Annotated in this window: 49 protein-coding genes (2 of these 49 cut by a window edge); 19 read left to right on the top strand and 30 right to left on the bottom strand. The window is 68.4% G+C overall.

Going from position 1 to position 56,340, the window contains the following annotated elements; translation table 11 throughout:
• On the bottom strand, nt 1-343 hold the 5' end (the start) of the coding sequence (gene queC, locus AC56KW_RS20340; protein WP_497172490.1) for a 7-cyano-7-deazaguanine synthase QueC. It extends 374 nt beyond the left edge of the window; only the first 343 of its 717 coding nucleotides appear in the window; it begins with the start codon at nt 341-343; its stop codon lies beyond the left edge, outside the window.
• 161 nt (nt 344-504) lie between these two features.
• Between queC and AC56KW_RS20335 the strand changes: the two genes are divergently transcribed.
• Genes AC56KW_RS20335 through AC56KW_RS20325 form a run of 3 tightly spaced genes read left to right on the top strand, consistent with a single transcriptional unit; the run spans nt 505 to nt 7,855 of the window.
• Nucleotides 505-2,370: an autotransporter assembly complex protein TamA gene (locus AC56KW_RS20335; RefSeq protein ID WP_497172489.1), complete on the top strand. Its 1,866-nt coding sequence runs from the start codon at nt 505-507 to the stop codon at nt 2,368-2,370.
• Nucleotides 2,370-6,827 carry a translocation/assembly module TamB domain-containing protein gene (locus tag AC56KW_RS20330; RefSeq protein WP_497172488.1) on the top strand — a complete coding sequence of 1,486 codons (4,458 nt, stop codon included), beginning with the start codon at nt 2,370-2,372 and terminating at the stop codon, nt 6,825-6,827. The genes AC56KW_RS20335 and AC56KW_RS20330 overlap by 1 nt, the downstream gene beginning before the upstream one ends.
• A gap of 8 nt (nt 6,828-6,835) precedes the next feature.
• A complete protein-coding gene (locus AC56KW_RS20325; protein ID WP_497172487.1) occupies nt 6,836-7,855 on the top strand; it encodes an RsiV family protein in 1,020 nt (339 codons plus the stop codon).
• Here AC56KW_RS20325 and AC56KW_RS20320 read toward each other — a convergent pair.
• The gene (locus tag AC56KW_RS20320) at nt 7,846-8,346 is read right to left on the bottom strand and encodes a DUF6622 family protein (protein WP_497172486.1); all 501 of its coding nucleotides are present in this window, start codon (nt 8,344-8,346) and stop codon (nt 7,846-7,848) included. The two genes, AC56KW_RS20325 and AC56KW_RS20320, sit on opposite strands and share 10 nt — an antisense overlap.
• Before the next feature lie 144 nt (nt 8,347-8,490).
• On the opposite strand from AC56KW_RS20320, the gene AC56KW_RS20315 reads away from it, so the two are divergent.
• A complete protein-coding gene (locus tag AC56KW_RS20315; RefSeq protein WP_497172485.1) occupies nt 8,491-8,790 on the top strand; it encodes a hypothetical protein in 300 nt (99 codons plus the stop codon).
• A gap of 50 nt (nt 8,791-8,840) precedes the next feature.
• Nucleotides 8,841-9,734 carry a LysR family transcriptional regulator gene (locus tag AC56KW_RS20310; RefSeq protein ID WP_497172484.1) on the top strand — a complete coding sequence of 298 codons (894 nt, stop codon included), beginning with the start codon at nt 8,841-8,843 and terminating at the stop codon, nt 9,732-9,734.
• A gap of 28 nt (nt 9,735-9,762) precedes the next feature.
• Here the strand turns inward: AC56KW_RS20310 and paoC are convergent, their stop codons facing one another.
• The 5 genes from paoC to AC56KW_RS20285 all read right to left on the bottom strand — a co-directional run bounded on the left by paoC (nt 9,763) and on the right by AC56KW_RS20285 (nt 16,049).
• The gene (gene paoC / locus AC56KW_RS20305) at nt 9,763-11,961 is read right to left on the bottom strand and encodes an aldehyde oxidoreductase molybdenum-binding subunit PaoC (RefSeq protein ID WP_497172483.1); all 2,199 of its coding nucleotides are present in this window, start codon (nt 11,959-11,961) and stop codon (nt 9,763-9,765) included.
• Between the two features lie 17 nt (nt 11,962-11,978).
• Nucleotides 11,979-12,932: an FAD binding domain-containing protein gene (locus tag AC56KW_RS20300; protein WP_497172482.1), complete on the bottom strand. Its 954-nt coding sequence runs from the start codon at nt 12,930-12,932 to the stop codon at nt 11,979-11,981.
• Nucleotides 12,929-13,585, bottom strand: a complete 657-nt coding sequence (gene paoA, locus AC56KW_RS20295; protein WP_497172481.1) for an aldehyde dehydrogenase iron-sulfur subunit PaoA — start codon at nt 13,583-13,585, stop codon at nt 12,929-12,931. The genes AC56KW_RS20300 and paoA overlap by 4 nt, the downstream gene beginning before the upstream one ends.
• Before the next feature lie 98 nt (nt 13,586-13,683).
• Nucleotides 13,684-14,883: an MFS transporter gene (locus tag AC56KW_RS20290; protein WP_497172480.1), complete on the bottom strand. Its 1,200-nt coding sequence runs from the start codon at nt 14,881-14,883 to the stop codon at nt 13,684-13,686.
• Nucleotides 14,884-14,999: 116 nt separating this feature from the next.
• Nucleotides 15,000-16,049: an NAD(P)-dependent alcohol dehydrogenase gene (locus tag AC56KW_RS20285; protein WP_497172479.1), complete on the bottom strand. Its 1,050-nt coding sequence runs from the start codon at nt 16,047-16,049 to the stop codon at nt 15,000-15,002.
• Nucleotides 16,050-16,162: 113 nt separating this feature from the next.
• Here AC56KW_RS20285 and AC56KW_RS20280 point away from each other — a divergent pair, with 113 nt between their 5' ends.
• On the top strand, nt 16,163-17,188 hold the full coding sequence (locus tag AC56KW_RS20280; RefSeq protein WP_497172478.1) for an AraC family transcriptional regulator: 1,026 nt from the start codon (nt 16,163-16,165) through the stop codon (nt 17,186-17,188).
• Here AC56KW_RS20280 and AC56KW_RS20275 read toward each other — a convergent pair.
• From AC56KW_RS20275 to AC56KW_RS20260, 4 genes are read right to left on the bottom strand one after another with little or no spacing between them, the layout of a single operon-like run.
• A complete protein-coding gene (locus tag AC56KW_RS20275) occupies nt 17,185-19,386 on the bottom strand; it encodes a xanthine dehydrogenase family protein molybdopterin-binding subunit (protein ID WP_497172477.1) in 2,202 nt (733 codons plus the stop codon). The genes AC56KW_RS20280 and AC56KW_RS20275 overlap by 4 nt on opposite strands.
• Before the next feature lies 1 nt (nt 19,387).
• Nucleotides 19,388-19,537: a hypothetical protein gene (locus AC56KW_RS20270; RefSeq protein ID WP_497172476.1), complete on the bottom strand. Its 150-nt coding sequence runs from the start codon at nt 19,535-19,537 to the stop codon at nt 19,388-19,390.
• A 27-nt stretch (nt 19,538-19,564) separates the two neighbouring features.
• Nucleotides 19,565-20,380, bottom strand: a complete 816-nt coding sequence (locus AC56KW_RS20265; protein ID WP_497172475.1) for an FAD binding domain-containing protein — start codon at nt 20,378-20,380, stop codon at nt 19,565-19,567.
• A gap of 2 nt (nt 20,381-20,382) precedes the next feature.
• Nucleotides 20,383-21,018: a (2Fe-2S)-binding protein gene (locus tag AC56KW_RS20260; RefSeq protein WP_497172474.1), complete on the bottom strand. Its 636-nt coding sequence runs from the start codon at nt 21,016-21,018 to the stop codon at nt 20,383-20,385.
• On the opposite strand from AC56KW_RS20260, the gene AC56KW_RS20255 reads away from it, so the two are divergent.
• Nucleotides 21,017-21,214 (top strand): hypothetical protein, encoded by a 198-nt coding sequence (locus tag AC56KW_RS20255; RefSeq protein ID WP_497172473.1) that lies wholly within the window; start codon nt 21,017-21,019, stop codon nt 21,212-21,214. The two genes, AC56KW_RS20260 and AC56KW_RS20255, sit on opposite strands and share 2 nt — an antisense overlap.
• On the top strand, nt 21,211-22,803 hold the full coding sequence (locus tag AC56KW_RS20250; RefSeq protein ID WP_497172472.1) for a GGDEF domain-containing protein: 1,593 nt from the start codon (nt 21,211-21,213) through the stop codon (nt 22,801-22,803). Before AC56KW_RS20255 ends, AC56KW_RS20250 begins: the two co-directional genes overlap by 4 nt.
• On the opposite strand, the gene AC56KW_RS20245 is transcribed toward AC56KW_RS20250, so the two are convergent.
• Nucleotides 22,780-23,478 carry a YjjG family noncanonical pyrimidine nucleotidase gene (locus AC56KW_RS20245; protein WP_497172471.1) on the bottom strand — a complete coding sequence of 233 codons (699 nt, stop codon included), beginning with the start codon at nt 23,476-23,478 and terminating at the stop codon, nt 22,780-22,782. The genes AC56KW_RS20250 and AC56KW_RS20245 overlap by 24 nt on opposite strands.
• A gap of 69 nt (nt 23,479-23,547) precedes the next feature.
• Nucleotides 23,548-23,754, bottom strand: coding sequence for a hypothetical protein (locus AC56KW_RS20240; RefSeq protein WP_497172470.1), 207 nt, complete (start codon nt 23,752-23,754; stop codon nt 23,548-23,550).
• A 119-nt stretch (nt 23,755-23,873) separates the two neighbouring features.
• Between AC56KW_RS20240 and AC56KW_RS20235 the strand changes: the two genes are divergently transcribed.
• On the top strand, nt 23,874-24,392 hold the full coding sequence (locus tag AC56KW_RS20235; protein WP_497172469.1) for a CcdC protein domain-containing protein: 519 nt from the start codon (nt 23,874-23,876) through the stop codon (nt 24,390-24,392).
• Between the two features lie 84 nt (nt 24,393-24,476).
• Here the strand turns inward: AC56KW_RS20235 and AC56KW_RS20230 are convergent, their stop codons facing one another.
• The 6 genes from AC56KW_RS20230 to AC56KW_RS20205 form a co-directional block, all read right to left on the bottom strand.
• Nucleotides 24,477-27,299 (bottom strand): ATP-binding protein, encoded by a 2,823-nt coding sequence (locus tag AC56KW_RS20230; protein ID WP_497172468.1) that lies wholly within the window; start codon nt 27,297-27,299, stop codon nt 24,477-24,479.
• Between the two features lie 8 nt (nt 27,300-27,307).
• Nucleotides 27,308-28,051 carry a hypothetical protein gene (locus tag AC56KW_RS20225; protein ID WP_497172467.1) on the bottom strand — a complete coding sequence of 248 codons (744 nt, stop codon included), beginning with the start codon at nt 28,049-28,051 and terminating at the stop codon, nt 27,308-27,310.
• Nucleotides 28,044-29,423: a hypothetical protein gene (locus AC56KW_RS20220; protein ID WP_497172466.1), complete on the bottom strand. Its 1,380-nt coding sequence runs from the start codon at nt 29,421-29,423 to the stop codon at nt 28,044-28,046. The genes AC56KW_RS20225 and AC56KW_RS20220 overlap by 8 nt, the downstream gene beginning before the upstream one ends.
• 188 nt (nt 29,424-29,611) lie before the next feature.
• Complete coding sequence (locus AC56KW_RS20215) at nt 29,612-30,373, bottom strand: DUF3108 domain-containing protein (protein WP_497172465.1); 762 nt, start codon at nt 30,371-30,373, stop codon at nt 29,612-29,614.
• A 1-nt stretch (nt 30,374) separates the two neighbouring features.
• The gene (locus AC56KW_RS20210) at nt 30,375-31,505 is read right to left on the bottom strand and encodes a DUF3108 domain-containing protein (protein ID WP_497172464.1); all 1,131 of its coding nucleotides are present in this window, start codon (nt 31,503-31,505) and stop codon (nt 30,375-30,377) included.
• A 66-nt stretch (nt 31,506-31,571) separates the two neighbouring features.
• Entirely contained in the window at nt 31,572-33,125 is a 1,554-nt protein-coding gene (locus tag AC56KW_RS20205; RefSeq protein WP_497172463.1) for a winged helix-turn-helix domain-containing tetratricopeptide repeat protein, read from the bottom strand.
• A gap of 147 nt (nt 33,126-33,272) precedes the next feature.
• Here AC56KW_RS20205 and AC56KW_RS20200 point away from each other — a divergent pair, with 147 nt between their 5' ends.
• Genes AC56KW_RS20200 through AC56KW_RS20185 form a run of 4 tightly spaced genes read left to right on the top strand, consistent with a single transcriptional unit; the run spans nt 33,273 to nt 38,060 of the window.
• On the top strand, nt 33,273-34,040 hold the full coding sequence (locus AC56KW_RS20200) for an SDR family oxidoreductase (RefSeq protein WP_497172462.1): 768 nt from the start codon (nt 33,273-33,275) through the stop codon (nt 34,038-34,040).
• Entirely contained in the window at nt 34,037-35,521 is a 1,485-nt protein-coding gene (locus AC56KW_RS20195) for an efflux transporter outer membrane subunit (protein WP_497172461.1), read from the top strand. The genes AC56KW_RS20200 and AC56KW_RS20195 overlap by 4 nt, the downstream gene beginning before the upstream one ends.
• Nucleotides 35,522-35,550: 29 nt before the next feature.
• Entirely contained in the window at nt 35,551-37,020 is a 1,470-nt protein-coding gene (locus AC56KW_RS20190; RefSeq protein ID WP_497172460.1) for an MFS transporter, read from the top strand.
• A gap of 5 nt (nt 37,021-37,025) precedes the next feature.
• Nucleotides 37,026-38,060: an HlyD family secretion protein gene (locus AC56KW_RS20185; protein ID WP_497172459.1), complete on the top strand. Its 1,035-nt coding sequence runs from the start codon at nt 37,026-37,028 to the stop codon at nt 38,058-38,060.
• A 21-nt stretch (nt 38,061-38,081) separates the two neighbouring features.
• On the opposite strand, the gene AC56KW_RS20180 is transcribed toward AC56KW_RS20185, so the two are convergent.
• Nucleotides 38,082-38,822, bottom strand: coding sequence for an SDR family NAD(P)-dependent oxidoreductase (locus AC56KW_RS20180; protein WP_497172458.1), 741 nt, complete (start codon nt 38,820-38,822; stop codon nt 38,082-38,084).
• A gap of 145 nt (nt 38,823-38,967) precedes the next feature.
• Here AC56KW_RS20180 and AC56KW_RS20175 point away from each other — a divergent pair, with 145 nt between their 5' ends.
• Nucleotides 38,968-39,654 carry a TetR/AcrR family transcriptional regulator gene (locus AC56KW_RS20175; protein WP_497172457.1) on the top strand — a complete coding sequence of 229 codons (687 nt, stop codon included), beginning with the start codon at nt 38,968-38,970 and terminating at the stop codon, nt 39,652-39,654.
• 65 nt (nt 39,655-39,719) lie between these two features.
• Here the strand turns inward: AC56KW_RS20175 and AC56KW_RS20170 are convergent, their stop codons facing one another.
• Entirely contained in the window at nt 39,720-41,243 is a 1,524-nt protein-coding gene (locus AC56KW_RS20170) for a GMC oxidoreductase (protein WP_497172456.1), read from the bottom strand.
• Nucleotides 41,244-41,459: 216 nt separating this feature from the next.
• Here AC56KW_RS20170 and AC56KW_RS20165 point away from each other — a divergent pair, with 216 nt between their 5' ends.
• On the top strand, nt 41,460-42,218 hold the full coding sequence (locus tag AC56KW_RS20165; RefSeq protein WP_497172455.1) for a PhaM family polyhydroxyalkanoate granule multifunctional regulatory protein: 759 nt from the start codon (nt 41,460-41,462) through the stop codon (nt 42,216-42,218).
• A gap of 112 nt (nt 42,219-42,330) precedes the next feature.
• Nucleotides 42,331-45,516, top strand: coding sequence for a patatin-like phospholipase family protein (locus AC56KW_RS20160; RefSeq protein WP_497172454.1), 3,186 nt, complete (start codon nt 42,331-42,333; stop codon nt 45,514-45,516).
• Nucleotides 45,517-45,520: 4 nt separating this feature from the next.
• Here the strand turns inward: AC56KW_RS20160 and AC56KW_RS20155 are convergent, their stop codons facing one another.
• The gene (locus AC56KW_RS20155; RefSeq protein ID WP_497172453.1) at nt 45,521-46,591 is read right to left on the bottom strand and encodes an MFS transporter; all 1,071 of its coding nucleotides are present in this window, start codon (nt 46,589-46,591) and stop codon (nt 45,521-45,523) included.
• An 11-nt stretch (nt 46,592-46,602) separates the two neighbouring features.
• On the opposite strand from AC56KW_RS20155, the gene AC56KW_RS20150 reads away from it, so the two are divergent.
• Together AC56KW_RS20150 and AC56KW_RS20145 are read left to right on the top strand one after the other, a co-directional pair.
• Nucleotides 46,603-47,214 carry a DUF2264 domain-containing protein gene (locus tag AC56KW_RS20150; protein ID WP_497172452.1) on the top strand — a complete coding sequence of 204 codons (612 nt, stop codon included), beginning with the start codon at nt 46,603-46,605 and terminating at the stop codon, nt 47,212-47,214.
• A gap of 102 nt (nt 47,215-47,316) precedes the next feature.
• The gene (locus tag AC56KW_RS20145; RefSeq protein ID WP_497172451.1) at nt 47,317-48,531 is read left to right on the top strand and encodes an EAL domain-containing protein; all 1,215 of its coding nucleotides are present in this window, start codon (nt 47,317-47,319) and stop codon (nt 48,529-48,531) included.
• Here AC56KW_RS20145 and AC56KW_RS20140 read toward each other — a convergent pair.
• From AC56KW_RS20140 to AC56KW_RS20105, 8 genes are all read right to left on the bottom strand, one after another.
• Nucleotides 48,476-49,024, bottom strand: a complete 549-nt coding sequence (locus AC56KW_RS20140) for a hypothetical protein (RefSeq protein ID WP_497172450.1) — start codon at nt 49,022-49,024, stop codon at nt 48,476-48,478. The two genes, AC56KW_RS20145 and AC56KW_RS20140, sit on opposite strands and share 56 nt — an antisense overlap.
• A 91-nt stretch (nt 49,025-49,115) precedes the next feature.
• Nucleotides 49,116-50,897 carry a tetratricopeptide repeat protein gene (locus AC56KW_RS20135; RefSeq protein WP_497172449.1) on the bottom strand — a complete coding sequence of 594 codons (1,782 nt, stop codon included), beginning with the start codon at nt 50,895-50,897 and terminating at the stop codon, nt 49,116-49,118.
• Nucleotides 50,894-51,595, bottom strand: coding sequence for a sensor histidine kinase (locus AC56KW_RS20130; protein WP_497172448.1), 702 nt, complete (start codon nt 51,593-51,595; stop codon nt 50,894-50,896). Before AC56KW_RS20130 ends, AC56KW_RS20135 begins: the two co-directional genes overlap by 4 nt.
• 115 nt (nt 51,596-51,710) lie before the next feature.
• Nucleotides 51,711-53,363, bottom strand: coding sequence for an FAD-dependent 5-carboxymethylaminomethyl-2-thiouridine(34) oxidoreductase MnmC1 (gene mnmC1 / locus AC56KW_RS20125; protein ID WP_497172447.1), 1,653 nt, complete (start codon nt 53,361-53,363; stop codon nt 51,711-51,713).
• Between the two features lies 1 nt (nt 53,364).
• Nucleotides 53,365-53,931, bottom strand: coding sequence for a DNA-3-methyladenine glycosylase I (locus AC56KW_RS20120; protein WP_497172446.1), 567 nt, complete (start codon nt 53,929-53,931; stop codon nt 53,365-53,367).
• Complete coding sequence (locus AC56KW_RS20115) at nt 53,928-54,191, bottom strand: antitoxin Xre/MbcA/ParS toxin-binding domain-containing protein (protein ID WP_497172445.1); 264 nt, start codon at nt 54,189-54,191, stop codon at nt 53,928-53,930. The genes AC56KW_RS20120 and AC56KW_RS20115 overlap by 4 nt, the downstream gene beginning before the upstream one ends.
• Entirely contained in the window at nt 54,188-54,685 is a 498-nt protein-coding gene (gene soxR / locus AC56KW_RS20110) for a redox-sensitive transcriptional activator SoxR (protein WP_497172444.1), read from the bottom strand. The genes AC56KW_RS20115 and soxR overlap by 4 nt, the downstream gene beginning before the upstream one ends.
• 75 nt (nt 54,686-54,760) lie before the next feature.
• Nucleotides 54,761-56,122 carry an MFS transporter gene (locus AC56KW_RS20105; RefSeq protein ID WP_497172443.1) on the bottom strand — a complete coding sequence of 454 codons (1,362 nt, stop codon included), beginning with the start codon at nt 56,120-56,122 and terminating at the stop codon, nt 54,761-54,763.
• Nucleotides 56,123-56,276: 154 nt separating this feature from the next.
• Between AC56KW_RS20105 and AC56KW_RS20100 the strand changes: the two genes are divergently transcribed.
• Nucleotides 56,277-56,340 carry the start of a sensor histidine kinase gene (locus AC56KW_RS20100; RefSeq protein WP_497172442.1) on the top strand. The gene runs 2,066 nt beyond the window's last position, so the window shows 64 of its 2,130 coding nt (coding positions 1-64); the start codon lies at nt 56,277-56,279; its stop codon lies beyond the right edge, outside the window.

Here is a 56,340-nt window from a genome sequence, read left to right as displayed (position 1 = left end):
TCATGAACATCAAGTTGCGACCCGGCACGAACGTGTTCGGCAAGCCGTTTTCCTGCATGGCGATCGCAACATTGCTGGTCAAAGCCGTGTCAGAAATCTTCGAGATCAGGGACAGGTCGATCATGTGGTCATCGCCCAGGCGCGCGTCCCATGCGGGACTGAGCGCGCGCAGTTTCGACAGCAGACCTGGACGCACCTCCAGTTCGATCGCGTGGCGCTGGCCATAATCGAAACCGATCGTCTCGACCCGCGCATAGCGCTGCAGCGCCCAGGCGAGGCAGGTGGTGGAGTCTTGGCCGCCGCTGAACAGCACGAGCGCGGTGTCGGAAGATGGTGTGGTCATGGTCTGGAAGAAAAGAGAGCAACTGTACAAGCGGCGCATTCTGTCACAAATCGCCAACACCGTGTGTGCAGGGCTTTTCCGAGGCGCGCACACAACGTTTCGTGACGACATCGACTTTGCCAATCAGTTAAGATGCGAACGAGTATTCTCAGTGGAGCGCCATGTTGTTACTTCGATCGATTCCCCGCCTGCGTCCCTTGCCTCGGCTGATGCGCCATGCTTGCCTTGGCCTGGGCGCGCTGTTGCTCACCGCCGCCGTCCACGCACAAGATACACGGGGAGTCGACTACACGGTACGCATCGACGCCCCGCGCGCGCTCGAAGAACTGCTCGAAGATAACCTCGACCTGATGCGCTGGCGCGGCAATGCGCGGGTCGACCTCGAACAATTGCAGCGCCTGGTGAAAGAAGCGCCCGAGCAGGCGCGCACCCTGATCGCCACCGAAGGCTATTACTCGCCCAAGGTCTCCGCCGGCCTGGATACCAGCGGCGAGCGTCCCGTGGCGCGCGTGATCGTCGACCCGGGCCAGCCGGTGCTGGTCGGCGACGTCGACCTCGTGCTGCAGGGCTTCGCCCCGTTCGAGGAAGGCGGCGCGCCGTTCGACGCCAACGCCCTGCGCAACCGCTGGACGCTGCCGGTCGGCAGCCAGTTCCGCCAGGGCGACTGGGAAGGCGCCAAGCGCGGCCTGCTGCGCGACGTGGCGCAGACGCGCTTCCCGCGCGCGCGCCTGGTCGAGACCAGCGCCACGGTCGACCCGGATTCGCGCCGCGCCCTGCTGCGCGTGGTGATCGACTCCGGTCCCGAGATGCGCTTCGGCGAGCTGCGCATCCGCGGCCTGAAACGCTACCCGCGCGAAGTCATCACCAACCTCAACAAGATCAACCCGGGCGACGAATACAGCGAAGCCGCCCTGCAGGCCCTGCAATCGCGGGTGCAGGACACCGGTTACTTCAGCAGCGTCGAAGTGAGCACCGACATGCGCGCCGTGCTCAATGCCGAGATCGCCGACATCAAGGAAGACGCCGACAGCGACGCCAACCCGGCCACGCCGGAACCGCCGACCGGTCCGACCGTGCTGCCGGTGGTGATCCGCGTCACCGAGAACAAGCAGAAGAACGTCGAGGCCGGCGTCGGCTTCTCGACCGATACCGGCGCCCGCGCGTCGCTGGGCTACGACGACCTGAACGTGTTCGGCAAGCGCTTCAAGAGCGACCTGATCTACGAGCAGAAGCGCCAGACCGCGAAAGGCGAATTCTTCTGGCCGACCACCGCCAAGGGCTATAACGACAGCGTCAGCGCCGGCATCGAGCGCGAGGACCTGCGCGGCGAGATCACCACGCTGGCCAGCGTGGCCGCGCGCCGCGCCTGGGGCACGCCGCTGCTCGAACGCAGCCTGACCTTCGAGGTGCTGACCGAAAAACGCGAGGTCGAGGGCCTGGAGCCGACCCGCACCCGCAGTCTTCCGCTTACCTACAGCATCACCCGGCGCAAGCTCGACAGCCTGATCCAGCCGACCAACGGCTATGTGTGGAATGCCCAGTTCGGCGGCGCCGTGCTGCCGATCCTGACCGACGAAAAATTCCTGCGCCTGTACCTGCGCGGCCTGTACTACAAGCCGGTCGGCGCCGCCGGCAGCCTGATCCTGCGCGGCGAGACCGGCGCCGTGGCCTCGAAAGAAAAGCTGGGTGTGCCGAGCACCTTCCTGTTCCGCGCCGGCGGCGACCAGTCGGTGCGCGGCTACGGCTACCAGGAACTGGGCGTGCAGGAGAACGGCGCCACCGTGGGCGGGCGCTACCTGGCCACCGCCAGCGCCGAATACCAGTACTGGTTCAAGCCGCCCTGGGGCGTGGCCGTGTTCTATGACGTCGGCAATGCCGCCGACAAGTTCGGCGACCTCAATCCCAAGTCGGGCTACGGCGTCGGCGCGCGCTGGCGCAGCCCGGTCGGCCCGATCAACGTCGACCTGGCCTATGGCCACGCGGTGCGCAAGGCGCGCCTGCACTTCTCACTCGGATTCACGTTCTGATGGATACACCTGACACCAATCCAGCGCCAACGCCCGGCCAGGCGCCGGCCTCCAGGCCGCGCCGCTGGCCGCGCCGCGTAGCGATCGGCGTCGTCGCGACCGGCGTCATCGTCGGCGGCACGCTGTGGTACCTTGGTCGCGAGACCACGCTGCAGATGATCGTCCAGCGCGTGGCCGACGCCACCGGCGGCAAGCTCACCGTCACCGGCGTCACCGGCTCGATCTACGGCGCCATGCATATCGAGCGCCTCGTGTGGCGTACCGACGAGCAGATCGTCACGGCGGTCAAGATCGACGTCGACTGGTCGCCGTCCCAGATCCTGTCGGGCGGCATCCTGGTCGACAAGCTGTGGGCCGCCAGCGTGCGCATGCAAACGCTCAAGGAAACCGACGAGCCGTCGGTGCTGCCGGCCAGCCTCGCGCCGCCGTTTCGCATCGAAGTCGACAACGCACGCCTGAACCGCCTGACGATGGTCAACATCGCCGGCGCCGAAACGGCCATCGACAATATCCGCCTGCGCGCCAAGGGCGACAAGCGCAGCTGGGTGGTGCAGGATGCGGCGGCCAGCACGCCGTGGGGCCAGGTGGCGGCCAACGCCACCGTCGGCGCACAGCGGCCGTTCAAGATCGGCGCCTCGGGGAGCCTCACGCAATCGCAGGCCAGCGCCGGCGCCCGCGCCGCCCAGCTGCAACTGAAGGTGAGCGGCGACCTCGAGAACGCGACCCAGATCGACGCCACCGGCCAGGCCGGGCGCGCGGTCGGCGACGCCCACTTCACGATCGCGCCGTATGCCGACATCCCGCTGCGCGCGCTGCGCGTCAATGGCCGCAACCTCGATCCGGGCTTCTTCAATCCCGCCCTGCCGACGGCCGACCTGACCTTCGCCCTGGCCGGTAAGCTCGACGCCAACCGCAATATCAGCGGCAGCGTCGACATCACCAACACCGGGCCGGAAGGCACGATCGACCAGCAACGCCTGCCGCTGCGCGCCGCGCGCGGCCAGCTGGGCGGCAACCTGAATGCGCTGCAAGTGTCCGACGTGCTGCTCGACTTCGGCGCCGCCGGCAAGTTCACCGGCACCGGCGGCGTCAAGCGCGAGCAGGACGAGGAAGGCCTCGGCACCGCGCGTTTCGCGCTGCAGACCGAGCGCTTCAACCTGCGCGAAGTCCATTCGGCGATGAAGCCGACCGCCATCAAGGGCACGATCGCGGTCACCAACGAGGCCACGCGCCAGACGCTGGAAGCGAACCTGGCGGACGCCGGCCTGCGCCTGGCGGCCCTGGCCACGCTCGAGAACAACGTCGCGACACTGAACGAAGCGCGCCTGAACGCGGGCCGCGGCAGCATCACCGCCAGCGGCAGCATGAGTCTCGAGGGCGACCAGGCGTTCAAGGCCACGGCCAACGCCAACCGCTTCGATCCTTCGGCGTTTGGCGACCTGCCCGTGGCCGACATCAACGCCACGATCAACGCCGCCGGGGCGCTCAGCCCCGAATGGAAGGTCGACGCCGACTTCGTCGTGCGCCAGAGCCGCCTGATGAACCAGGCGCTCGCCGGGCGCGGCAAGTTGAGCGCCGACGCGAAACGCATCAGCGGCATCGACGCCAACCTGGCGCTGGGCCAGAACAAGGTCGACCTCAAGGGCGCCTTCGGCGGCGCCGGCGACCGCCTTGACTGGCGCCTCGATGGCCGCCAGCTGGCGGCGGTGCGCAGCGACCTTTATGGCGCGGTGACCGCGAATGGCGTCGTGACCGGCACCATGCAGGCGCCGCGCACGACGTTCGAGGTCAACGCCCAGGACCTGGGCTGGGTCGCGGCCCAGCGCAAGAGCGGCAGCGGCGTGCTGCGCGCCAGCGGCGAAGCCTGGCTCGGCGGGCCCGAGAATGCACGTGCGGTCGAGGTCAAGGCCAGCGGCAGCACGCAACGGTTCAATCCGGCCGCCTTCGGCTCTCCGCTGGCCGGCAATATCAATTCGTCGTTCAGCGGCAGCGGCCGTGCCGGCGCCGACTGGCGCGGGGCGCTCGACTTCAGGGTGACGGACGATTCGACCCTCGGCAGTTCGCCGTTCCGGGGCCACGCGCGCCTGACGGCCGACCGCCGCCACGTGTCGAATACCGACGTCGACCTGCGCGTCGGCCCCAATATCATCGCCGCGACCGGGGCCTTCGGCGCCGCGAGCGATGCACTGAACTGGAAGATCGACGCGCCGCAGCTGGCGGCGTTCGGCCCGGGGTTCGGCGGCGTGCTGCGCGGCTCGGGCGTCTTGTCCGGCACCATGGACACGCCGTCGCTGAGCGCCACCATCGAGGGCCAGAACCTCAGGGCGCTCGGCACGCACAATGTGCGCTCGCTGCGCGCCAGCGCCAACCTGGGTTCCGGCCGCGGCGCGGCCGATCCGCTGGTCAGCAAGGTCGAGGTGCTCGACTACGTCAGCGGCGAGACCCGCGTATCGTCGGTGCGCCTGCAGTCCGAAGGTACGCGCGGCGCGCACACGGTCAAGCTGTCTGCGCTCGGCGACGCGTTCGACGCCAACACCGAGATCCGTGGCGGCTTCAAGCGCGACACCTGGAGCGGCACCCTGGCCGCCCTGCAGAATCGTGGCCGCTACGCGATGCGCCTGCAGAACCCGGTCCCGGTCACGATCGCCGGCGCACCGGGTTCAGGCCTGGGCGGCCTGGCCAGCCCGGAACGCATCGCCTTCAACGGCGCCGTGATCGCCCTGCCGAACGGCAGCATCACGGTCGATACGCTGACCAAGGACGGCCCACGCTGGAGCAGCCGCGGCCACGCCGACAAGGTGCCGCTGACTTACTTGGCGCAGTTCTCCCCTGCCCTGGCCGACAATGCGCGCGGCGACCTGACGCTGGGCGCTGCCTGGTCGGTCGACATGCGCGCGCCGGTCGCCGCCGGTGCCGCGCCTTCGCTGGCCGGCAACGTGCGCGTGTTCCGCGAGGGGGGCGACGCCATCGTCGGCGGCGACACTCCGGTGCCGCTCGGCCTGCGCAAGCTCGAAGCGAGCGCCGAAGTGGTCGGCAGCAGCCTGCGCGTGAACCTGGACTTCGATGGCGCCCGTACCGGCGTGGCGAAGGTCGAGGCCAATGCGCAGATGCTGAACGGCCGCCTGGAGCGCGACAGCCCGCTGCGCATGACGGCCAATGCCGACCTCCCGTCGATTGCCTGGCTGGCGTCGCTGGCCGGCCAGCCGGGACTGGAACTCGATGGCGCGCTGCGCCTGGCGATGACCGGCAGCGGCACCATCGGCACGCCGAGCCTGAACGGCAATCTCGATGGCGACAAGCTGGCGGTGCGTTGGGCCGAACAGGGTGTGCGCCTGCAGAATGGCGTACTGCGCGCCCAGCTCGGCGGCGACCAGCTGCGGGTGGAGCGCCTGACCTTCCAGGGCCGCCAGGGCAGCGCCGCCGCCAGCGGCTTCGTGCGCTTCGCCGACGGCGCGCCGACCATGGACGTGCGCCTCAACATGGACAAGCTCGAAGCGTTGTCGCGTCCGGACCGCACGGTGATCCTCAGCGGCCAGGCCTCGCTGGTGCGCGACGCCAGCCGCTTCGCGCTGGAGGGTAAATTCCGCGCCGACCGTGCGCTGATCGAATTCGCGCCACAGGGCACGCCGACGATCTCGGACGACGTCATCGTCCTGGGGCGCGGCACGGAAAAGAAAACGCCGACCACCAAAGAGAAGGAAGTGCCGCTCACGGTCGACCTCGCGGCCGACCTGGGCGACGACTTCCACGTGCGCGCCATGGGCATCGATGCCTACCTGGCCGGCACTGCGCGGGTGCGCATGACGGGCGCCGGCCAGCCACGCATCAACGGCACCATCCGCGCCGTGAACGGCACCTACGCGGCCTACGGCCAGAACCTGTCGATCGAACGCGCGATACTCACCTTCAGCGGCCCCTACGACAACCCGTCGCTCGACATCCTGGCGGTGAGGAAGCGCCCCGAAGGCGAGCAGCTGTCCGAGACCAACGTCGAAGCCGGCGTGCAGGTGCGCGGCACGGCGCAGTCGCCGACGGCGCGCCTGGTGTCGACACCGAACGTGTCGGACAGCGACAAGCTGTCCTGGCTGGTGCTGGGCCACAGCATGGAAGCGGCCAGCGGCGACCAGAAAGGCGTGCTGACGGCGGCCGCGGGCGCCCTGCTGGGCGGCAGCGGCGGCACCGGCGGGATCCAGTCCAAGATCGCCAATTCGCTCGGTGTCGATGAACTGGGGCTCAAGCAGAACAACAACGGCGGCGATTCGTCGGGCCTGGAAAGCACCGTGGTCACGGTCGGCAAGCGCATCTCGTCGCGCGCCTACCTGAGCTTCGAGCAGGGCACCAGCACCGCGTCGAGCCTGGTGCGCCTGCGCTACAAGCTCACGCCGCGCATTGCGCTGCAGTTCCAGACCGGGACCAATAGCGCGCTGGACGTGCTGTATTCGTGGGCGTTCGACTAAGGCCCGGCATGGGAGCGGCCTCCTGCCTCGCCGCCATGCTGCTGGCGATCGCCGCCAGCGCCGCCGCTGCGCAAGACCATGGCGACCTGCTGCGGGCGCCCGAACGCATCGAGTGGGACGCCGGCGGACTGTACGAGGGCCGCTTCCCGGACGGCACGCCCTTCCAGCTCGCGCTGGCCTATCCCGCGCCAGGCGGCCTGCCGGGCGACGCCGCAAAGATCATGGCGTCGGCCTACTGGTTCCCACGCGGCTACACCGGCAAGGCGCGCAAACTGGCCACGCTGGACGCTCCGGCAGGCGTGGCGAAGCTGGCGCCACTGCTCGACTCGGGCGCGCAGGCGCCTGAAAGATTCTCGATCGTGCTGGAGCCCGACCGGCGCGCAGGCAAGGGTAGCTGGACGCAGGAAGGACCGGCCAGGAAGCTGCCGTTCACCCTCAGGCGTGTCGTTCTGTACCGGGCGGTAGCGCTGGCCAGGCCGTCACCCGAGGCCCGGGCCGAGGGTTCGGACCAGCCGTTCGTGTTTTCCGCGCTGTTCCCCGTGTTCAAGGATGGCGCATTGGACGAATGGGTACGCGCCGTGGCGGGCCGCTGCGACGCCGATACCGAATGCACCAACCGGATCCTGGTGCGCTGGCATTCGGCAGACCAGTTATCGCTCGACGCCAGCGCCTGGACCTTCGGCTGGGGCGCGGCCCATGGCAACTACCGATCGACGACGCGCCACTATGCGCTGGATGGCGGCAAGGCGGTGCACACCCGCTTCACCGCCTTCGTCGATGCCGGCACGGCGTGCCGCGAAAAAGTCTCCACCGCGCTCGTGGCCAGACTGGGGGCGCAAGGGCTGTCGTGGGCCGAGCAGGGCGCACTGGACGTGTTCAAGGAACCAAAGTTCATTCCCCTGCCCTCCGGCATCGAGTTCCACTGGGATCCGTATGAGGTAGGCAGCTTCGCCCAGGGCACCCCGAGCGTGTTCCTGACCCGCGCCGAGCTGGGAAGCTGCGCCAAGAACCTGCCGCACTACGACTGAACGAGGCGGCCGTGATCGACTGCGACGTCGCGCCGCAGGCGGCCCAGGAGGTAGCCGTTGAAGATGCCAAACGTGGCGCAGACCAATGCCGCCGCTGCCGGCTGGCCGGCCAGGTCGGGACGCACGGCCAGCAACACCGAGGTCACATACTTGACCGCGAAGATCGACAGCATCAGCACCAGCGGCAGCGCACTGCCGGCCACGCGCACCCGGCCCGGCGCCGCCCCGGGCGTCAGCCGCATGCGGCCGAAGCGCCAGGCCGGTAATGCCGCCGCTGCAAAAGCCGCCATCCACGCCGTCAGCGCAGTCGCATTGAGCCCGAACTTGAGTGCGATATCATGCAGCGACAGCGCGAGCATCACCAGCGGCAGCACGAACAGCCTGGCCACGGCGATCTCGCGCCCGCGCAGCTCGGCGACGCCACGCCAGACGAGGAAGGCGAGGATGGCCCAGACGTAGAGGGGCGTGTGGCTCAGGATCTGGATCAGCATGGCGCTCTCCGGCGGTGATTGAAAGTGAAGCCAGTATGTGGGTCGGCGGCGCAGGGCGTGATGCCATGCGACGAAGCGTCATCCCTGCGGCGCGAGATGCACGTGCGCGGCGCGAGAATTCGTGTGGCCGGGTAGAATCCGGCCATGCCGCGCAAAACACCCATCTTCCCCGGCCCGCGCACCGCGCGCGGCGCCGTGCTGGCCGTCCTGCTGTCCAATGCCGACCAGGCCGGCGCCGAGCCGCTGCGCGGCCGCGTCACGCTGGCCGCCATCGTTCGCGCCTTGAAGCGCAAATACCACTGGCCGATCGAGACCACCAGCTTCCCGTCGAACGACATCGACGGCCGCGCCACCTGGGCCACGGTCTACAGCCTGCCGCAGGACGTCATCGACGCCGCGCTCGATGCCAAGGGCCGCGACTGGCTGAAAAGCACAAACTCATAAAATATGCTCATCGATACACGGCCTGATTGATGTTGCTGTATCATTAATCAATGGCCCGTGACAACATCAACGATATCCTCGTCTTTCTCGCCGTCGCCCGCGAACGCAGCTTCACGCGCGCCGCGGCGAAACTCGGCATGACCCAGTCGGCGCTCAGCCACATCGTGCGTTCGCTCGAAGCGCGCCTTGGCGTACGCCTCCTGACGCGCACCACGCGCAGCGTGTCGCCGACCGAGGCCGGCGAACGCCTGCTGCAGAACGTGGGCCCGCGGCTGGAAGAAATCGAGGCCGAGATCGCGGCCGTCAGCGACTTGGGCGACAAGCCGGCCGGCACCATCCGCATCACCGCGATCGACCATGTGATCGACACCGTGCTGTGGCCGCGCATCGCGCCGCTGCTGCCGCAGTACCCAGACCTGCATGTGGAGATCAGCTCCGACTATCGCTTGATCGACATTGCCGCCGAACGCTACGACATCGGCGTGCGCCATGGCGACCAGCTGGAGAAGGACATGATCGGCGTGCGCCTGACGGCCGAGGTGCCGATGCGGATCGTCGGCGCCCCTGCGTACTTCGCGCACCGCCCGGTGCCGACCTCGCTGCAGGAACTCATGAAGCACAACTGCATCACGCTGCGCCTGCCCAGCAGCGGCGGCCTGTATGCATGGGAGTTGATGCACGGAGGCCAGGCGCTGGAAGCGCGCGTGCGCGGGCAGTCGGTGTTCACCAACATCTACCACATGCTCGACGCCGCCTTGCACGGCGTCGGCCTGGCTTTCCTGCCCGAGAGCCTGGTCGGCCCGCATGTCGCGGCGGGACGGCTGGTCAGCGTGATGGAAGACTGGTGCGTTCCCTTCGAGCCCCTGCACGCCTTCTATCCCAGCCGCCGCCACTCCTCGCGCGCACTGATGCTGGTGATCGACGCCATCCGCTACAAGGAGTAATGCAGGCAATGACGCCGATCGCGCGTGCTCAGACCAGCGCCGGCATCTGGGCCAGCATCTTGTCGAGCGTGACCGGATAGTCGCGCACGCGCACGCCGGTGGCGTTGTAGATCGCGTTCGCCACCGCCGCGCCGACGCCGCACAGGCCCAGTTCGCCGACGCCCTTGGCCTTCATCGGCGAGGTCGTTGCATCGGTTTCGTCGATGAAGATCACCTCCTGGTGCGGGATGTCGGCATGCACCGGCACCTCGTAGCTGGCCAGGTCGTGGTTGACGAAGAAGCCATGGCGCTTGTCGACCGCCAGGTGTTCCATCAGCGCTCCGCCCACACCCATCGTCATCGCCCCGATCACCTGGCTGCGCGCCGATTTCGGGTTCAGGATGCGGCCCGCCGCGCACACCGACAGCATGCGCCGCACGCGCACTTCGGCGGTGGCGACATCGACCGCGACTTCGACGAAGTGGGCGCCGAAGGTCGACTGCTGGACCTTCTTTTCAAGGTCGCCGTATTCCATGGTGTCCTCGGCCACGATCTCGCCGCCCCTGGCTACCTCGGTCAAGGATACCGAACGTGCGCCCACGCGTACCGCGCCGTCGCTGAACTCGGCCTTCGCCGCATCGAGTCCCGCCTTCTGCGCGATCTGCTCGCGCAGCTTGACGCAGGCCGCGTACACGCCGGCGGTGGCGCTGTTGGCGCCCCACTGGCCGCCCGAACCGGCGGACACCGGATAGCTCGAGTCGCCCAGGCGCACATCGATGCGCTCCACGCCGACACCGAGCATCTCGGCCGCGGTCTGGGCGATGATGGTGTAGCTGCCGGTGCCGATATCGGTCATGTCGGTTTCCACCGTCACCCTGCCGTCGCGTTCCAGGCGCACCCGCGCGGCCGACTTCATGTTCATATTGTTGCGAAAGGCCGAGGCCACGCCCATGCCGATCAGCCACTGGCCTTCGCGCACCTGGCCCGGCTGGGCCTTGCGCTTGTCCCATCCGAAGCGCTCGGCGCCCTGGCGCAGGCATTGCACGTAGCGCCGCTGCGAGAACTTGCGGCCCGCCTTTTCGGGGTCGACCGTGGTGTCGTTGACGACGCGGAAGGTGACCGGGTCCATCTTGAGCTTCTCGGCCATCTCGTCGATCGCCACTTCGAGTGCCATCATGCCCGGCGCCTCGCCCGGCGCGCGCATCGCATTGCCTTCCGGCAGGTCGAGCGTCGCCAGTTGCAGGCGGGTCAGGCGGTTGCCGCCGGCGTACAGCAAACGGGTTTGCTGGACCGCGGTTTCCGGCTGGCCGCCCGGCAGGTCGCCCGACCAGCTTTCGTGGGCGATCGCGCTGATGCGGCCTTCGCGCGTGGCGCCGATGCGGATGCGCTGGATCGTGGCCGGACGGTGCGTGGTGTTATTGATCATCAGTGCGCGCTGCAGCGCGACCTTTACCGGACGCCTGGCCGCGCGGGCGCCGAGCGCCGCCAGCAACGCCTCGGCGCGCAGGAACAGCTTGCCGCCGAAGCCGCCGCCGATATACGGCGAGACGAGGCGCACGTTCGACGCCGGGATGCCGAGCGTCCTGGCCAGGTCTTGCTTGCCCCAGTCGATCATCTGGTTCGAGGTCCAGACCGTGACCTTGTCGCCTTCCCAGGAGGCGATCGAGGCATGCGGCTCCATCATCGCGTGCGACTGGTCGGGCGTGGTGTAGGTGGCGTCGAGCTTGACCGGCGCGCTGGCGAAGGCGCTGTCGAAATCGCCGACCTTTGACTCGGCATCGTCGGTCTTCGGCGTGACCGCCGCATTCATCGCCGCGGCCAGGTCGTAGACGCCGTTGGCCTGCGCGTATTCGACCTTGACGAGCGACGCCGCCGCGCGCGCCTGCTCGAAGGTCTCGGCCACGACGACGCCGACCGCCTGGTGGTAGTGCTGGACGTCCGGCCCGGCCAGCAGGTGGGCGGTGTTGAAGTTGCCCTTGCCCAGCTTGCCGGCGTTTTCATGGGTGACGACGGCGATCACGCCCGGCGCGCGGCGCGCGCCGGCGGTATCGATCGACACGATGCGGCCCTTGGCGATGGCGGCGCCGATCACATGGCCGTAGGCGGCGTTCGGTGCCGCCGCGTGCTGCTCGTACGCGTACGGCGCGGTGCCGGTGGTCTTGAACGGGCCGTCGATGCGGTCGAGCGGCTTGCCGACGACCTTCATCTGGTCGATCGGATTGGTGGTGTCGGGTTTGGTGAATTTCATGGTCTCAAGCCTTTCGTTCAGCTTGCACGGGCTTGCGCCAGGATGGCGTCGAGCGTGCGCTCGACGAGCAGGATCTTGAATGCGTTGTCGCTGGTCGTGCGCGCGCCGGCCAGCAACTGCGCGGTGACGGCCCTGGCGCCGCGCGGCAGCTGGCTGTCGGCCGCCGCCACGCGCCACGGCTTGTGCGCCACGCCGCCCACGGCCACGCGGCCGCTGCCGTCCGGCTGCACCACGGCCGCCACCGAAATCAGGGCGAACGCATACGAAGCACGGTCGCGCACCTTGCGGTAGTAGTGCTTGCCGCCCAGGGGCCTGGGCAGGGTCACCGCCGTGATCAGCTCACCCGCGGTCAAGGCGTGCTCGATGTGCGGCGTATTGCCGGGCAGGCGATAGAAGTCGGCGATCGGGATCGTGCGCGCGCTGCCGTCGGGGCGCACGGTCTCGACACCGGCGTCGAGCAGTTGCATGGCCACCGCCATATCGCTCGGATGGGTCGCGATGCAGGCGTCGCTCTGGCCGACGACCGCGTGGCCGCGCGTATAGCCGCCGATGGCCGAGCAACCGCTGCCGGGCGTGCGCTTGTTGCACGGCATATTGGTGTCGTAGAAGTAGGGGCAGCGGGTGCGCTGCAGCAGGTTGCCGGCGGTGGTCGCCTTGTTGCGCAGCTGGGTCGAGGCGCCGGCCAGCAGCGCGCGCGACAGCACGCCGTAGTCCCTGCGCACGCGGGCGTCGGCGGCCAGGTCGGTGTTGCGCACCAGCGCGCCGATGCGCAGGCCGCCTTCCCTGGTCGCTTCGATCCTGTCGAGCGCCAGGCCGTTCACGTCGATCAGGTGGGCCGGGGTCTCGATCTCGAGCTTCATCAGGTCGAGCAGGTTGGTGCCGCCCGCGATGAAGCGCGCATTCGGGGTCCTGGCGGCGGCGGCCGCCGCTTCGGCCGGGGTGGCCGCGCGTTGATAGCTGAATGCCTTCATGCCTTGACTCCTCCGACTTCGGCGATCGCGTCGATGATGTTCGAATAGGCGCCGCAGCGGCAGATATTGCCGCTCATGCGCTCGCGGATCTCTTCGACCGACAGCAATGGCTTGACATTCAGGTCGCCGGTCACATGGCTCGGGATGCCCTGGCGGATCTCGTCGATCACCGCCACGGCCGAACAGATCTGCCCCGGGGTACAGTAGCCGCACTGGTAGCCGTCGTGCTTCACGAACGCCGCCTGCATCGGATGGAGTTTATCGGGCGTGCCCATGCCTTCAATGGTGGTGACCTCGGCGCCATCGTGCATGATCGCGAGGCTCAGGCAGGAATTGATGCGGCGGCCGTCCACCAGCACGGTGCAGGCGCCGCACTGGCCCTGGTCGCAACCCTTCTTGGTGCCGGTCAGGAGCAGGTGTTCGCGCAGCGCGTCGAGCAGCGTGGTGCGGGTGTCGAGCGTGAGTTCGCGCGGCTGGCCGTTCACGCGCAGGGTGACCTTGCTGGTCACCGGCGCCGGCGTCTGCGCCACGCTGGCTGCGCCCTGCCCCGCGGCCTGGGCGCCGGCCAGCGGCAATGCCGCCGCCGTCGCGCCGAGCGCGCCGCCGATCAGGACACCGCGCCGGGCCTGGTTGATATTGGTGGAGTCGTCCATCGGTATTCTTTCCTTGGTCAGCAATGAAAATCAGTTGATGTTACGGCAAGCCCCTTGCCACATTCATGAAGGCCGCAGCAAGGGCTTATGTCCATGGCTCATGAATCGCGACGCCGTGCCGAGCGTCCCGCCAGCAGCGCCAGCACGGCGGCGGCGACCAGCAGCGCCGCGCTCAGGTGGAAGGTCGCGCGGTAGCCGCTGGCGTCGAACAGCAGGCCGCCCAGGGTCGCGCCGAGCATGATCGCAAGCTGGACCACGGCCACCATCAACCCGCCGCCGGCCTCGGCGTCCTGCGGCAGGGTCTGCGCCAGCCAGGTCCACCAGCCGACCGGCGCCGACGTCCCGACCAGGCCCCAGATCGCGAGCAACACCGTGACCGCCGCCGTCGAATGACCGACGACGACCAGCGCGCCGGCCACCGCCGCCATCACGAGCGGCATGGCGAGCAGCACCGGATACAGCCTGTCCTTCAGCACAAAGCCGATCAGGGTGGTGCCGACGAAGCCGGCCACGCCCAGCACCAGCAGCATGAGCGACAAGGCCGCGGCGCCGACGCCGGTGACGCTTTCCAGGAAAGGCCGCAGGTAGGTAAACAGTGCGAACTGCCCCATGAACAGCAGGCTTACCGCCGCCATGCCGGCGACCACCGCCGGCCGCTTCAGCAAACGCAGGGCGCCGCCCGACGCCGCTTCTTCCGTGACGCGCAGTGGAGGAAGGCTCAATAGCAGCCAGGCCAGCGCGATGGCCGCCACCGGCACCAGGCAGAAGAAGGCGCCGCGCCAGCCGATGACCGCGCCCAGGTAGCTGCCGGCGGGCGCCGCGATGACGGTCGCCAGCGCATTGCCGCCATTGAGGATAGCCAGGGCGCGCGGCACCTCGCGCGCCGGCACCAGGCGCATCACGGTGGCCGCCGACATCGACCAGAAGCCGCCGATGGCGACGCCGATCAGCGCGCGGCCGACCATGAACACGACGTAGTTCGGTGCGAACGCGGCCACCGTGCCTGATCCGATCATCAGGAAGGTCAGGCCCAGCAGCAGGATCTTGCGGTCGAGCTGCCCGACCAAGGCGCCCAGAAACAGGCTGGTGAGCAGGGCGAAGGCGCCGGAGATCGCGATCGACTGGCCGGCCTGGCCCTCGCTGATGCGCAGCTCGGCCGCGAGCGGCGTGAGCAGGCTGACCGGCATGAATTCGGAGGCGACCAGGGCGAAGGCGGCGAGCGACATCGCCAGCACGGCGCCCCATGCCGCGCCCTGGGCCGGCTTGCTGTCGCAAGCGGCGGGAAGTGTGGGATTCATTGTTGAGCCAAGCAGGTTGATGCGACCGTCCTGCGCATGGCAGGACGGGTGGCGGCGCAGGTGGCGCCACAGGACAGCCCGGAAGACGGGCTACGCGACGCGCGCGGGAGGGTGGATCACGCGGCCAGGGTGGCGTTATCGATCACGAAGCGGTACTTGACGTCGCCCTCGAGCATGCGTTCGTAGGCGTCGTTGATCTCGTCGGCGCGGATCATCTCGATGTCGGCCACGATGCCGTGCTTGGCGCAGAAGTCGAGCATTTCCTGGGTTTCCGGGATGCCGCCGATCATCGAGCCCGCGATCGCGCGGCGCTTCGTGATCAGGCTGAACACCTGCGGCGACGGATGCGGCGACTCGGGCGCGCCGACCAGCACCATGGTGCCGTCGCGCTTGAGCAGGTGGAGGAAGGCGTCCAGGTCGTGCGGCGCGGCGACCGTGTTGACGATCAGGTCCAGGCTCCTGGCCTGGGCCGCCATCGCCTCCGGGTCCTTCGACACCACGACTTCATCGGCGCCCAGCGCCAGCGCGTCCTGGCGTTTCGATTCCGAGGTCGTGAACGCGACCACATGCGCGCCCAGCGCGTGGGCCAGCTTGATGCCCATGTGACCCAGGCCGCCAATGCCGACGATGCCCACGCGCTTGCCGGGACCGGCGTTCCAGTGGCGCAGCGGCGACCAGGTCGTGATGCCGGCACACAGCAGCGGCGCAACAGAGGCCAGTTGCTCTTGCGGATGGGTCACGCGCAGCACGAAGCGCTCGTCGACCACGATCTGCTGCGCGTAGCCGCCCAGCGTGTGCCCTGGCGCGTCCGCGGTCGGGCCGTTATAGGTGCCGACCATATTGTCGCAATAGTTCTCGAGGCCCTCGCCGCAATCCGGGCATGCCTTGCAGCTGTCGACCATGCAGCCCACGCCGACCAGGTCGCCTACCTTGTGGCCCGTGACGTGGGCACCGACCGCCGATACGCGGCCCACGATCTCGTGGCCGGGCACGCAAGGGTACAGGGTGCCGGCCCATTCGGCGCGCACGGTGTGCAGGTCGGAGTGGCAGACGCCGCAGAAGTCGATGTCGATCTGGATGTCGTGGGCGCCAGGGGCGCGGCGCGTGATATCAAGCGGTTCGAGCGGTTTGTCGGCGGCGTTGGCGCCATAGGCTTTGACTGTCATGAGGTTTTTCCCGTAAATGTTGAATAGTTATCGTGCGCGCATGAGGCGTTTTGTCAGGGAAGCATGGTAGCCGCAAACTAATGGTCGAAACGAGCTTGAATTTGACTGGGCTTATGAGCACGATTCATGAATCGGGCGCGGTGGATGGCGTTCGAGCATATGCCGTCCGTCCGCGGAGCAGCGCCGCGCTGCACTGGACAGCCGCGCCAACCAGCGGCACACTGATCGTCATGAACCAGGAATTACTCGACGCCGTCGCCACCTATGCCCGTGCCCACGCCGACCACGACGGCCTGGCGCTCACCTGTGTCCCCGGCCTGCGCATGATGTGCCTCGACCAGCCGGGCGACAAGCTCGAATCGACCTACCGGCCGCTGGTCTGCCTGGTGCTGCAGGGCGCAAAGCACTTGCTGGCCGGGCGCCAGGAAAAGCTGTGCGCCGAAGGCCAGGCGATCGTCGTCAGCGCCGACCTGCCGGTGACGGGCCAGGTAGTGACTGCGTCCAGAGAGCGCCCGTATATCGCGCTGGCGATCGAACTCGACATGGCCCTGCTGTCGGAGCTGGTCGACCAGCTGCGCGAGGCCGCGCCAAGCGCTCCCGACCCGGCGGCAACGCTGCTGGTGCAAGATGTCGACGCCGCCATCCTCGATTGCGCGCGCCGCCTGATGCACCTGGTCGCGCATCCCGAGGCGGTGCCCATCCTGCACCCTGTCCTGATGCGCGAGCTGCACTTCTGGCTGCTGGGCGGTGAACATGGACGGCAGTTGCGCGCGTCCCTGGCGCAAGATGCGCACCCGCTGCGGCTGAACCGCGCGGTGGCGATGCTGCGCCTGTCCTACCACCAGAAGCTGCGGGTGGAGGATTTGGCCCAGACCGCGTCAATGAGCCTGTCCGCCTTCCACAAGCATTTCAAGGACTACACCTCGCTCACGCCGGTGCAGTACCAGAAGCGCCTGCGCCTGATCGAGGCGCGGCGCCTGATGCTGTATGAAGGGGTAGCCGCCAACAAGGCGGCGTTCGACGTCGGCTATGAAAGCACGTCGCAGTTCACGCGCGAATACGCGCGCCTGTTTGGCGCGCCGCCACGGCGCGATGCACGCCGGCCGGCCGTGACGGCCGCGCCGGAGCTGGTCGTTTAAAGCACGTCTTCGATCCGGATCGGCAGGTGGCGGATGCGTCTGCCGGTCGCGTGATGGACCGCATTGGCAATCGCCGCCGCCACGCCCACCATCGCCACCTCGCCCAGCCCCTTGACGCCGCTGGCGTTGAGCAGCGGGTCGGGCTGGTCGACGAAGGCCACGTCGATCTGCCCGATGTCGGCATGCACCGGCAACACGTATTCGGCCAGGTCGGCGTTCAGGAAACCACCATAACGGGGATCGACTTCGCTGACTTCGCGCAGGGCGGCGCCGATACCCCACACCACGCCGCCGCGCACCTGGCTGTCGGCCGTCACCGGGCTCGCCACCCGGCCGCAATCGACCACGCTGACCACGCGCGGCACGCGGATGCGGCGCGTGACCGGTTCCACGCTCACCTCGACGAAATGGGCCGCGTAACTCATCGACACGAACTCGGGATACACCGGTCCCGCCGGCGCCGGCATGCCCCCCTGCAGGCGGCCATAGACGGCGTCCGGCTGGCCCGGCGCCTTGCGCCGCACTTCGGCGTCGATGCGCTCGCGCCGCGCCAGCGCCAGCACCTCGGCCGGTGCCAGGCGCGGATCGTGGCCAGGCGCCAGCTGCGCCAGCGCATCGATCAGCGCCTGCGCCGCCTCTTCGGCCGCCGGCACCACGCTGGCCGTGCCCCACGAACCGGCGGTCAGGTGCTGCGGCGCGCCGCGCGTGTCGCCGATCTGGATCACCAGCGCCTCAGGGACGACCCGCAAGCGCCGCACCAGCGCATTGGCGATCGCGGTGCGCATGCCCTGCCCCATCTCGTGACCTGCCACCGTGAACAGGATGCGGCCGTCGCGCGTGGCCGCGATGCGCGCGATCGCCGGGCTGGTCGCGGCCTTGTAGGCGCCGCAGGCCACGCCCCAGCCGATGGCGCCACCATCGGACGCCTTCATCGCGGCCGGCCGCGCATCGCGCCGGCTCCAGCCGAAGCGGCGCGCGCCTTCGCGCAGGCACTCGGCCAAAAAGCGCGACGACAGCGGCTTGCCGGACAGGACGTCGAGCTGCGTATCGTTGCGAAGGCGTAGCTCCAGCGGGTCGACGCCGAGCAGCAAGGCCAGTTCGTCGACCGCCGATTCGAAGGCGAACGACGCCGGCTGCTCGAACGGCGCGCGCATATAGCCGGGCGTCTGCACATCGGTGCGCACCAGCCGCTCGCGGCCGCGGAAGTTCGGGATGCCATACAGGCGCGCGCTCATCTCGGCGTACGAGGCCGGGAACAGGTCGTGGCGCGAGGTCTGCTGGTCGGCCTCGTGGACCGCCGCCAGGATCTTGCCGGCGGCGTCGGCGCCGAGCCGGATGCGGTGGCGGCTGGCCGGACGGAAGCTCGCGTCGTGGAACAGCTGGCTGCGCGGCACCACCAGCTTGACCGGCTGGCCGAGCTTGCGCGCGGCCACCGCCGCCAGCAGGGTCTGCATCTGCAGCGAGTTCTTCAGGCCGAAGCCGCCGCCGCACTGCGGCGAGACGACCTCGATACGCGCCGGGTCGAGCCCGAGCTGGCGCGCCAGGCCATGGCGGATCGCCCCGCTGTTCTGGGTTCCCTCGTGGATCACCAGCGTACCCTTGCGCCATTCGGCCACCGTCGACACCAGCTCGATCGGGTTCTGGTGCTGCGGCGGATGCAGGTACTCGGCCTCGATCTTGTGGAGCGCGCCGGCAAAAGCAGCGTCGGCGTCGCCCGCCACCTTGTCGGCGAACATCTGCTGCGGCAGCGGAGAACCCTGTTGCGGCACGATGTCCCGGGCCGGCGCGTCCAGCGTCACGTTGAACGGCTGTTCCTCGTACCGCGCCTTGACCAGCGCCGCCGCTTCCAGCGCCGCCTCGAGCGTGTCGGCCGCCACCAGCGCGATCGGCTGGCCGCGGTAGGCGATTTTTTCGTCCAGCATCGGCTGGATGCTCTGGAAACCGAAGCCGCCGGCCAGCACGTGGCCGGGCGGCTTGCAGTCGCCCATGTCGGCGTGGGTCAGCACCAGCCGCACGCCGGCTGTCGCCCGCGCGGCGTGGGTATCGATGGACAGCACCTGGCCGCGGTTGATGGTGGAAACGGCCAGCGCCGCATGCAGCATGCCGGGCCGCGCCTGGTCGGCCGCATACAGCGCGGCGCCGCAGACCTTGTCGCGCGCGTCAATGCGCGGGGTTTTCGGAAAAGCCGGTTCGTTCATATCAGGTCCTCCGTGCGGCGATCATCAGGGCGTCTGCCACCGTGCGGGCGCCGAGTTCGATGCGGAAGGCGTTATGGCGGCCGGTCCTGGCGTCCACGAAGGCGGCGAAGCCGGCCGCCAGCGCGGTCTCGATGGTGAGTTCGCGGCCCACCAGTGCCTGCTCGGCCTGGCGCGCGCGTCACGGTCTGGTGGCGACGCCGCCCAGCGCGATGCGGGCCTGCCCGACCTGGTTACCGTTCATCGTCACGGCCACGGCGGCGGAGCTCAGGGCGAAGGCGTACGACTCGCGGTCACGGATCTTGTGGTAAGTTGACGCGCGTCCGAGCGGCGTCGCCGGCACCCGGATGCGGATGATGAGCTCGCCCGGCGCCAGCGTCGTCTCGAGGTCGGGCCGGTCCCCCGGCAACCGGTGCAGCGCCTCGATGGGGATCGTGCGCACGCCGTTCGGACCGAGCACGTCGGCCACCGCATCGAAGGCGACCAGGGCGACGGCGAAGTCGCCCGGATAGGTGGCGATGCAATGGGGGCTGGTACCCAGCAGGGCGTGGCCGCGGTCGATGCCCCCGAGGGCCGCGCAGCCGCTGCCGGGAACGCGCTTGTTGCAGGCAAACGGCTCGCCGCCACGGAAGTAGGCGCAGCGCGTGCGCTGCAGTACGTTGCCACCCAGGCTGGCCATATTACGCAGCTGCTGGGAGGCGGCGCGCCACAGCGATTCCGACAGCGCCGGATAGTCCTTGACGAGGCGCGCGTCGGCCGCCACGTCGCTCATGCGCGCCAGGCTGCCGAACACCAGTTCGTGCGCGCCGGCCGTGTCGAAGGCGCCCAGTTCCTTGACGCCGTTGATGTCGATGATGGCCGGTGGGCGTTCGACGCCCAGCTTCATGAGGTCGTACAGGGTGGTGCCGCCGGCCATCAGGCGCGCCTCGGGCTGGCTCGCCAGGGCGTGCACGGCCTGCTCGGCCGAGCGCGCACGGATCAGGGTGAATTCACGCATGCTCAGGCCTTTTCCATCTTGCCGGCGGCCTCGCCGATGGCGGCCACGATGCCGTTGTAGGCGCCGCAGCGGCACAGGTTACCGCTCATGTATTCCTTGATCCGCTCCGGCGAACCTGCATTGCCTTCGCGCACGCAGGCGATCGCCGCCATGATCTGGCCCGGCGTGCAGTAGCCGCACTGCAGTGCGTCGTGGTCGATGAAGGCCTGCTGCATCGGGTGCAGGCCGCCGTCCGGCCCCCGCACGCCCTCGATCGTGTCGACCCGGCGGCCTTCGAGCTGCAGCGCCGGCGTCAGGCAGGACACGACGCGGCGGCCGTCGAGGTGGACGGTGCAGGCGCCGCACTGGCCATGGTCGCAGCCCTTCTTGGCGCCGGTGAGCGCCAGGTGTTCGCGCAGCAGGTCGAGCGTGGACATGCGCGGGTCGACCGTCAACGCATGCTGCCGGCCGTTGACATTGACCTTGAGCGGCACGCCGCCGGCGTGGACTTCGGGCATGGCGTGCACGGTCCGGGCCTGCGCCTGCCCGGGGGCCGCAGCGGCGACGCCGCCCGTGGCAGCCGTGGACAACACCGACAGTACGAACGCGCGCCGGTTGACCTGCGCAGGCTGGCTGGATGGATCGGGGCCGGTCGTCATGGCGAACTCCTTCTGGATGGGGATTACCGAGAATGTAGACCAGGCATGCACCACGCGCGAGCCCGAAAATGGAAAAGGCAACAACTGTGCAGGATCAGGCAAAGTGACACGCCAGATGCAGTGCGGCGACGCGATTTTCTTTCTGATGGCACAATTTTTAGCCAAGATTGCAATCCCCGAGGGTGAGGCGCATTGAATTCATCCACCGATAGCCTGGACCGCCACGTCGACCGCCTGAGCGGCAAGCGACGCCCCGTGATACGTCTGGTGGTGCTGGCCACCTCCCTGGGTTGCATGCTGCTGCTCGCAAGCGCGGCCTGGTTCGTCTGGTCGTCACGGCAAACGCAGATACGCCAGACCGAGGTGGCGACGTCGAACGTCGCGCGCATGGTCGGGGTCCAGGTCGAGACGGCGATGAAGGCCACTACCATGGCCCTGGCGAACGTCGTCGAGCGGGTGGAGCACGACGGCATCGGCGACGACGCCCTGGCGCGGCTGAACGCCCACCTGATCGTGCTTACGCAGACCACGCCGGAGCTGCACGGGATCTTCGTGTATGCCGCCGACGGTCGCTGGCTGGCGACCTCCCTTACCGGCCCCCCGCACGGCAATAATTCGGACCGCGCCTACTTCGAATATCACCGCACCCATCGCGGTCGCGGCATCTACGTGGGGCATCCGGTCAGGAGCCGCTCCACCGGCGTGTGGGTGCTGCCGATCTCGCGCCGCATCGACCATGCCGATGGCGGCTTCGCCGGCGTGGCGCTGGTGACCCTGAAGGTGAATTTTTTCGAACGCATCTACGACGAACTGGACGTCGGCAAGACCGGTACCGTCCTGCTGGCCCTGGAAGACGGCACGGTGATCTACCGGCGCCCCTTCGACGACAAGCTGATCGGCACCAATCTGGCGAACGGCGCCGTGTTCCAGGCAATCAAGCGGCGCTCCTCGGGCTCGGACTTCCTGGTGGCCCGGATCGACAATATCGAGCGGCTTTACAGTTACCGGCGGGTCGACGACTTCGCCTTCGTGATCGCCGTGGGCCAGACCAAGGACGAACTACTTGGCCCCTGGAAGCGCTTCAGCATGCTGATCGGCGCAGCCGTACTGGCGATCGCCGCCCTGTTCGCGCTGCTCGCCCGCAAGCTGATCCGGCAGTTCATCATCCGCGACCGGCTCGACCAGAAGCTGCGCGCCTATTCGTACGATCTGCGGCGCGACAATCTTGGCCTGCAGGAGCTGGCGCATACCGATACGCTGACGCGGATCGCCAACCGGCGCCGCTTCGACGACATGCTCGAACACGAACTGCGCCATGCACGGCTGGCGGGCACCTCGACCGCGCTGCTCCTGCTGGACGTCGATTTTTTCAAGAAGTTCAATGACCGCTACGGCCACCCGGCCGGTGACGCCTGCCTGCAGGCGGTGGCCGGCGTCCTGTCGGCCCAGGTCAACCGCAACCGCGACCTCCCGGCCCGCTACGGCGGCGAAGAATTCGCCGTGATCCTGCCCGACACCGACCTGGCCGGCGCCATGGCGGTGGCGGAACGGCTGCGCCAGGAAATCCTGGCGCAGCAATTGCGGCACGAGGAATCGCCGTTCGGCATCGTCACGGCCAGCATCGGCGTGGCGGCACTGGAGCCGCCCGAGGATGCCGGCGTGGCCGCGTCAAGCGTCATCGCCGCCGCCGACCGGCGCCTTTACGAGGCCAAGCGCACTGGCCGCAATCGCGTGTGCGCCGACGGCTGTGCGCCGCCGGCGTCAGGCGGCCAGGCCGCGCAGTGAGGCGACGATGTCGTGCAGGCTGGCGACCTCGCAGCTCGGGATCGCCTGCGAGTCGTTGGCCAGGCGGCCGGGATTGAACCAGCAGCTCTCGATACCGAAGCGGTTGGCGCCCAGGATGTCGGCGTCCAGGCGGTCGCCGACGATCACGGTCTCGTGCTTGGCGAAGCTGCGCGCCATCTTGCTGGTGAATTCGAAGAAGCGGCTATCGGGCTTGGCGAAACCGCAGGCCTCGGAAGTCGCGACGAAGGACAGGTGTCCCTGCAGGCCCGAGCTGGCGATGCGGCGGTGCTGGATGTGGTGGGCGCCGTTGGTGATGATGCCCACTTCGCCAATGCCGGCCAGGGTCTCGCACAGCTGGGCGGCGCCGTCGACCAGCACCACGGTATCGGCCAGGGATTCGAGATACAGGTCGCTGGCGCGTTGCGGGTCGACGTCGATGCCGTTGTCGGCGAAGGTCTTGCGAAAGCGCTCGACCTTGAGGAAATCCTTGGTGACGGCGCCCTGCTCGAAATGCCGCCACAGCGCGAGATTGGTGATCTGGTACTGGTTGAACAGGCTGGCGACATTCTCGCGCACATCCAGGTGATCCATGGTGCGCATGAAGGAGCGCTGTTCGGAGGCGCGGAAGTCGAGCAGCGTGTCGTCGAGGTCGAACAGGAAAAGTCGGTGTTTCATTTACGTCGGGATGAGAGTGCAACTGTATTTCATGGTAGCACGCTCATCCCGGACGTGCCGGCAGGCCTCTCAGCTCGGCTTGGGATCGGGCACCGGCTCCTCGCCGTGCGGCAGGTGCACCGGCTGGTGGTGCGGATGCGGGGTATCGAAGGGCTCGGGCATCGGCTCCTCGATCGGCGCGGGATCGGGGGCGCGGTGGGCGTGGAGCGGGAAGTGAATCGGGACGTGGATCGGAATGCGCGCCGGCATCCGGTGCGCCTGATGAGCTGCGTGCATGATGCGGTCTCCTGGCAAGAATGCGATTCGGGCTACCTTATCACGCTGCCCGGCGGCGCGGCGCGCGCCCGGCAGTGGGCTACAATGCGCTTTCCCTGAACACAGCCCCCTTGCCGCACATGGAATTTTCGATCACCACCCTGGCCCTGCTGGTCCTGACGCCACTCCTGGTCTGGCGTATCTACCGCCGCATCAAGACCCAGATGCAGCGCCAGCGCTCGATCGTCTCGCGCCACTATACCGGCGTGCTGGTGTTCGGCGCGATGATCCTGGTGCCGCTGGCCCAGCTGTTCGACACGCCCTACAACCTGGCGGCGCTGCTGGTCGGCGCCGGCGGCGGCATCGGCTACGCCGTATGGGGCGTCAAGCTGACCCGGTTCGAGGAAACGCCGCAGGGCTACTTCTTCACGCCGAACATGCGCCTGGGGCTGGTGATGGCCATGATCCTGGTGGCCCGCCTGCTATACATCGGCATCGAGGTCTATGCCAACCAGGGCAAGGGGATCCCGACCCAACAGCTGACCGACAGCCCCTTGAGCATGCTGTGCGTGGGGCTGACGGCCGGCTACTTCGGCTACTACTCGGCGGCGCTGCTGCGCTGGCGGCGCCGGGCGCGCAAGGCGATCGACCAGATGTAAGCGCGCGGGTGCGCGGGCAAGCCAGGCTCCCGCCAGGAATATGGCCAGCAAGTAAAAAGGGATCGCCAAGGATCCCTTTTTTCATCACGCGGCCTTCGCCTCGTCTTTCCTGCGCTGCAGCACGAAGATCGGCTGCGCCCACTGCATGTCCTTCTTCTTCTTGCTCGTGATGAGCGTCAGTTCCGAAGGATCGTAGACGTCGGTGTTGTGCGTCAGCGGCGTCGTCATCAGGTACTGGGCGTCGGTGTTCTTGAGGAACTCGCCGACCAGCTGGATGTTGCGGATATCCAGGTGGGCGAATGGTTCGTCGATGAACACGAAGCCGCCCGAGCCTTCTTCCGACTTCAACAAACCGATCAGCAGCACCAGCGACTTCATCACCTGCTGGCCGCCCGAGGCTTCGCCGTCGTTCATCCCGATCTGGTCCTTGCCGTCGAACTTGAAGCGCACGTGCAGGCCGGCCTGGGCCAGCTGCACGTCGTCGTTCTCCAGCCGCACCGGGTCGGCCTGGACGTCGATACCGGCCAGCGAACCCAGTTCGCGGATGTTCTTGGTATAGGTCTTGATCGTGTAGCGCAGGCGCTCGATATAAGCCCCGCGCGCATTGCCGGTGGCCTCGATCGCGCGGTTGTTCTGGTAGCGGCGCTCCTCGGTCTCGCTCTGGCGGGCCTCGAGCTGCTCGTGCAGGCGTGCATACTGGTCGATCACGGTCGGATCCAGTTCCCAGTCCTCGCGCGCCAGCGAATGCTCGAGCGAACCCAGGCGCAGGTTGACCTGGTGCGCGTTCTGGTGCTTGGCCACCAGGTCGCCGCGCCAGTTGGGGTTCTTCCAGGCGCCCGGCACCGCGCGCCAGCCGCGGCGCAGCTCCAGCAGCGCCTTGGCGTGCTCGCTGCGCTGCTCGATCTGGCGGCGATGGTTCAGGCGCATGCCGGCTTCGGCCTCGGACAGCGCCATGCGCGCGTTCTGCCACACGGTATCGGCGCGGGTACGCGCCACCGTCGCGTTCTTGCTCAGCGTTTGCAGCTCGCCCAGGCGCGCGCCGACTTCCATGCGCTCGGTCTTGAGGGGTTGAAGCGCGCGCGCGGCTTCCTCGAACTCTTCCTGGCGCGCCGACAATTCCTTGGCGGCGTCGACGCCGGCGATGCGCGCCTTCAGGCCGCCCACTTCGGCCGCCAGCTTCGAGATCGCCAGGGTCAGCTCGTCCTCCCGCTTTTCGAGCGCCGGCATCAGCTTCTGGATCGCTTCCAGGCGCTGGGTCTTGCCGGCCGCGCCGAAGCGGTAGCGCGAGGCCTCGACGAACAGCGAGCGGCCGCCGCGGCGTTCGCGGTGGTAGGCGTCCGGTGTGATCCATTCGTCCGAACGGCTCTTGAAGCCTTCATCGACCGAGTCGACGCGTTCGATCCGTTCCAGCTGGTCGATCAGCCAGCCCGGCGCTTTGCCGGAGAAACGCACGACCGACAGCAGGCTGTCATCCTTCACCACCGGCGCATTGACGCAATCGGGCACGATGAAGTGGCGATAGCGCTCTTTCTCGGCCAGGCGGTAGGCCGCCGGCGCATCCTTCGCGTTCTCCAGCAGCACCACCGAGGCATAGCCGCCGAGCACCCCCTCGACCGCGCCCTGCCATTTCGGGTCGGTGACTTCGACGATGTCCGACAGCATGGCGTGGGCGATGCCCTCGTCGCGCAGCGCGCGGCGCATCAGGCGCTGCGCTTCCGGCTCCGGCATCGAGGTCTTGCCCTGCAGCGCCGAGATGGTCGCCATCTCGCCCGCGATCTTGTTCGACACGGCTTCGCGCGCGCCCTTCTGGCGCGCCAGCTCGGCTTCTTTTTCTTCGAGCTGCCTGGCCACTTCGGCGATGTCGGCGCCGGCGTCCGCCGAGAGCTTTTGCAGGCGGTCGCGCTGCTCGAGCAGGCTTTCCAGGGGCTTCAGGCGCGTGTTCACCTCAGACAGGCGCTTGGCGAGTTGACCACCTTCGGCTTCGAGTTCGGTTTCCTGCTTCTGCGCCTCGGTCAGCGCGCGCTGCTGCGCCGCCAACTGGCTGCGCTTCTCGGCCAGCTGGCCGTCGGCCTGCACCAGCGGCTTCTTTGCCTCGCGCAGCATGCGGCTGTTGCTGGCCGCCTTTTCGCGCGCCTCGTGGTATTGCAGCGCCGGCAGTACTTCTTCCTGCAGCTCGCGCTTCTCTTTATGCAGGTCGGACCACTGGTGGTAATTGGCCACGCGCAGGCGCAAGCCTTCCAGGTTGATGCGCGACGTCTCGAGTTCGGCTTCGAAGCGCTTCAGCTCCGTCTCGGTATCGCGCTGGTGGCGCTTGGCCTCATCGTAGGCGTCCAGCACTTCCTTGTCGCCGAAGACCTGGAACACCAGGTCCAGCAACTGGCGCGGCGCGTATTCGCACAGCTTGTCGGTCTCGCCCTGCTCCAGCGCCAGGACTTTCGACATCGCCGGCGACAGGCCGGCCGACGCCAGGCGCTTGCGATAATTCTCGACGCCCAGCCAGTCGGTGGCTTCGGTCACTTCCTCGATGTCGACGTTCCCGGGGCGCATCAGGTACTGGCGTTTCCAGTCGCCGCCGTTCTTCTGCACCTGGCAGAACAGCGTCACCTCGTCGTCCGCGAAGAAGCCGGAATGGCGGAACGGCCGGTTCGACAGCTGGCGCCCGATCGGCTTGTTGTCGACCACGGCACGCAGCCAGGCGCTTTGCTGGCCCGAGTGGCGCGCATAGTGTTTATAGGTGCGGCCCATCGAGCAATCGAGGCCGAACAGGGTGCGCATCGCGTCGAGCAGCGTGGTCTTGCCCGAGCCGTTCTGGCCGGCGATCGTGATGATCTTGGCGTCCAGCGGGATGTTCTTGATCCGCTGCCAGTAATCCCAGTGGACCAGTTCGAGTGATTTAATGTGGAACATCGGCTATCTCAATTCGGGGTATCGGTGGCGGCGTCGGCGGAATCATCGGCAACGCCGGCATTCTCGACCGCCACCGCATCGTTGGCCGCTTCAGTGTCGATGGCGACTTTGCGCGGCGCCGCGGCGAGCGGCGCGCGCTTGAAGACTTCGGACAGCGCGCCGTTGATGATGCGCTCCTTGAGCACGTCGGTGTCCATCATCAGGTCCAGCAGCGGGCCCTCCAGGATCACGTCGCCGCGCCGTTCGATGAAGCCCAGCTTGGACAGCACGCCCAGGTTCATGTCCATGCGCGTCTTCTTGCCCAATTTATCGCCGAAGTCCGACAGCAGCGCGGTGTACGAGATGCCGATCGACGCGTCCTCGGCGCGCGGGATCGGCGTCTCCTTCTCGAACATGTCGTTCTGGTCGTCGTCCACCGTGGTATGGGTTTCCTGGCGCTCGCGCTTGGGCAGGATGATCTGGGCCCACAGCACCACCAGCAGGGCCACGCCGTCGCGCGTCAGGCCGAAGTTGTTGTTCTGCCAGATGTCCTTGGCGCCGAAGATCTTGGGCTCGACGTTGCGGTGCAGGGCCACGGTCACGTGGTCGGCGTAGACGTTGTCGAGCAGCTTCAGGCCCGACTCCAGCAGGCGCTTGTCGACTTCGGCGCGAAACTGGTCGTCCGACAGGGCGCGCTTGACCATCTTGTCGTCGCGGCGCAGGGTCTGGTGCGTCAGCAGGCGCGCGATCAGGATTTGTGCATCGTCATTCATGGGGCGTGCCGTCCGAAGGGGTATCTAGATTGAGGGAGAGGGTCGCGATCGACATGGCCGCCACTTCCGGGTCGTCGAGGGCGATCATCTGGTCCTGGGCCTCGAAGGTCAAGGGCAGGCGCGCCAGGTCGGCGGTCGCGCCCTGCAGGCTGGCCTCGGACGCGTCGCCCAGCAGCGGCAGCAGCGAGGCGCGGTACGACGCCAGCGCGAAGCTGGCCGGCAGCAGCGACTCGTGGAGCTGGACCCGACGGGGACCGACTTCCTGGAACTCGGGGAAGTTGCCCAGGTTGGCGAAGTCTGCCAGCTTGTTGATCCAGTCGTTGAGCTCGACCATCATGGCCGGGTTGTCGTTGATCGTCAGCGGCGCATCCTGGCCGCTCGGCAGGCCTTTGGGGCCGGTCGAGATCACGCGCTCGGCCAGGAGCTCGGTCTCGGCCACGTCGATCATCTCGGCCGGGGTCCCGAACAGCGGCGTTACCGGGCGGTCGATGGCGCCCGAGGCCAGGCTGGCCAGGTCGTCGTGGGCCAGCAGCCAGCGCTTGACGTCGGTAGTCGAGAGGCCCGACTGGCCCAGGTGCACGCGCTGGCGCTCGATCTGGTTCAAGGCCCGAGAGAACATGCCTTGCATGTTCAAGAGTGCGCTTTGCGCCCTGCCGATGGCCTGGGCAGCGCGGTGGGTGGCGCTGTCGGCGCGCTCGTCCGAGGTGATGGCGCGCAGGATGACGGAGCCCTTCTCCACCCAGTCGCACGCCATATGCCACTTGGCCTGCGAGGTGCGCAGGCGGAATTCGGAGCCGGACGCGATCGCGTCGCGGAATTCCTCGGTCAGCTCGATCAGGCGGCCCAGCAAGTGCTTCAACTGGTCGACGGTGACGCCGCCGACCGCCTGGGCGCCGGCCACCTGCGACAACAGGAAACCCATCTCGGCGTCGTCGTCTTCAGGTTTGCCCAGCGCCAGCAGGGTCTCGAGCGCGGACAGGACGTTGCGCGCCAGCGGCGTGATGCGGTAGACGGCGGCCGGGGCGTCCCAGGCCAGCAGGCCGTGGCCGCGCAGGCGGTTCAACACCGTTTCCAGGCTCTCGGGCAGCAGGTAGGCCAGTTTCTGGTTGATGTCGGCGCGCGAGAACGCCGAACTGGCGGTGTCGCCCGCCAGTTCGCGCAAGACGAGCAGGCGCACCAGCACGCCATCCTGGGTGCCGTGGAACAGGGCCGTGAAGGCCGACAGCATCGGCTGGGCTCGCTTGAGGTGGAAGACTTGCTCAATCTCGTCGGGAGCGATGCCTTCCTGGAAGTGTGCTTGCAGCGGATCAAGTTCCGGCGCCAGCGCCGGGGAGTCGGCAGCGAGGGCCGCGCCGGCTAGTGGATCGATCATCGTTGTTACCAGTCTCTCGTGCGCGGTCGAGACGGGCCTGGGCTGTCAATATTAACAATATTGACACAAGCTTAAGTCCAGGCCCGACCGGCTTCGCGGGGGCGTCAGTATAACAGGCTGGACAGGTCAATCAGCGATTGTCGGCCCTGATCAAAGGCCGACAATTGCGGGAAAGACACAAACGAGATTTACGGTTTGGCAATACTCTTGAGCGTTTGTTCGATGGTTTCCTTATCCCCTTCCGTGAAGCGGATCTTGACCGGATACCACTCGTGCTCGGGCGCCAGCCAGACCTCAATGCTCTGGTCGCGGCTTCCCGGCAGGGCTTCGCGGCTCACCAGCACGGCATCGACCTGGCCCAGGCCCGTATTCACCTTCTCGCGCTTGACGACCTTGAAGGTCCAGGCTTCGGCGCTGCTGCGGCCGGCCACGAAGAACGGCCATTCCGAGCCCGGCTTGAACTTGCCGCCGGCGGCGCGCGCCACCGCGGCCAGCTGCCAGGTGATCGACACCCGATCCTGCTCGCCGCCCTTGAGCGGATAGGTCTTTTCACCTTCGGAAAAGCTCATGACCTTCTCGCCACGGTCGAAGGCGATCGAGGTCGGGTCCTTGCGCATGCGCTTTTCGGAAAACTCCGCCGGCGCCAGGCCGAACTCGTCGATCGTGCCCTGGCTGCGGTTGTCGAGCAGGGTGCCGAGGATGGCCACGCGCGACTCCACCTGCACGTCGTACTTGCCGTCGCCGGCGCGCCAGTTGACGGTGGCGTCGCCCTTGAGCGACAGGCCGCGCTGGCGCGCGCTCAGGTCATAGGTCAGGTCGGCCGACGGCGGCAATTCGAAAGGACGCTTGATGGCTGGATGCGCCGGGTTGGCGGCCTGGGCGATAGTGCTGCCGAGGGCGAGTGCCAGCGTGAAGGTCACACCGGCTTTTCGAATGTTGTCTAGAAGCATATCAAGATCCTGAACGGTCCAAGACGATATTATTCACTGTTTGCGTGGTTACTGCTCCATTCGCCTCGGTATTGCGAATCCGCACCGGGTACCAACCGTGTTGCGGGGCGAGCCAGATGTCCAGGCGCGACTTGTAAGAGCCCGGCAACGGCGGGCGGGTCAGGTGCCAGGTCTGCAGCTTGCCCATCCTGGTATCGATCTCTTCCTGTCCCACCACCTTGAACCGGTAAACGGTGGCATCGCGGTCTTCGCCGACAAAGATATCCATCTCGCCGCCCAGCTGCCTGGCATCGCCGCGGGCGATCGCCGACAGCTGTAGCGGGATACTGGCCTTGTCCTGGGCGCCCGGCACCAGCGGATAGCCCGCTTGCGACGCCGAAAAGGAAATCCGGTTTTCGCCCCAGTTGAAATGGGTTGCCGTCTGCGATCGGCCGCGCCGCTTTTCCGTCATCCTGATCGGCGCGAAGCCGGTAGCGGCCACGGCGCCTTCGCTGGTCAAGACCACCAGGTTAACCCGCGTAAAGACGACGCGGATACCGGCCTCGACCTTGATCTTGTAGGTATCTTCATTCAATTGCCAGGCCAGCACGGCCTCGCCCGACCATTCGGTGCCGTCGGCGTCCGTGCGGGCGACGTCGAGCGTGATGGTGGCCGGGGGCGGCATGTCGACCTTGTAGCGACGCAGTTCCGGTACCGCCGGTGCGGCCGGCTCGGCGGGCGGCGCCGGGGCTTCCGGCACGGGAGCAGCCGGCTCGGCAGGCGCCGGAGCGGCTGCCACGGGTTCGGCGCCGGTAGCGCCGGGAACACCATCGGCCGTGGCCGGCGCACTCGCCTGGGCGCTGCCCGCGCCCGGCGCGGGCATGCCGAGCTCGGCGGGCAAGGGAGGAATCACGGGGAGCGGCGGCGGTCCCGCCTCGGGCAGCGGCAAGGGCGCCGGTGGTGGCGGCGGCGGCGGCGGTGCGGGGGGCAGGACTTGCGCCACGATGGTCGCCGCGCCTTGGGCTAGGCCGGCGCGCGGCAGGTCGAGATCCACCTCGAGCAGCACGCTCAGGGCGATCCAATGCAGCAATACGACCAGCGCGACCGGCAGCAGCCGGCGTCGACGCGGAAGAAGAATCGGTGCTGGTTGCATGCCGCTAGTGTAGCGCGGGCGAGGCAATGCCTGCACGACACTGGCGCAGCCCTTCTGGTCTGGCTCTCACTGCGGCAACCCGGCCCGTTCCAGTCCGTCCAGCAGCACCGCCAGGTGTTCCGGCCGGCGGATCGGCAACCAGGCGGCGACGGCCGACAGGCGCAGGCTGGGATCGAGCTCGCGCACCTGGGCCAGCGCGCGCAGCGCGTCGGGCACGCGGCCGGCCAGCGCATGGCTGGCCGCCAGGACGGCGACGGCCAGCAGGAAGCCGGGGAAATCGCGGCGCGCCACCTCGGCCCAGCCCGACGCCGCATCGAACTGGCGCTCGAACAGGTGGGCCACCGCCATCCCGGCCTGCATCCGGTACAGCTCCGGGTCGAGTGGACTCAGGCGCATCGCCCGGCCCAGGTGGGCAATGGCGGCCGCGGTGTCGCCCTGCCACAGCCGCAGGTAGCCGCCCAGGTAGCGCGCCGCCGCCAGGTTCGGATTGAGCACCAGGGCCTTGTCGATCAGGCCGATGCCGGCCTGGATGTCGCCGCCAAGGTAACCCAGCACGTGGCCGCTACGGGTCAGGGCCACGGCGTCGCCCTTGTCGAGTTCAACCGCGCGCCGGGCCAGCCGCACCGCCTCCGCCGCGTCCCCGTCATCGGTCATCCAGCCGTTGCCCTTGCGCCAGGAGTGGCACCAGGCGGCCATCGCATACGCCGAGGCGAACTCGGGATCGGCCCTGATTGCCTGGTGCAGGAAGGACAGCGCCCGCTCGCTGGTTGCGCGGCTGGCCTCGTGCAGCTCGGCCACGCCGCGCAGGTAGTAATCGTAGGCATCGAGGCTGTCGGTCGGCTTGTGGCGCGCGCGGTCGATCTCGGCGCGCTCGAGTTCGGGCGCCACCGCGCCGATCACGCTCTCGGTGATCCGGTCCTGCAGCTCGAAGATATCCCCCAGCACGCCCTCGACGCGGCCGGCCCAGTGGTGCGCGCCGGTGGTGGCGTCGACCAGCTGGCCGGTGATGCGCACCCGGTCGTTCGCCTTGCGCCAGCTGCCCTCCAGCACATAGCGCACGCCCAGCTCACGCCCCACCTGCTTGATGTCGAGGATCCGGCCTTTATAGGTGAAGCTGGAATTGCGGGCCACCACGAACAGCCAGCGGTGGCGCGACAGGGCCGCGATGATGTCCTCGACGACCCCGTCGGCGAGGTAATCCTGCTGCGGGTCGCCGCTCAGGTTCACGAAGGGCAGCACGGCGATCGACGGCTTGGCCGGCAGGATCGGCGCCACTGCTGCGGACGGCGCATGCGCCGACTCGCTGGAAGCGGTCTCGCGCGCCTCGGCGACGAAGCGGAAACCCTTGCGCGCCACCGTGCGGATCACGCGCTGCTCCTTGCCGCAGTCGCCGACCGCCTTGCGCACCGCGTTGATGTGGCTGGCCAGCGTCGATTCGGACACGATCCGGCCGGACCAGATGGTGTCGGCCAGCTCGTCGCGGCCGACTACGCGTTCGCGGCGGCGGGCCAGGTAGGCCAGCAGGTCGAATACCTGCGGCGCGGTGGGCACGACGAGGGACGCCCGCAGCAGTTCGCGCCGGTCCAGGTCGAGCACGCAATCCGCGAAGGAGATCAGCATGCGCCGCTCCTGTCCGGATGACGGCGTGGACGGATCGGCAAGCGAAACCCAAGGCAAATCCAAGGCCGGGCGAAGGACTTGCGCCCGGCCGCCAACCATACTGCGTGGATCGATCGCCATGATCGACATTGAATCGAGGAGGGGAACATGAAAATAGTGGTTATCGGCGGCAGCGGCCTGATCGGAGCAAATATTGTAGATCGGCTGCGCCAGAATGGTCATGCGCTGGTGGTGGCATCTCCCTCCAATGGCGTAAATACCATTACCGGCGAAGGCTTGGCGGCCGCCCTCGCCGGCGCCCAGGTCGTCGTCGACGTGGCGAACTCGCCGTCGTTCGCGCCGGCGGCGGTGCTGGAATTCTTCCAGGCCTCGACCCGCAACCTGCTGGCCGCCGCCGCCGCGGCCGGCGTCGAACACCACGTCGTGCTCTCCGTCGTGGGCGTCGAGCGCCTGCCCGACAACGGTTATTTTCGCGCCAAACTGGCCCAGGAAGACCTGGTGAAAGCCTCGCGCCTGCCCTATACCATCCTGCGCGCCACGCAGTTCTGCGAATTCATCGAAGGCATCGTCGATGCCGGCGACACCGGTGGCGTGATCCACCTGTCCCCCGCCCTGATCCAGCCGATCGCGGCCGACGACGTGGCCGCCGTGCTGGCCGACCTGGCTGTCGGAGCGCCGGTCAACGGCATCGTCGAAGTGGGCGGGCCGGACCGCTTTCCGCTCGATGAACTGGGACGCAAGCTGCTCGCCGCGCGCGGCGATGCACGCCCGGTGCTGGCCGACGTGCATGCGCGCTATTTCGGCAGCGAGCTCGATGACCGCTCGCTGGTGACGAGCCCCGGCGCGCGCGCGGCGCCAACCCGCTTCTTCAACTGGCTCAGCCGCAGCGCGCCGCGCCAGGCCAGACCGTCATGAAACCATGGCTCGTCCCCATCGCAGCGGGCGTGCTTCTGGCCGGCTGCACCGTCGGCCCCGATTTCGCGCGGCCCGCGGACGCGCTGCAAGCCGCGCTGCTGCAGCCCCGCGACGACGATGGGGACGCAGGACAGGTCCCGCCCATGGTCTTGCCCGCGCTGTCACCAAAGCCGCCGCCCGCCGACTGGTGGTGCCTGCTCGACGATCCCGTGCTCGGCAGCCTGCAGGAGCGCGCCCAGGCCGGCAATCTCGACCTGCAAGCCGCGGCGGTGCGCATCGAGCAAAGCCGGGCGCAGCTGGGGATCGCCGCTGCCCAGCTGCTGCCCAGCGTCGGCGTCGGCGCCAGCCAGGCGCGCGAGGGGCTCAGCGAATACGGCAAGTTCGCCGCGCTCGGCGCGCCTTCCAGCCCCAGCGACTTCTGGCAACTGGCCTTCGATGCCAGCTGGGAGATCGATTTGTGGGGCCGCGCCCGGCGCGCGCGTGAAAGCGCGGCGGCGCAGCTCGCGGCCTCGGCCTACGACCGCGAAGCGGTACGCGTGGCCCTGGCCGCCGAAATCGCGCGCAACTACCTGCAACTGCGCGGCGTCCAGGCGCAGCTCGATATCGCGCGCGACAACCGGGCGCTCGCCGAGCGGCTGCTGCGCCTGACCGACAGCCGCGAACGCCACGGCGTGGCCACGCGCTTCGACAGCGCCGCCGCCCGCGCCCAGCTGGCCACCGTCAACAGCACCATCCCCGACCTCGTCCAGCGCCGCAACGCGTTGCTCAATGCGCTGGCGCTGCTGCTGGGCGAAGCGCCGCGCGCGCTCGATGCGACCTTGCGTGCGGCCATGCCGCTGCCTTCGCTGCCGGCCAGCCTGCCGGTGGGCCTGCCGTCCGAGCTCGCGCGGCGCCGTCCCGACATCCTGCGCGCTGAAGCCCAGCTGCACGCCGCGACGGCGGCGATCGGCGTGGCCAAGGCCGATTTCTATCCGCGCGTCGGCCTGCGCGGCCGCTTCGGGGTGGAAGCCTTCGATAGCGGCGACCTCGCCGGCTGGGACGCGCGCTTCTTTTCCGTCGGCCCGACCGTCTACCTGCCGCTGTTCGAGGGTGGACGCCTGACCCAGCGCCTGGCGCTGAGCGAGGCGGGCCAGAAGGCCGCCGCCCTGGCCTACCGGCAGACGGTCTTGCGCGCCTGGCACGAAGTGGACGATGCGCTCGACGCCCTCGTCGCCCAGCGCGGCCGGCACGCCGAGCTGGAAGTCGCCCTGGCCGAGAACCGGCAGGCGCTGCACGCGGCCGAACGCGCCTACCGCGAAGGGGCCGCCGACTACCTCGGCGTGCTCACCGCCCAGCGCCAGCTGCTGGCCAGCCAGACCAGCGTGAGCGCCAGCGCCACCAATGCCACGCTTACCCTGGTCAACCTGTACAAATCGCTCGGTGGCGGCTGGTCGCAGGATGCGCAGCTGGCGGGGGAGACCCGGTTGGAGGGCACGCAATGAGCGGCGCGGCGACATCCTCGAAGCGGCCCATGGCGGGCCTGCTCGGCATCTTCATCGCCGCCATGATGGCGGGGATGAACAACCGCGTGGGCGCCCTGGCGCTGGCCGACCTGCGCGGCGCCGGCGGCTTCGGCTTCGACGACGCGTCCTGGCTGGCGACCAGCTACAACGCCGGGGAGCTGATCGCCATGCCGTTCGCGGCCTGGTTCGCCATCACCCTGTCGCTGCGGCGCTTCGAGTTGTGGATGCTGGCCACCTGCGCCGTGCTGGCCGCGCTGCTGCCCTTCATCCGCGACCTCGATGTGCTGCTGGCCGTGCGCTTCGTGCAGGGCGTGGCCAGCGGCACGACCATCCCGCTCCTGATGATGGCGGCCCTGAAATTCCTGCCGCCGCCGGTGCGCCTGTACGGCCTGGCGCTGTACGCCATGACCGCCACCTTCGCGCCTAATCTCTCGCTGTGGCTGGCCGGCTACTGGATCGACGGCCTGGTCGACTGGCGCTGGATCTACTGGCAGAGCGTGCCCCTGGCCCTCGTGGCCGGCTTGCTGGTGGGTTGGGGCCTGCCGCGCGAGCCAAGCCGACCCGCGCGTCTTCGCGAAGCCAACTGGACCGGCATGGCCTGCGGCGTGCCGGCCCTGGGCCTGCTGGCGGTGGTGCTCGACCAGGGCGGACGGCTCGACTGGTTCCACTCCCCGCTGCTTGGTGCGGCGGCGCTGGCCGCAGGCGCGCTGCTGGCGCTCTATCTGCTCAGCGAATGGCACCATCCCTCGCCTTTCATCAAGCTGCAGATCCTGGGACGGCGCAACCTGGCGCTCGGCTTCACGGCCTTCATGCTGCTGCTGACGGTCCTGATGTCGGCGTCGCTGCTGCCGTCGACCCACCTGGCGCGGCTGCACGATTACCGGCCCTACCAGCTGGCCTCGATCGGGCTGGCGGTCGCCCTGCCGCAGCTGGTGCTGGGGCCGGCGGTGGCCCTGCTGCTGTATCGGCGCTGGGTCGATGCGCGCATGGTGTTCGCGGCCGGCCTCGGCTTGATCGCGCTGGCCTGTTTCTCGGGCGCGCTCTTGAGCGCGCAGTGGAACCGCGAACAGTTCATGCTGGCCCAGGCGCTGCAGGCGCTCGGCCAGCCGATGGCGGTGGTGTCGATGCTGTTCCTGATCACCAGCGTGGTCCAGCCGCTCGAAGGTCCGTATGTATCCGGCGCGGTCAACACCCTGCGCGCCTTCGGGTCGCTGGTCGGCGCGGCGGTGGTGGGCCAGCTCATGACGGTGCGCGGGCGCTTCCACGGCGACGTGATGATCGCGCACGCGGCGCTGGCCAGAGCCGTCGATGCGCCCGAGCCGGACGTGCTGGCCGCCATCATCGGCCAGCAGGCGCTGGTGCTGTCGGTAGCCGACGCCTACCGCGTGCTGGGCGTGCTGGCCCTGCTCCTGGTTCCCCTGGTGCTGCGACTGACCTACATTCCCGCGCCGTCCCCCTCTATTTCCAACCACGGATAACCATCATGGCACTACCCAAAAAAGCCCGGATCGCCAGCGCGCTGCTGCTGCTCGCGGCGGGCGCCGGCGTCCTCTATATCCTCGGCCATCCCGAATCGGGCGGCGCGAGCCAGTCCACCGACCATGCCTATGTGCAGGCCGATTTCACGGTCGTGGCGCCCGAGGTGGCGGGCACGATCACCGCCGTCCACGTGCGCGACAACCAGGTGGTCGGGAAAGGCGCGCTGCTGGCCACCATCGACCCGCGCGACTTCGTGGTGGCGATCGATGCCGCCAAGGCGCAGGTGGCGAGCGCCCATGCCGGCATCGCCAGCCTGCAAGCCCACCTGGCGCAGCAGCAGAACACGATCCGCCAGGCCCGGGCGGCGCTGGCGGCCGACGAAGCATCCTTCAGGCTGGCCGGCGCCAACCAGGCGCGCTATCGCAACCTGGCCAGCGACGGCTCGGGCTCGGTGCAGGCGCTGCAACAGGCCGAGGCGCAGTTCGGCGTCCAGGACGCCGCCCGCGACAGGAGCCGGGCCGCCCTGCGGGCGGCGCGCCAGGTGGTGGTCATCCTGGGGGCCGACCTGGACAAGGCCAGGGCCGCGCTGCTGCAGGCGCAGGCGGCGCAGGCGGCGGCGGAACTGAAGCTGTCGTACACGCGCATCACGGCGCCGGTCGGCGGCGCCGTCGGCCAGAAGTCGGTACGGGTCGGCGCCTACGTCACTCCGGGCAAGCCGCTGCTGGCCATCGTCCCGCTCGACGCGGTGTACATCAGCGCCAATTTCCGCGAAACGCAGCTGGCCCGGGTCATGCCCGGGCAGCCGGTAGCGATCGAGGTCGACGCCCTGCCCGGCGTGGTGTTGAGCGGCCACGTGGACAGCCTGGGTCCGGCCAGCGGCGCCACCTATTCGGCCATCGCGCCGTACAACGCCACCGGTAACTTCACCAAGATCGTCCAGCGCCTGCCGGTACGCATCGCCATCGATCCGGGGCAGGCCGCGGCAGCCAGGCTGCGCGCGGGCATGTCGGTGACGCCCACGATCCGCACCGGGTCTTGACGCCTCGTCGGCCCACAAGCGTCAGGTCGTCGCCCCGCCGTCGACGTTGAGGACGGCGCCGGTGATCTGGCGCGCCGCCGGGCTGGCCAGGAAGGCGACCGCCGCCGCCACGTCGCGTGGTGCGCCGAAGCGGCCCAGCGGCATCAACGACTTCTGGAACTCGGCGAAGTCGCCGTTGGCCGGATTCATGTCGGTATCGGTCGATCCCGGCTGGACCAGGTTGACAGTGATGTCGCGCGCGCCCAGCTCGCGCGCCAGGCCGCTGGTCAAGGTCTTGAGCGCGGCCTTGGTCAGGAAGTACACGGTCGCGCCCTCGCCGACGATGCGGTCGGCGCCGGCCGAGCCGATATTGACGATGCGGCCGCCCTGGCCCAGGTGCGGGATCGCCGCCTGGGCCGCCAGGATCGGTCCGCGGATATTCACGTCCAGCAGGGCATCGATGTCGTCCACGGCGATGTCGGCGACGGGCGCATAGCGGGCGATGCCGGCGTTGTTGACCAGGATGTCCAGGCCGCCCAGCGCCTGTGCGGCCGCGTCGACGGCGCGCCGGATCGCCGCCGGATCGGCGCTGTCGGCCTGGATCGCGAGCGCCTTGCGGCCGAGGCCTTCGATGCTGCGCACGACTTCCTGGGCGCGCTCGGCCGAGCGTTCATAGGTGATCGCCACGTCGGCGCCCTGCTCGGCCAATACGATGGCGATGGCGGCGCCGATGCCGCGCGATGCGCCGGTCACGATGGCGCGTTTTCCTTGCAAATCGGTCATGATCTTTTATTTATGTAGTGGTTGATACAAAAATCATAGAGCGCGGGCGGATACCTTGTCAATTGATTTTTTTAGTGATTGGTACATATATTGTGAACGGCGTGCGGCGTTGTCCCGACCTGCAGCCGGACATATACTGTGCGCGATGGATACTCCACGACAACCCTCCCAGATCGAATCTGCTGACGCTGCCGAGGCCGCTGAAGCGGCAGGCAAGGCGCGCACTGCGCGCGCACGCGGCCGTCCGCGCGCGTTCGACCGCGAAGCGGCACTGGCGCAAGCCATGCGCCTGTTCTGGCAAAAAGGTTTCGAAGCGACGTCGGTCGCCGACCTCACCGCGGCGATGGGGATCGCCTCGCCCAGCCTGTACGCGGCCTTCGGCTCCAAGGAAGCCCTGTATGCCGAAGCCCTGGACCATTACACCGCCACCTTCGCCTGGGGCTGGAACAGCTTCCGGGACGCCGCGACCGCGCGCGCGGCGGTAGAGGCCTGGCTGATGGGTTCCGCCGCCTTCCTGACCGGCTGCGTCCTCGACGTGCCGCTCGGCTGCATGGTGACGCTGTCGGGCATCGGCACCTCGGATCATCCGGAACTGTGCGCGCTGACCCGCACGCTGCGCGCCGCGGCGCGACCGGTCATCAAGACCCGCCTCGAGCAGGGCGTCGCGCAGGGCGAAATCCCGGCGTCGGTCGACCTCGACGCGCTGGCCCGTTTCGTGCAGATCGTCCAGAACGGCATGTCGCTGCAGGCGCGCGACGGCGCCAGCCGTGCTGAACTGGAAGCCGTCGTCCAGGTCGCGATGCGCAGCTGGGACGGCCTGGCTGGCGGCTAGCGGTTAGCGGTTAGCGGTTAGCGGTTAGCGGTTATGGTCAGCGCCCGCGCCCGGGCGCCGGGCCATCAATGCAGCGCGTTCAGGTGCGCTCCCAGGCGATGGCCCAGGGCGCAGATGGTCAGGGAGGGATTGACGCTGCCGGCGGTCGGGAATACCGAGCCGTCGCTCACCCAGACATTTTCGAGACCGAATACTTTCAGGTTCGAATCGACGACGCCGTGCGCCGGTGTCGTCGCCATGCGCGCCGTGCCGAGGTGGTGGGCGGCGGACGCACAGGTATCGCGCCACCCGGCCAGCGGATCGGCGCGGCAGCCACTCACGTCGCCGCGCCCACGAAAACCCGCCATCAGCAGCTCGTGGTACTGGGTGAACATGTCGATGTCCTGCTTGCTGAGCTGCCAATGGACGCGCGCGATCGGCAGCCCATAGCGGTCGCGCTGGTGGTCGGACAGGCTCACCTGGCTGTGTGGATTCGGCAGCTGTTCCGTCATGAAGAACAGGTCGCCATGGCGCGAGCGCATGCCCAGCGACAGCTTCTGGTGCGCGATCCGCCACAGGATATAGGGGTGGCGCACCAGTGACGCCACGTGGGACAAGCCGATGTCGCGCGCAGTGCGCACACCGAGGAAGGACATCACGGCCTTGTTCGGCACCGGGCGCCGGTTGATGCCCTTGCGGATGAACAGGGCGTGGTTGGGCAGGCGATGTGTCTGCTGAAACTCGCTCGTGAGCATGTGCCCTGGGAAAATCCGGACGTTTTCCTCCGCCATCGTGGCCGGCTTGGGCAGGTTGGCAAACGGCTGGCGGAAAGTGACTTGGGACAGGTAGCCGGCGGGATGATCGATCAGGTTACGTCCCAGCCACCAGGACGGCGGCTGCGCCGCCTCTTGCTGGCGAAGCGAGTTCAGCAAGAGGCGCGGCGTCTCCAGCGCCCCTGCCGCGATCACGAAGCGGTTCGCCCTGACTTCGAACGTGTGGTCGCCGCTGCCCACGACCAGGGTATGCGAGCGGCCCTCACGCTGCAGCAGCTGCAGTGCGGTACTGTTGTAGATGCAACGCGCCAGGCCCTGGATACACCAGTCGCGCAAGACCGGCTTGCCGCGAAACGGCGGCGAGCGATAGCGATAGGGCTTGGTCTCCAGCATATTGGCCATGCTCAGCGCCATGCCTCCGGAACCGCTGGCTTCATGGCCGCCCTCTTGGCCGCCGCACAGGAATTCCAGCGCCAATGCATACCACGGTGCAAGGTCCTTGCGCGTGATGGCCCAGCCGCTATGGGGAATCCACGGTCGCTCGAGGAAATCTTCTTCGTCGAGCGGCGCGCATACGCCATGCCAAAACGCTGTGCCGCCCCCGACTTCGAGCCCACGGCTGGTCGAAATGCCAAAAGGCCGACCGACGTTTTCGATGCGCACCGACGGTGGGTCGCGCCGCGACGCCATGATCGGCCCGGTTTCGATGAAGAGCACGTCGCGCCCGGCCCGCACCAGCGGGTGCGCGGCGGAGATCGCGCCCATCCCGGTGCCGATAATGCAGATATCCGCATGGAACGCCGCGTTTGCTGCAAGCTGCCTGCCATCGATGAGCATGGGTCACCATGAGCGATAAAATTGTTAGATTGCAATTTTGCACAGTGCAACTATCTATCCTAGGCTAAAACGAGGATTTGCTCAACAGACAATATTCCTTTGGCGAATCCAGCCTTGGTTCCAGCGCAAACTTCGCGCACTTGTATGTCTCTTCGCTCCATGGTCCATCCGGCCGTTATCTGCTACGCTTGCCCCACAAACAATGGAGACCGCACCATGCTGAACCAACCTATGCCCGGAATGACCGACACGCTCGAATTCGTCAAGAACCTGTGGGGCGGAATGAACATCCCCGGCGCCATGCACGGCATGGGCGGCATGCCGATGCCGGGCGCCGGCCTGTCGGTCGAAGACCTGGACAAGAAGATCGCCGACCTGAAGGCGGTCGAGTCCTGGCTCAATCTCAACCTGAGCATGCTGCGCGGCTCGATCCAGGCGCTGGAAATCCAGCGCGGCACGCTGGCCACGCTCAAGGCGATGGGCGACAGCATGGCCCAGGCCATGAACCAGACCGGCGCCGCCAGCGACGCCGCCATGGCGCCATTCGCGCAATTCTTTACCCAGGCGGCGGCCCCTGCCCCCACCTCGCCCGCGGCGGCCGCCGCGAAGCCAGCGGATACGCCGTCCGCGCCGCCTCCCGAGGCGCCGGTACCGCCGCAGGCCGGTCCCGAGCAGGCGACAGCGGCCGCCATGCCGGCCGCCGTCGCCTGGTGGAACCTGTTGCAAGACCAGTTCCGCCAGGCCGTGGCCAGCGCCATGCCGCCGGACGGCGCCGTCCATGCCGACAGGTCGGGCAACGCGCCGCCCGACGCCAGCGGCAGCCCCGCGGCCGGCGCGCCTACGGACGGCGCCGGCCGCGCCACGTCCGGCAAACCGCACGGCGCCGGCGCTGGCCCCCAGTCCAGCGTCCAGGATGGCGGCAGCCCTCCTGCGCCCGCCAGGCGCGGCACGCGCGGCAAGACCGACAAGGCCTAGTCCGCTCCAACCTTGATCTGGCCGCTGGCAGCGGTCGCCAAACCGTGCTGAACTGACCCGGCGGTCCGGCCTGCGCGGCCCTGTCCAGGCGCCGCGTCCAGCCGGAGGAGCGATGCTGCCGAGCGACCTGAGCCACCTGACGCCTTCGCAGGTCGACGATCTGCGCCGCAAGCTCGCCGCCGCCGGCTGCGCGCCGCCGCCCGGCGCGCGCACGCTCGCCGAATTGCAGGACGCCTTCGCCCTGCTGCGCAAGCGCCAAGGCTTGGCGCCCTCGGACAGGATCGATGCGGAACTGCTGCGCGCCCTCGATGCCGGCGCTGGCCACCTGTTCGGTGAGGTGCTGCGCGACGAACTCGACATGCTGCGTCCCGACGAGAGCCAGTCGCGCGGCGCCGCACTCGATGCCGCCCTGCCGCCCGACCGCGAGCGCCTCTTGCAGCGGGCCCACGGCGGCATGCTGACCGGCCTGGCCCTGTCCGGCGGCGGCGTGCGCAGCGCCACCTTCAGCCTGGGCGCCCTGCAGGCGCTGGCGCGCTGCGGCCTGCTGCGCCATGTCGACTACCTGTCGACGGTATCCGGTGGCGGCTTCGTCGGCGGCTGGCTGTCCAGGTGCCTGCATGCCAACGGCGGCGACATCGCCAAGGTGGAAGCCATGCTGGCGCCGCCGGCAGGCAGCGTTGAGGCGCCCGAGCTGCGCTTCCTGCGCCAGTACAGCAATTACCTGTCGCCGCAGGGCGGCATGTTCAGCGCCGACACCTGGACCCTGCTCGGCACTTATGTGCGCAATACGGGACTGAACCTGGCGATGCTGGTGGCCTGGATGTGCGCCCTGCTGCTGCTGCCGCGCTTTGCCGTATGGGCCGTGCACCGCGTGGTGACGCCGGGAGGACCCTGGTCGCACCTGGCCGACATCGCCTGGCTCCTCGGTGTGCTGCTGTTCCTGTGCGCCGTGTTTTGCATCGCGCTGTCGATCTCGAGCAAGCCGGAAAGCTCGCGCGGCAGGCGCCGCTTTCCACTGTCCCAGGGCGCGGTCCTGTGGTACATCAACCTGCCGCTGCTGCTGGCGGGCTTCCTCGGCAGCCTGGGGCTGTGGCGCCATGGCGGCGCGGCGCCATCGAGCTTCCTGCCGGCCCAGCTCACGGGCCGCTGGCACTGGCTGCTGGCCCCCGGCCTTGTTTATTTCATCGTCTGGGCCTGCGGCTGGTACCTGGCCCACGACCGCTCCAGTCCGTATCGCCGCAGCGGCTACACCATATGCGTGGCGGGCGCGGCCAGCGTGCTGCTGGTGCTGCTCAAAGCCGTCCGCGCCTTCGCGCCCGAGATCCTGGCGCTGCTGGCGCTGGACGCCGGCATGCTGTCGCTGCTGCTGTGCTGGACGGTCGGCCTGCTGCTGGTGCTGGCCGGCTGGCTGGCCATCTACACGCGGCTGCACGCCGATCCATCACAGCGCGACCTCACGCGCGCCGACCTGGGCGAAGGCCTGTCGCACTTCCTGTGCGCGATGGGCGCGCTCACGCTCGGCACCCTGCTGCTGCTGGCCGGCCTGGCGGTGCTGCCCGATCCCGCCAGCCAGCGGGTGCTGAACGACGCGATCGCCCTGTCCACCTTCGGCATGCCGCTGATGATGGCGCTGTTCGCCTCCACCATGACCCTGATGATAGGCCTGGTCGGCCGCCTGTACAGCGACGCCAGCCGCGAGTGGTGGAGCCGGCAGGGCGCCTGGACGGCGATCTTCGCCCTCGCCTGGCTGGTCGTGTACGGTGTCTGCTTCTTCTTTGCCCCGCTACTGCACTGGGCCTGGCTCACCTACGAGCCGTGGTCGAACCTGGGCACCCTGCTCGGCTGGCTGGCGATGACCGCCTTCGGGCTCAAGGCCGGCAGCGGCATGGCGACCGGCACCGGGAGCAGCCCCGCCCCGAAGCTCGAGCTGGTCGCGCGGCTGGCGCCCTATGTGTTCACGGTCGGGATCTTCGCCCTGCTCAGCAGCCTGGTACAGGCCGCGGTCGCGCTGCCCAGGGTGGATTGCCCCAAGGCGCGGCTGGCCTGCGTGCTGCGGGCCCACGCCGACGCCACCCTGGCCACCAGCGGCACCACCCTGCTGCTGGCCTTCGGCGCCTTCCTCGGCGCCGCCCTGCTGCTCGGCTGGCGGGTCGACATCAACAAGTTCTCGCTCTATATGCTGTACCGCAACCGCGTGGTGCGGGCCTGGTTCGGCGCCGGCAACCGCGCGCGCCAGCCGCATCCTTTCACCGGCTTCGACCCGAACGACGACATGCTGCTGGCCGAGCTGCGCTACGGGCGTCCCTACCCGATCGTCAACACCGCGCTGAACCTGGTCGGGGGCGCCGAGCTGGCCTGGCAGACGCGGCGCACCGCCGCGTTCGCGTTCACGCCGCGCTGGTGCGGCTACGAGCAACCCTCGCCGGCGGGAGACGGCGCGCCCTCCGGCTGCTACCGGCCGACCGACCAGTATGCCTCGCGCTCAGGCGTCGGCCTGGACGACGATGCCGGCGTACGGCTGGGTATGGCGGTGGCCCTGTCCGGCGCCGCGGCCAGCCCGAACATGGGCGCGCACTCCTCGCCCCCGCTGAACTTCCTGATGACGATGTTCAATGTGCGCCTCGGGCGCTGGTGCCCCAATCCGGCGCGCCGCGCCTGGACCAGCGCCTCGCCGCCGATCGGCCTGTTCAGCCTCTTGTCCGAGCTGTTCGGCCAGCTCGATGCGGATGCCGCCTACGTCCACCTGACCGATGGCGGCCATTTCGACAACCTCGGCATCTATGAGCTGGTGCGGCGCCGCTGCCGGCTGGTGATCGCGGTCGACGTGGGCAGCGATCGCCACCTCGCCTTCGAGGACCTCGGCAATGCGATCCGGCGCTGCGCCACCGGCCTGCACGTGCGGATCGACCTCGACGTCTCGCGCCTGGCGGCCGACACAGAACAGGGCATGTGCGGCGCCAGTTGCGCCGCCGGCAGCATCCGCTACAGCCTGGCCGACCGCGGCGCGACCGACGGTGTGCTCCTGTACGTCAAGCCGGCGATTGTCGGCAGCGAGAACGCCGACCTGCTCAACTACCGCAAGCTGCACCCCGACTACCCGCACGAGAGCATCGCCGACCAGTGGTTCAACGAAGCCCAGTTCGAAAGCTATCGCGCGCTGGGCGACCATATCGTCGAATGCGCGCTGGGCGAGGCGGCGCACGCCACCGCGCACGCGGGCGGCGAACAGGATATCGACGCGCTGTGCGTGCAACTGCTGCAGCGGCATGGCCCGGCGACGCGCGGCCGGCGCGCCTGATGAGTCAGCCGGCCGGTTGCGGCAGCGGCGCGCGGGCCGGCGCGGCGCGCACCGCCAGCAGCCGCTCCAGGCAGCCCAGCGCCAGCAGCGAAAACAGGACCGCGCTGCCCAGGGTCAGGCGATAGTCGTGGCCCGAGTGGTCGAGCAAGGGGCCGATGCAACTGGCGACCAGGGTGTTGGCGAAGGCCACCAGGATGTCCTTGGTCGAGTTATGGCGCACGAATTCCGCGCGCGGGAACAGCGCCATCGGCATCGCCGCCGCCGCCGCCGCCGTGAAGTAGGCACCGGAACAGATCACGTGGGCGACATAGAACAGACGGACGCTGGCGACGCCGTCGGCCAGCAGCCAGCCACCCAGCGCGATCAAGACATACGGCGCCATCATGGCGGCGGCCACGCGTACCGCGCCGCGGCAGTCGACCCGCCAGCCGATGACGAAGGCGCTGGCGATCGGCACCGCATACGCCAGCGCAGTCAGCTTCCCGAGTTCGGATTTCGACAGCCCCAGGTCGAGCGCGTAGTGCAGCGAAAAGGTATTGAACGGTATGAAGGTGACGGCGGCCAGCGTGAACGCGCCAAACGCCCACAGGTAGCTGCGCTGGCCGCAGCATTGGCGCAGCTGGAGGCGCGTCAGCGCCAGCCGCCAGCTGGCAGCGGCGTCGTGCGCTGAAGGCGCAGGGTAGTCGCCTTCGCGCACCATCAGGCACGTCAGTGGAATCGTCAGGCCGAAGATGAGGGCGATGGCGACCAGGATCTCGGCCAGCCAGGCTTCACTGAGCGCGAACAGCGTCATATTGAAACCGATCGCCACGCCCAGGCCGACCACGCGTACCGCGGCGTAGAAGCGCCCTGCCAGGCCGAAGGGAATCACGTCGGCCACCAGTCCGGCGAACAGCGCCATGGTGGTCATGGCGGCGGCGTCGAACACGGTCCAGAACAGGCAGAACAAGCCCAGCTCGAGCGCGCGCAGCCCCGGCGCCCAGGTGTCCAGCAGCTGTTCGCGGCGATAAACGAAGCGTGGCTGCTGTCGATCGGCGAAGAAGCCGGCCCGCTGCGCACCAATGTCGCGATCCACAAGGTCAACGAATGGTACGTCGGCGACGGCTGGATCAGGATGGCGAATCGCTCCACTTCGATTACTACAGCTCCTTCGTGATGTATCCGATGCTGCTCGAAATCCTCGAAGTGCTCGAACGGCATAATGCGCCATTCTGGAAGGGCAAGCCGGCCGAGCTGCGCGCCCAGGCCTTGACACGCACGCAGCGCTATTGCGCGCACCTGGAGCGCTTCATCTCGCCGCAGGGCACCTTCCCGCCGATCGGCCGTTCGCTCGCCTACCGTAGCGCCGCCTTCCAGCCGCTGGCCCTGCTGGCCTGGCGCAAGCAGCTGCCGCAGACCTTCCCCGAAGGCCAGGTGCGCGCGGCGATGCAGGCGATGCACAAGGCCCTGTACACCGATCCGGGCAACTTCATCAGGGAGGGCTGCCTCACCATCGGCTTCGTCGGCTTCGTCGGCCACCAGCCGGCGCTGGCCGACTGGTTATTTCAACAACGGCAGCATGTACATCGCCTCGGCCAGTTCCTGGCGCTGGGCCTGCCGGCGGACGATTCCTATTGGACCAGCCCGTCCCAGGACTGGATGCAAAACAAAGCATTCGGCGGCGCGGCATTCCGCAAGGATTATCCGGTCGATTATTGAGTGGCGCGACGGCGTCCTCCCGCCGATGGGGGAGCGCCTCCCGCTTGACCTCGTGGCGGCTTCGGCGGATAACGGCGATATGAAACGTCGACTGCACATGCCATGACCACCGTGAGCGTGGAGGAAATCGCCGGTGCGCTGCGCCGGCGCGAATTCATCCTGTACTACCAGCCCAAGGCCTCCCTGACCAGCAACCGGATCGTCGGCGCCGAGGCCCTGGTGCGCTGGCCGCGCGCGGACGGCACGGTGCTGCCGGCGGCGGCCTTCATCGGGCCCATCGAGCGTGCCGGCCTGCTCAAGGACCTGACCCGGCAACTGCTGCCGCAGCTGATGCATGACCTGGTCGAGAGCGGCCTGGCCGTGCGATGCCGGGTGTCGTTCAACGTCTGTTCGTGCGACCTGGAACACAGCGTCATAACCGGCATGATCCTCGACGCCATCGTGCGCGGTCGTCTGCCGCCGACGGCGCTCGAACTCGAGATCACCGAGACCCAGGCCATGCAGGCCGCTCCCTGCGTGCTGTACAACGTGCAGGCGCTGACCGAGGCCGGGATCGGGCTGGCGATGGACGACTACGGCATCGGCTACTCGAGCATCGACACGCTCAGCCAGTGGCCGTTCACGACCATCAAGCTGGACCAGGGCATCGTCGTGCGCATGCTCGATTCGCCCAAGAACGCGACCATCGTCCGCTCCTCGATCCGGCTCGGTCACGAACTCGGGCTGGAAGTGGTGGCCGAGGGCGTCGAGACGGCGCCGCAACATGATTTTCTGGTCGAAGCCGGCTGCGGCGTGGCCCAGGGTTTCCTGATCAGCCGCGCCTTGCCCCTGGACGCATTCAAGGCGTTCTGCGCGGTCGCCAGCACGTGCCGCGGCCTGCCGGTCGGCCTGGTGCACATGGCGATCGTCGATCATGTGCAGTGGCGGCGCCAGCTGGCCAGCTTCGCGATCCGGCGCGCCGCCCTGCCGCCGGATGCGCCGCTACGCCAATCGGGTGGTCATCCGCCCCTGTGCTTCACCAAGTGCGCACTCGGCCGCTGGTATTTCGGCGAGGGCCGCTTTTTCGCGGGCACGCCGATGTACGGCGCGCTCGACGCGCCGTACCGCAGGCTGCACGAGATCGGCGTCCGCATCGTCGAGCGCATCCGCGCGGGCGCGGGCCAGGCCGACATCGCGCCGCTGATGCGCGAGCTCAAGCAGGTGTCGCTGATCCTGATCGGGCTGCTCGAAGACATCGAGGATGCCGGCTTCGAGACCTTGTTCACGCCGCAGGCAACCACCCCCTCCAGCAGGCCGCAAGCCGTTCCCGCAGCATAGGCGGCAGCGCCTGGGCTGCTGCCTGAAAGGTCGTGACCGCAAGCGGCGCCGCATGCGCGTCCGGCGCGACGGCGGCATCCCAGCGCACGCCATGACGCGCGAACAATGCGGCGACGGCGGCGCGCTCGAAACCTCCGCGCGCGACCGCGCGGTCGAGCGCCCGAAACGCCTCTTCCACGGCACCGGGCCAGAGCGCCACGCCCACCATGGCTGGCTGGCCGCCATGCTGGGCGACACGGTGGGCGGTACCCGGTACGACCAGGACCGCCTGACCGGTTCGCACGAGCGGGCCCGGCCCGGCGCCCGAGAGCAGGGTCAGTTCACCCGCCAGCGCCACCACCAGCTTGGTCTCGTACGCATGCGATAGCGGGAAGTTCACGCCGCGCGGCGGGAGTGCGAAACGCAGCGCCGTGCCGGCTCCGTCGACTTGCCGCTGCGGCACGTCGATATGCACCGGGTACCCGCCTGGATACAGGATCAGTTCATCGTTCATGCGGGCATTCTAGGGCCGGGCTGCGCCCGCAAGAACGACGCGTTCGTCAACACAGCCTTTCGCCGCCAGAAAGAATCTCGTAGCGCCGCCTTCAGGGACGCGAAGGCGCGGCTTCGTTCTTTCCGGCCTCGTGCGCCGTCAACGCGGCCGGCTCGGGCTCCGATTCCGATTCCGGCCGAGGCCGCAACGCCGTCAACTGCTCCATCAGCTGCGCAAAGCGCTGCTGGCCCGGTTGCAGCCGGTCGACGTGCTCCAGCGCCTGACGGGCCTCGAGCTCGAGCTCTGGATCGTAGCCCTGCTGCTGCATGGCCGAGATCAGGATCTGCACGGCGTTGAAGAGCACCCTGACATTGTCCGGCAGCCGCTCGCGCGCCGTGCGCATCCATTTGACGGCATCGGGCAGCTTGCCGGTCTTCCACAGCACCACGCCCTGGTTCATCAAGTCCACCGCCTCCTTGCGCGCGGTGCGGATGATGAGCGCCCCTTCGTCGGACAGGCGCGCGCGGTCGAAGATCTTCTGGACCTCGTCCTGCAACAGGTTGTTGTCGTGGTTATTGCGAATCACATGGGCCAGCACCTCGTTCGGCGTGCCCTTGACGCCGACCGCGAACAGCAGGGTCGCCATCTCGATGCAGATCGCGGTGCCGGGCCGCCTGGGATCGGCCTGCAGCATCGCATCGAGCTCGTCGCCGGCACGGCGCGCGTTCGGGTAGTCGCCGCTCTCGTGGTAGACGTGGCCTTCGATGATCTTCGCGCGCAGCACCATCTGTTCGTGGTCGCTGCCGAATTCGCGCTGGGCCAGCAGCAGCAACTGCAGCGCATCCTTGATATTGCCCTTAAGCCCGCACACCCGCGCCAGGCCCAGGTAATCATCGGGAGCCTTGCGGATCGAATACTCGCCGATGACCAGGCATTTGCGGAAGGCCTTCTCGGCCATCGGCACGTTCCCCAGGCGCAGCGCGGCCTGGCCCAGGTGGCGCTGGCGCGGCACCGAGTTGGGCGACAGCTTGGTCGCGCGCTCGAGTACCGCGGCGGCTTCCTCGTGCTGGCCCATGCCCTGGTAGGCGCTGGCCAACTGGTCATAGGCGTCGATGTAGTGACGGTTCTCGGCGATCACGGCCTGGAACATCTGGCGCGCCTGCTCGAAATCGCCGTCGGCCATGCGGATCTTGCCCAGGCCCGCGCGCGCCCAGTGGTATTCGCGCTGGGCCAGCACCTTTTCGTACACCTCGCGCGCGCGCGCCGGCTGGCCGCCGCGTTCGAGCATGCGCGCCTTCATGCGCAGCAGCTCGATCTCGTGCACCCGGTTGGCGGCGATCTGTTCGTCGCACAAGCGCGCCGCGCGCCGGTAGTCCTTCTCGATGAAGGCCTGGTCGATCAGGCGGAAGATCTGCTTGCGGCGCCACACCCGGTTCAGGCGTGTGAGCAGCACGCCCTCGGTGATCGGCTTGACAAGGTAGGCGTCGGGTTGGTGTTCGGCCGCGCCCATCACCGACTCCACGCTCTTCTCGGCCGACACCATCACGAACACGGACGACGGCATCAGGAGCTGGCGCATGCGCGCTTCTTCGAGCACCTGCTGCCCATTCTTGCCCTCGCCCAGGTTGTAATCGCACAGCACCACGTCATAGCGCAGCTTGTTCAGCAGGCCCATGGCCTCTCCGCCGCTGGACGCCTGGTCGATGTTGCGCGCGCCCAGGCTGCGCAGGCCTTCGCGCAACAGCTGGCGAATGCCGACGAAGTCGTCGACGATCAGGTATTGCTTGCTGGCCCAGTCGATCTCTTCGAGCACCTTGGGCGTGGTCAGGACGGCAGCGGATGCCGGCGCCGCGGCCTTCGGGTCCGGCCTGGCGAGATTGACAGGGGTGGTCATGGCAAGGTCAGGATGAAGCAGCCGCCGCCGAGCAGGCCACCGTTCTCGAGGCGCACGGCGCCATGGCGCTCGCGGTGGCGGTGCATGCGCGCCACCTCGCCCGAGAAGTACAGGCCCAGGCCGGCGCTATTGGTCAAAAAATTGACGCCGCTATGGCCACTGCCGGGCGTGCCGGCCGCCAGCAGCGCGGGCGGGAAGCCGGCGCCGTTGTCCTCGACCCGGATCTCGAGGTCGCCGTCGCGCGAGCGCGCCGCCAGGCGGATGCGGTCGCGCGTGTAGTGCAGCGCGTTGTTGACGGCGTGCGAGACCACGCCGACGATCAGGTCTTCGTCGACGTGGGCGATCAGCTCGGGATCGACGTCGAGTTCCAGCGTGACGCCGCGCGACTCGAGCAGCACGCGCTCGAGGGCCACCACCTGCTCGACCAGCTGGCCCACTTCGAGCGGCTGGACGTCGAACGGATACCCGGGCGTGCCGACCTGCTTGTAGAGCGCCAGCAGCTGCATCAGGTTGTCGTTCAGGCGCCGCGTCTGGTACAGCATCTGCGCCATCTGTGAGTACGCCTTCTCGGTCTCGGGCGAGGCGCCGTCAAGCAGGCGCTCCAGCGTGCCGGACAGGACGCTGATCGAGTTCTTCATGTCATGGGCGGTGGACGCCAGGAACAGGAACAGCTCGGGAGAATGTGGTGAGTCTTCCATCCGGACAGGCCCCCCTTGGCCAAAAAAGTTGCTACTCGTAAATTATACCCGTGGGACTGCGGTAGTTTTCCCTTCGGATGCCTGTTGCGTGCGTACGTTTGCGACAACGCAACAGTCAAGGACCGATATCGGTGGCGTTCGGTGCCGGATGACGGGTATGGCGACGTGCACGCAGCACGAAGCGCGCCGGATCGAGGGCATCGACCAGGGCCATCTCGAGCGGCAGCGGCTCGCCCTCCAGCTGGGCGGCCAGCAGTTCGGCCGCCAGCGGCGCCCAGATCAGGCCGCGCGACGCATAGCCCAGCAAACCGTACAGGCCCGGATGGCGCGGCACGTCGCGCAGGCGCTCGGTGGCGCCCGCGGCGGCGAAGTCGGGCAGGCGGCCGACCAGTGGCAGGCGGTCCGGCGCCACGCAGCGAAAGCCTACCCTGCCCGCCAGCGGCGCACCTAGCGCGGCTTGCGGATCGGACACCAGGGCGCGCAGGCGCGCCACGTTTTCTTCCTGGCTGGCGGTGCGCAGCTGCGGATCGGCGTCGAGGTCATAGGTCGCGCCGGCGCAGGTGACGCCATGGGCGGAAGGCGTCAAGTAGGCTTCGCGGCACAGCACCAGCGGCAGTTGTGGCGCGTGCTGCGGCGCCAGGTGCGTCACCTGGCCGCGCAGCGCCTGCAGCGGCAGGTCGGCGCTCTGCGCCACGTGGCGGGCGCCGGCGCCGCTGGCCAGCACCACGGTCGCCGCCTGGCCTATGACAGCGCCCTCGGCGCCGCGCGCCAGCCATGCGTCGCCGCGGCGCTCCAACCGCACATCGCCGGCATCGAAGCGCCGCGTCAGGAGCGCACCGCAGGACGCCAGCAGCGCCTCGCATACACTACCCGGACGGGCCCAGCCGCCTTGCGGGAACAGCCAGCCGCCGTCTGGCGCGGGCAGGCCAAGCAGCGCTTCGGCATCGGATTGCTCGAGCCAGAGCGCAAAGTCGGGCGGCACCCTGCCCTCGCCCGCGATCGCGCGCGAGACGGCCGCGTGGCCGGCGTCGCGCGACAATTGCAGCACGCCGCACTGGGCGCCGTCGAAGGCGCGGCCGATGCCGCCCAGCTGCTCCCACAGGCGCAGGGCGTACAGGTAGGCGGCGCGCGCCAGGCGGGTCGGGATATTGTCATCGCGCGAGAGCAGCGGCATGAAGATGCCTGCCAGGTTGCCCGATGCTTCCATCGCCACCTGCGGGTGGCGCTCGATGAGGTCCACCCTCCAGCCGCGCGCACACAGGCGCGCCGCCGCGGCGCAGCCGGCCACGCCGGCGCCCAGCACCAGTGCGTGCCGGTCCGGGTCGAGCGTCGATGGCAGGCGCGGCTTGCGGGTCGAAAAGGTCGCGCCGTCGCCATCGAAGGCGAAACCCTGGAGCGCGAGGGCCGCGCGCTGCCCGGCATCGAGTCCGCGCGACTCCAGCCGGGCGCCGAGCGCCGTCAGGCGCGCCAGCGGGCGGACGAAATGCGTGCCCTGAGCGCCATGCAGGTAGATGAAATCGGGATGGGCGTTCAGCTCGGCCAGTGCGGTTTCCAGGGGCGCCGCGATCAGGTCGAGCGTTAGTCCCTGATCCGCCTGCGGGATACGGTGAAAGCCTGGCTGCAGCCTGTCGGTGCGCGCCACCACATGCAGGCGCGCGGGACGCTGCGGGTCGGCGCGCCAGGCGTCGACCACTGCGTCGACATGGCGGCCGTCGCTGTCGAAGACGGTGTAGCGCACACGGCCGCGCCAGTGGTCCTGCAGGTTCATGTCAACGCCGCCTGCTGCGGCAGTGGCATTCGCGGTCGTGGTCGTCCACCAGGCCGATGCCCTGCATATAGGCGTAGATGATGGTCGAGCCGACGAACTTGAAGCCGCGCTTGGCGAGGTCTTTCGAGATGCGGTCGGACAGCTCGGTGCGCGCCGGACGGGCATGGTCCGGCCAGTCGTTCACGATCGGCGCACCGTCCACGAAGGCCCACAGGTAGGCGTCCAGCGTGAGGCCCTGCTCGCGCAGCGCCAGGTAGGCCTTGGCGTTGGTGATCGCGGCGGCGACCTTCAGGCGGTTGCGCACGATGCCGGGGTTGGCAAGCAGCTCGGCCTTCTTGTCATCGTCATAGGCCGCGATCCTGTGCGCATCCCAGCCGTCGAAGGCGGCGCGGTAGGTGTCGCGCTTGTTCAGGATCGTTTCCCACGACAGGCCGGCCTGGGCGCCTTCGAGATTGAGCATCTCGAACAGCGTGTTCTCGTCGTGGCACGGCACGCCCCATTCGTTGTCGTGATAGGCGATGTAGCGCGGGTTGGCCATATTGGCCCAGGAGCAGCGCCTGACCGTCATCGCGCCGCTCCCTGCCTGGCGACGTGCAGGCAGGCCAGGACCTCGTCGGTGCGGCCAGCTGCCACTACCTCGGCTGGCGTGCGTCCGTCCAGTGCCGCCAGCGGGGCCTTCATCCAGCCATCGGCGACATCGTCATTCCCGAGGACTTTGCGGGCCTCGTGCATGACGGCGTAGTAGGCCTGCGCCTTGCGCGAGTGGGCGTCGAAGCGCGCCTGCAGGGCGACGATGGATTCGGGGGAAAGTCGGTCGGAATCGGTCATGGCGTCGGTTCTTTGGTCGAGACCGCATCATACCCCGCCCCGACCGGACGATCGAGGAACACCGCGCCGGCGCTGTCTTCGCCGAGCACGTCGGCGGGATTGCGCAGCGGGCAGTCGGTCAGAGACAGGCAGCCGCAGCCGATGCAGGTATCGAGTTCGTCGCGCAGCCGCTGCAGCCGCGCGATACGCTCGTCGAGTTCCGCGCGCCAGCCGGCGCCGAGCACCCGCCATTCCCTTGCGCTGATGGTGCGGCCTTCCGGCAGCCCGGCCAGGTTTTCGCGGATCGTCTCGAGCGGGATCCCGGTGCGCTGCGCCACCTTGATGATGGCGATATGGCGCAGCACCTCGCGCGCATAGCGGCGCTGGTTGCCGTCGGTGCGCCAGCCCTTGATCAGGCCTTTCGATTCATAGAAATGGATGGTGGACACCGCCACCCCGCTGCGGCGCGCCACCTCGCCCACGGTGAGGGCTTTCTTGTCGGGATCGATCGTCATCGCGCGTTACCTCAAGTTTAGTCGAGATTCTAGCGCGTTTTCCGCCGTCCATCACCGCGAGGCGACTTCCCCGGCTCAGTGCCCACGCACCTCCGCATCGATCTTCGAATGCGCCGCCGTATCGCGCATGAACCAGCACACCACCAGCGTGCAGGCGATCACGCCCGTGACATACCAGTAGAAGCCCGATTCCATATCGACCGACTTGAACCACAGCCCGACGTACTCCGCCGTTCCACCAAAGATGGACACCGCGAACGCATACGGCACACCGACGCCGGTGGCGCGGATCGAGGCCGGGAACATCTCGGCCTTCACCAGCGCATTGATCGAGGTGTAGCCCGACACGATGATCCAGGCGCAGGCGATCAACCCGAACGCTTCCCATGGACCGCTGGCATGGCGGATCGCCGTCAGCAAGGGCACGGTGAAGACCGTGCCAAGCAGCGCGAAGCCCACCAGCAGCGGGCGGCGGCCGATGCGGTCGGACAGCGCGCCATACAGTGGCTGCAGGCACATGGCGAACAGCAGCGAGGCCGCCGAGACGGCCGTGGTCTGCGCGTCGGTCAGGCCGACCGACAGGCGCAGGAACTTCTGCATGTACACGGTGTAGACATAGAACGCGAGCGTGCCGCCCATGGTCAGGCCGACCACCAGCAGCACTTCCTTCGGATGCTGGGCCAGTTGCTTCAGGCCACCCATCGGCCTGGCTTTCTTGCGTGCGTTCTCGAACGACTGGGTTTCGGGCATATCGTGGCGCATCATCAGGGCGACCAGCGCCAGCAGCGCGCCGCACACGAAGGGAATCCGCCAGCCCCAGGCGCGCAGCTGTTCGTCGGTGAGCAGGAAGTGCTGCAGCACCAGCAGCAGGACCAGGGCCAGCAGCTGGCCGCCGATCAGCGTCACATACTGGAAACTGGCGTAGAAGCCGCGGCGCTTCGAGTCCGCCATCTCGGACAGGTAGGTGGCGCTGGCGCCGTATTCGCCGCCCAGGCTCAGGCCTTGCAGCAGGCGCGCCAGCAGCAGGATGCAGGGCGACAGGATGCCGGCGGTGGCATAGGTCGGGGCGCAGGCGATCAAGAGCGAGCCGGCGCACATCAGCAGCACCGAAGCCATGAGCGCCACCTTGCGGCCGTGGCGGTCGCCCAGGTGGCCGAACAGGATGCCCCCGATCGGGCGCACGAAGAAGCCGAGGGCGAAGATGCCGGCGGTCGACATCATCTGGGCCGTGGGATCCTGGGCCGGGAAGAAGGAACCGGCGAAGTAGAGGGCGAAGGCCGCGTAGCAGTAGAAATCGAACCACTCGACCAGGTTGCCGGCCGAGCCGACGAAGATGGCGCGCAGGCGCGAGGCGGAAATGGGTTCGGCGGCCTGCAAATTGGGGGCGGCCGCTTGCGGGCGGGCGCCGGCGGCCGGATTGCCGATGGTTGTCGTCATTGGGTGTCTCCTCTGTCAGGGACCCCATTGTCGACACCGGCGAAAGCCCGCACATCCGCAATATTGGCGCGCCTCCTTCCGTAAAAATACGGAGGAAGCCGCATGACGCCCGTGCAACTGCTATTGTTGGCTATTTTTGGCCAAGGACTATTCGATGCCATCCTTGCTCAAACGTCATCCCTGGCGCAGCTTGCTGATCGCGGTCATGGCGCCGGCGC

The sequence above is a fragment of the Telluria sp. RT2P19 genome (assembly GCF_059685725.1).
This window is presented reverse-complemented; position numbering and strand designations above follow the sequence as displayed.

Coding starts and splice junctions, on each gene's coding strand:
- AC56KW_RS20240 (WP_497172470.1), bottom strand. CDS start 23,754: ATGCACGCAGCTCATCAGGCGCACCGGATGCCGGCGCGCATTCCGATC.
- AC56KW_RS20285 (WP_497172479.1), bottom strand. CDS start 16,049: ATGACAGTCAAAGCCTATGGCGCCAACGCCGCCGACAAACCGCTCGAA.
- AC56KW_RS20220 (WP_497172466.1), bottom strand. CDS start 29,423: ATGATCGATCCACTAGCCGGCGCGGCCCTCGCTGCCGACTCCCCGGCG.
- paoA (WP_497172481.1), bottom strand. CDS start 13,585: ATGGACGACTCCACCAATATCAACCAGGCCCGGCGCGGTGTCCTGATC.
- AC56KW_RS20165 (WP_497172455.1), top strand. CDS start 41,460: ATGCTGAACCAACCTATGCCCGGAATGACCGACACGCTCGAATTCGTC.
- AC56KW_RS20180 (WP_497172458.1), bottom strand. CDS start 38,822: ATGACCGATTTGCAAGGAAAACGCGCCATCGTGACCGGCGCATCGCGC.
- AC56KW_RS20160 (WP_497172454.1), top strand. CDS start 42,331: ATGCTGCCGAGCGACCTGAGCCACCTGACGCCTTCGCAGGTCGACGAT.
- soxR (WP_497172444.1), bottom strand. CDS start 54,685: ATGACGATCGATCCCGACAAGAAAGCCCTCACCGTGGGCGAGGTGGCG.
- AC56KW_RS20325 (WP_497172487.1), top strand. CDS start 6,836: ATGGGAGCGGCCTCCTGCCTCGCCGCCATGCTGCTGGCGATCGCCGCC.
- AC56KW_RS20215 (WP_497172465.1), bottom strand. CDS start 30,373: ATGCTTCTAGACAACATTCGAAAAGCCGGTGTGACCTTCACGCTGGCA.
- AC56KW_RS20280 (WP_497172478.1), top strand. CDS start 16,163: ATGAGCACGATTCATGAATCGGGCGCGGTGGATGGCGTTCGAGCATAT.
- AC56KW_RS20150 (WP_497172452.1), top strand. CDS start 46,603: ATGGTACGTCGGCGACGGCTGGATCAGGATGGCGAATCGCTCCACTTC.
- AC56KW_RS20130 (WP_497172448.1), bottom strand. CDS start 51,595: ATGGAAGACTCACCACATTCTCCCGAGCTGTTCCTGTTCCTGGCGTCC.
- AC56KW_RS20135 (WP_497172449.1), bottom strand. CDS start 50,897: ATGACCACCCCTGTCAATCTCGCCAGGCCGGACCCGAAGGCCGCGGCG.
- AC56KW_RS20230 (WP_497172468.1), bottom strand. CDS start 27,299: ATGTTCCACATTAAATCACTCGAACTGGTCCACTGGGATTACTGGCAG.
- AC56KW_RS20200 (WP_497172462.1), top strand. CDS start 33,273: ATGAAAATAGTGGTTATCGGCGGCAGCGGCCTGATCGGAGCAAATATT.
- AC56KW_RS20195 (WP_497172461.1), top strand. CDS start 34,037: ATGAAACCATGGCTCGTCCCCATCGCAGCGGGCGTGCTTCTGGCCGGC.
- AC56KW_RS20185 (WP_497172459.1), top strand. CDS start 37,026: ATGGCACTACCCAAAAAAGCCCGGATCGCCAGCGCGCTGCTGCTGCTC.
- AC56KW_RS20300 (WP_497172482.1), bottom strand. CDS start 12,932: ATGAAGGCATTCAGCTATCAACGCGCGGCCACCCCGGCCGAAGCGGCG.
- AC56KW_RS20145 (WP_497172451.1), top strand. CDS start 47,317: ATGACCACCGTGAGCGTGGAGGAAATCGCCGGTGCGCTGCGCCGGCGC.
- AC56KW_RS20175 (WP_497172457.1), top strand. CDS start 38,968: ATGGATACTCCACGACAACCCTCCCAGATCGAATCTGCTGACGCTGCC.
- AC56KW_RS20190 (WP_497172460.1), top strand. CDS start 35,551: ATGGCGGGCCTGCTCGGCATCTTCATCGCCGCCATGATGGCGGGGATG.
- AC56KW_RS20245 (WP_497172471.1), bottom strand. CDS start 23,478: ATGAAACACCGACTTTTCCTGTTCGACCTCGACGACACGCTGCTCGAC.
- AC56KW_RS20120 (WP_497172446.1), bottom strand. CDS start 53,931: ATGACGGTCAGGCGCTGCTCCTGGGCCAATATGGCCAACCCGCGCTAC.
- AC56KW_RS20290 (WP_497172480.1), bottom strand. CDS start 14,883: ATGAATCCCACACTTCCCGCCGCTTGCGACAGCAAGCCGGCCCAGGGC.
- AC56KW_RS20265 (WP_497172475.1), bottom strand. CDS start 20,380: ATGCGTGAATTCACCCTGATCCGTGCGCGCTCGGCCGAGCAGGCCGTG.
- AC56KW_RS20170 (WP_497172456.1), bottom strand. CDS start 41,243: ATGCTCATCGATGGCAGGCAGCTTGCAGCAAACGCGGCGTTCCATGCG.
- AC56KW_RS20310 (WP_497172484.1), top strand. CDS start 8,841: ATGGCCCGTGACAACATCAACGATATCCTCGTCTTTCTCGCCGTCGCC.
- AC56KW_RS20260 (WP_497172474.1), bottom strand. CDS start 21,018: ATGACGACCGGCCCCGATCCATCCAGCCAGCCTGCGCAGGTCAACCGG.
- AC56KW_RS20330 (WP_497172488.1), top strand. CDS start 2,370: ATGGATACACCTGACACCAATCCAGCGCCAACGCCCGGCCAGGCGCCG.
- AC56KW_RS20105 (WP_497172443.1), bottom strand. CDS start 56,122: ATGACGACAACCATCGGCAATCCGGCCGCCGGCGCCCGCCCGCAAGCG.
- paoC (WP_497172483.1), bottom strand. CDS start 11,961: ATGAAATTCACCAAACCCGACACCACCAATCCGATCGACCAGATGAAG.
- AC56KW_RS20205 (WP_497172463.1), bottom strand. CDS start 33,125: ATGCTGATCTCCTTCGCGGATTGCGTGCTCGACCTGGACCGGCGCGAA.
- AC56KW_RS20225 (WP_497172467.1), bottom strand. CDS start 28,051: ATGAATGACGATGCACAAATCCTGATCGCGCGCCTGCTGACGCACCAG.
- AC56KW_RS20140 (WP_497172450.1), bottom strand. CDS start 49,024: ATGAACGATGAACTGATCCTGTATCCAGGCGGGTACCCGGTGCATATC.
- AC56KW_RS20315 (WP_497172485.1), top strand. CDS start 8,491: ATGCCGCGCAAAACACCCATCTTCCCCGGCCCGCGCACCGCGCGCGGC.
- AC56KW_RS20320 (WP_497172486.1), bottom strand. CDS start 8,346: ATGCTGATCCAGATCCTGAGCCACACGCCCCTCTACGTCTGGGCCATC.
- AC56KW_RS20210 (WP_497172464.1), bottom strand. CDS start 31,505: ATGCAACCAGCACCGATTCTTCTTCCGCGTCGACGCCGGCTGCTGCCG.
- AC56KW_RS20115 (WP_497172445.1), bottom strand. CDS start 54,191: ATGACCGATTCCGACCGACTTTCCCCCGAATCCATCGTCGCCCTGCAG.
- AC56KW_RS20235 (WP_497172469.1), top strand. CDS start 23,874: ATGGAATTTTCGATCACCACCCTGGCCCTGCTGGTCCTGACGCCACTC.
- AC56KW_RS20275 (WP_497172477.1), bottom strand. CDS start 19,386: ATGAACGAACCGGCTTTTCCGAAAACCCCGCGCATTGACGCGCGCGAC.
- AC56KW_RS20335 (WP_497172489.1), top strand. CDS start 505: ATGTTGTTACTTCGATCGATTCCCCGCCTGCGTCCCTTGCCTCGGCTG.
- AC56KW_RS20255 (WP_497172473.1), top strand. CDS start 21,017: ATGGCGAACTCCTTCTGGATGGGGATTACCGAGAATGTAGACCAGGCA.
- mnmC1 (WP_497172447.1), bottom strand. CDS start 53,363: ATGAACCTGCAGGACCACTGGCGCGGCCGTGTGCGCTACACCGTCTTC.